Source organism: Streptomyces sp. NPDC048516, from assembly GCF_043199875.1.
Taxonomy (GTDB): domain Bacteria; phylum Actinomycetota; class Actinomycetes; order Streptomycetales; family Streptomycetaceae; genus Streptomyces.
Map to the genome: position 1 here is coordinate 336,710 of NZ_JBICWS010000004.1, position 57,520 is coordinate 394,229.

52 protein-coding genes, 2 tRNA genes and 1 pseudogene (1 of these 55 only partly in view) are annotated in these 57,520 nt (G+C 70.1%); 19 read left to right on the plus strand and 36 right to left on the minus strand.

Going from position 1 to position 57,520, the window contains the following annotated elements:
• Nucleotides 1-163: 163 nt before the first annotated feature.
• The 19 genes from ACGFR7_RS11090 to asnB all read right to left on the minus strand — a co-directional run bounded on the left by ACGFR7_RS11090 (nt 164) and on the right by asnB (nt 18,630).
• Entirely contained in the window at nt 164-1,531 is a 1,368-nt protein-coding gene (locus ACGFR7_RS11090; RefSeq protein WP_393316190.1) for an MFS transporter, read from the minus strand.
• A gap of 183 nt (nt 1,532-1,714) precedes the next feature.
• Nucleotides 1,715-2,725: a 2,3-diaminopropionate biosynthesis protein SbnB gene (sbnB, locus tag ACGFR7_RS11095; protein WP_393316539.1), complete on the minus strand. Its 1,011-nt coding sequence runs from the start codon at nt 2,723-2,725 to the stop codon at nt 1,715-1,717.
• A gap of 5 nt (nt 2,726-2,730) precedes the next feature.
• Nucleotides 2,731-3,711 carry a 2,3-diaminopropionate biosynthesis protein SbnA gene (gene sbnA / locus ACGFR7_RS11100; RefSeq protein WP_393316192.1) on the minus strand — a complete coding sequence of 327 codons (981 nt, stop codon included), beginning with the start codon at nt 3,709-3,711 and terminating at the stop codon, nt 2,731-2,733.
• Nucleotides 3,712-3,906: 195 nt separating this feature from the next.
• A complete protein-coding gene (locus tag ACGFR7_RS11105; RefSeq protein ID WP_393316194.1) occupies nt 3,907-4,824 on the minus strand; it encodes a diiron oxygenase in 918 nt (305 codons plus the stop codon).
• A 106-nt stretch (nt 4,825-4,930) separates the two neighbouring features.
• On the minus strand, nt 4,931-5,536 hold the full coding sequence (locus ACGFR7_RS11110; protein ID WP_393316197.1) for a LysE family translocator: 606 nt from the start codon (nt 5,534-5,536) through the stop codon (nt 4,931-4,933).
• 95 nt (nt 5,537-5,631) lie between these two features.
• Nucleotides 5,632-6,591 carry an ornithine carbamoyltransferase gene (locus ACGFR7_RS11115; protein WP_393316200.1) on the minus strand — a complete coding sequence of 320 codons (960 nt, stop codon included), beginning with the start codon at nt 6,589-6,591 and terminating at the stop codon, nt 5,632-5,634.
• Nucleotides 6,592-6,710: 119 nt separating this feature from the next.
• Nucleotides 6,711-6,893, minus strand: a complete 183-nt coding sequence (locus ACGFR7_RS11120; protein ID WP_311623143.1) for a (2Fe-2S)-binding protein — start codon at nt 6,891-6,893, stop codon at nt 6,711-6,713.
• Nucleotides 6,890-8,254, minus strand: a complete 1,365-nt coding sequence (locus tag ACGFR7_RS11125) for an aminotransferase class III-fold pyridoxal phosphate-dependent enzyme (protein ID WP_393316204.1) — start codon at nt 8,252-8,254, stop codon at nt 6,890-6,892. The genes ACGFR7_RS11120 and ACGFR7_RS11125 overlap by 4 nt, the downstream gene beginning before the upstream one ends.
• Nucleotides 8,242-9,246, minus strand: a complete 1,005-nt coding sequence (locus ACGFR7_RS11130) for a hypothetical protein (protein ID WP_393316207.1) — start codon at nt 9,244-9,246, stop codon at nt 8,242-8,244. The genes ACGFR7_RS11125 and ACGFR7_RS11130 overlap by 13 nt, the downstream gene beginning before the upstream one ends.
• Nucleotides 9,230-10,066 (minus strand): hypothetical protein, encoded by an 837-nt coding sequence (locus ACGFR7_RS11135; RefSeq protein ID WP_393316209.1) that lies wholly within the window; start codon nt 10,064-10,066, stop codon nt 9,230-9,232. The genes ACGFR7_RS11130 and ACGFR7_RS11135 overlap by 17 nt, the downstream gene beginning before the upstream one ends.
• Nucleotides 10,063-10,806 carry an alpha/beta hydrolase fold domain-containing protein gene (locus ACGFR7_RS11140; protein ID WP_393316212.1) on the minus strand — a complete coding sequence of 248 codons (744 nt, stop codon included), beginning with the start codon at nt 10,804-10,806 and terminating at the stop codon, nt 10,063-10,065. The genes ACGFR7_RS11135 and ACGFR7_RS11140 overlap by 4 nt, the downstream gene beginning before the upstream one ends.
• Nucleotides 10,803-11,483, minus strand: a complete 681-nt coding sequence (locus tag ACGFR7_RS11145; protein ID WP_393316214.1) for a hypothetical protein — start codon at nt 11,481-11,483, stop codon at nt 10,803-10,805. The genes ACGFR7_RS11140 and ACGFR7_RS11145 overlap by 4 nt, the downstream gene beginning before the upstream one ends.
• Nucleotides 11,483-12,160, minus strand: a complete 678-nt coding sequence (locus ACGFR7_RS11150) for a hypothetical protein (RefSeq protein ID WP_393316216.1) — start codon at nt 12,158-12,160, stop codon at nt 11,483-11,485. The genes ACGFR7_RS11145 and ACGFR7_RS11150 overlap by 1 nt, the downstream gene beginning before the upstream one ends.
• A 69-nt stretch (nt 12,161-12,229) precedes the next feature.
• Nucleotides 12,230-13,345 (minus strand): hypothetical protein, encoded by a 1,116-nt coding sequence (locus ACGFR7_RS11155; protein ID WP_393316219.1) that lies wholly within the window; start codon nt 13,343-13,345, stop codon nt 12,230-12,232.
• A gap of 19 nt (nt 13,346-13,364) precedes the next feature.
• Nucleotides 13,365-14,402: a diiron oxygenase gene (locus ACGFR7_RS11160; protein WP_393316221.1), complete on the minus strand. Its 1,038-nt coding sequence runs from the start codon at nt 14,400-14,402 to the stop codon at nt 13,365-13,367.
• A 166-nt stretch (nt 14,403-14,568) separates the two neighbouring features.
• Complete coding sequence (locus ACGFR7_RS11165) at nt 14,569-14,859, minus strand: PqqD family protein (protein WP_393316224.1); 291 nt, start codon at nt 14,857-14,859, stop codon at nt 14,569-14,571.
• Complete coding sequence (locus ACGFR7_RS11170; RefSeq protein ID WP_393316227.1) at nt 14,859-15,641, minus strand: nucleotidyltransferase domain-containing protein; 783 nt, start codon at nt 15,639-15,641, stop codon at nt 14,859-14,861. The genes ACGFR7_RS11165 and ACGFR7_RS11170 overlap by 1 nt, the downstream gene beginning before the upstream one ends.
• Entirely contained in the window at nt 15,638-16,435 is a 798-nt protein-coding gene (locus ACGFR7_RS11175; protein ID WP_393316230.1) for a type II CAAX prenyl endopeptidase Rce1 family protein, read from the minus strand. Before ACGFR7_RS11175 ends, ACGFR7_RS11170 begins: the two co-directional genes overlap by 4 nt.
• Nucleotides 16,432-18,630: an asparagine synthase (glutamine-hydrolyzing) gene (gene asnB / locus ACGFR7_RS11180; protein WP_393316233.1), complete on the minus strand. Its 2,199-nt coding sequence runs from the start codon at nt 18,628-18,630 to the stop codon at nt 16,432-16,434. The genes ACGFR7_RS11175 and asnB overlap by 4 nt, the downstream gene beginning before the upstream one ends.
• An 806-nt stretch (nt 18,631-19,436) precedes the next feature.
• Here asnB and ACGFR7_RS11185 point away from each other — a divergent pair.
• From ACGFR7_RS11185 to ACGFR7_RS11220, 8 genes are all read left to right on the plus strand, one after another.
• The gene (locus tag ACGFR7_RS11185; protein WP_393316236.1) at nt 19,437-20,156 is read left to right on the plus strand and encodes an HAD family hydrolase; all 720 of its coding nucleotides are present in this window, start codon (nt 19,437-19,439) and stop codon (nt 20,154-20,156) included.
• A gap of 168 nt (nt 20,157-20,324) precedes the next feature.
• Nucleotides 20,325-21,017 (plus strand): 2OG-Fe dioxygenase family protein, encoded by a 693-nt coding sequence (locus tag ACGFR7_RS11190; protein ID WP_393316239.1) that lies wholly within the window; start codon nt 20,325-20,327, stop codon nt 21,015-21,017.
• 56 nt (nt 21,018-21,073) lie between these two features.
• On the plus strand, nt 21,074-22,144 hold the full coding sequence (locus ACGFR7_RS11195) for an iron-containing redox enzyme family protein (protein WP_393316242.1): 1,071 nt from the start codon (nt 21,074-21,076) through the stop codon (nt 22,142-22,144).
• A gap of 10 nt (nt 22,145-22,154) precedes the next feature.
• On the plus strand, nt 22,155-23,120 hold the full coding sequence (gene dapF, locus ACGFR7_RS11200; RefSeq protein WP_393316244.1) for a diaminopimelate epimerase: 966 nt from the start codon (nt 22,155-22,157) through the stop codon (nt 23,118-23,120).
• Nucleotides 23,117-24,226, plus strand: coding sequence for an aminotransferase class I/II-fold pyridoxal phosphate-dependent enzyme (locus tag ACGFR7_RS11205; RefSeq protein ID WP_393316247.1), 1,110 nt, complete (start codon nt 23,117-23,119; stop codon nt 24,224-24,226). The genes dapF and ACGFR7_RS11205 overlap by 4 nt, the downstream gene beginning before the upstream one ends.
• Nucleotides 24,223-24,984 (plus strand): PIG-L deacetylase family protein, encoded by a 762-nt coding sequence (locus ACGFR7_RS11210; protein ID WP_393316250.1) that lies wholly within the window; start codon nt 24,223-24,225, stop codon nt 24,982-24,984. The genes ACGFR7_RS11205 and ACGFR7_RS11210 overlap by 4 nt, the downstream gene beginning before the upstream one ends.
• Before the next feature lie 41 nt (nt 24,985-25,025).
• Entirely contained in the window at nt 25,026-26,333 is a 1,308-nt protein-coding gene (locus ACGFR7_RS11215) for an acetyl-CoA carboxylase biotin carboxylase subunit family protein (RefSeq protein WP_393316253.1), read from the plus strand.
• Entirely contained in the window at nt 26,330-27,862 is a 1,533-nt protein-coding gene (locus ACGFR7_RS11220) for an MFS transporter (RefSeq protein WP_393316256.1), read from the plus strand. The genes ACGFR7_RS11215 and ACGFR7_RS11220 overlap by 4 nt, the downstream gene beginning before the upstream one ends.
• Nucleotides 27,863-27,928: 66 nt before the next feature.
• Here the strand turns inward: ACGFR7_RS11220 and ACGFR7_RS11225 are convergent.
• Nucleotides 27,929-28,001, minus strand: a tRNA-Ala gene (locus ACGFR7_RS11225).
• Between the two features lie 127 nt (nt 28,002-28,128).
• On the opposite strand from ACGFR7_RS11225, the gene ACGFR7_RS11230 reads away from it, so the two are divergent.
• Together ACGFR7_RS11230 and ACGFR7_RS11235 are read left to right on the plus strand one after the other, a co-directional pair.
• The gene (locus tag ACGFR7_RS11230) at nt 28,129-28,677 is read left to right on the plus strand and encodes a DNA-binding protein (protein ID WP_311622983.1); all 549 of its coding nucleotides are present in this window, start codon (nt 28,129-28,131) and stop codon (nt 28,675-28,677) included.
• 48 nt (nt 28,678-28,725) lie between these two features.
• Entirely contained in the window at nt 28,726-30,276 is a 1,551-nt protein-coding gene (locus tag ACGFR7_RS11235) for a protein kinase (RefSeq protein ID WP_393316260.1), read from the plus strand.
• Nucleotides 30,277-30,330: 54 nt separating this feature from the next.
• On the opposite strand, the gene ACGFR7_RS11240 is transcribed toward ACGFR7_RS11235, so the two are convergent.
• The 11 genes from ACGFR7_RS11240 to dnaA form a co-directional block, all read right to left on the minus strand.
• Complete coding sequence (locus ACGFR7_RS11240) at nt 30,331-31,848, minus strand: hypothetical protein (protein ID WP_393316263.1); 1,518 nt, start codon at nt 31,846-31,848, stop codon at nt 30,331-30,333.
• A 909-nt stretch (nt 31,849-32,757) separates the two neighbouring features.
• A complete protein-coding gene (locus ACGFR7_RS11245) occupies nt 32,758-32,892 on the minus strand; it encodes a DLW-39 family protein (RefSeq protein WP_003958712.1) in 135 nt (44 codons plus the stop codon).
• A 190-nt stretch (nt 32,893-33,082) separates the two neighbouring features.
• Nucleotides 33,083-33,156: transfer RNA gene (locus ACGFR7_RS11250), tRNA-Ile, on the minus strand.
• A gap of 88 nt (nt 33,157-33,244) precedes the next feature.
• On the minus strand, nt 33,245-33,925 hold the full coding sequence (locus ACGFR7_RS11255) for a DUF3566 domain-containing protein (protein ID WP_393316266.1): 681 nt from the start codon (nt 33,923-33,925) through the stop codon (nt 33,245-33,247).
• A 15-nt stretch (nt 33,926-33,940) separates the two neighbouring features.
• Nucleotides 33,941-36,565, minus strand: a complete 2,625-nt coding sequence (gyrA, locus tag ACGFR7_RS11260) for a DNA gyrase subunit A (protein WP_393316268.1) — start codon at nt 36,563-36,565, stop codon at nt 33,941-33,943.
• A gap of 50 nt (nt 36,566-36,615) precedes the next feature.
• Nucleotides 36,616-38,670 (minus strand): DNA topoisomerase (ATP-hydrolyzing) subunit B, encoded by a 2,055-nt coding sequence (gene gyrB, locus ACGFR7_RS11265; RefSeq protein WP_393316270.1) that lies wholly within the window; start codon nt 38,668-38,670, stop codon nt 36,616-36,618.
• Between the two features lie 298 nt (nt 38,671-38,968).
• Nucleotides 38,969-39,505 (minus strand): DUF721 domain-containing protein, encoded by a 537-nt coding sequence (locus ACGFR7_RS11270; protein WP_393316273.1) that lies wholly within the window; start codon nt 39,503-39,505, stop codon nt 38,969-38,971.
• Nucleotides 39,502-40,638 carry a DNA replication/repair protein RecF gene (recF, locus tag ACGFR7_RS11275; protein WP_393316276.1) on the minus strand — a complete coding sequence of 379 codons (1,137 nt, stop codon included), beginning with the start codon at nt 40,636-40,638 and terminating at the stop codon, nt 39,502-39,504. Before recF ends, ACGFR7_RS11270 begins: the two co-directional genes overlap by 4 nt.
• 61 nt (nt 40,639-40,699) lie before the next feature.
• Complete coding sequence (gene gnd, locus ACGFR7_RS11280) at nt 40,700-41,578, minus strand: phosphogluconate dehydrogenase (NAD(+)-dependent, decarboxylating) (protein WP_393316279.1); 879 nt, start codon at nt 41,576-41,578, stop codon at nt 40,700-40,702.
• Between the two features lie 182 nt (nt 41,579-41,760).
• Entirely contained in the window at nt 41,761-42,891 is a 1,131-nt protein-coding gene (gene dnaN, locus ACGFR7_RS11285) for a DNA polymerase III subunit beta (RefSeq protein WP_328385706.1), read from the minus strand.
• 1,132 nt (nt 42,892-44,023) lie between these two features.
• A complete protein-coding gene (dnaA, locus tag ACGFR7_RS11290) occupies nt 44,024-45,967 on the minus strand; it encodes a chromosomal replication initiator protein DnaA (RefSeq protein WP_393316283.1) in 1,944 nt (647 codons plus the stop codon).
• Nucleotides 45,968-46,346: 379 nt separating this feature from the next.
• On the opposite strand from dnaA, the gene rpmH reads away from it, so the two are divergent.
• From rpmH to ACGFR7_RS11335, 9 genes and pseudogenes are all read left to right on the plus strand, one after another.
• Nucleotides 46,347-46,484, plus strand: a complete 138-nt coding sequence (gene rpmH / locus ACGFR7_RS11295) for a 50S ribosomal protein L34 (RefSeq protein ID WP_003949374.1) — start codon at nt 46,347-46,349, stop codon at nt 46,482-46,484.
• Nucleotides 46,485-46,508: 24 nt separating this feature from the next.
• Nucleotides 46,509-46,877: pseudogene (rnpA, locus tag ACGFR7_RS11300) on the plus strand (ribonuclease P protein component); the annotation flags it as partial.
• 83 nt (nt 46,878-46,960) lie between these two features.
• Nucleotides 46,961-47,278 (plus strand): membrane protein insertion efficiency factor YidD, encoded by a 318-nt coding sequence (gene yidD / locus ACGFR7_RS11305; protein ID WP_006604423.1) that lies wholly within the window; start codon nt 46,961-46,963, stop codon nt 47,276-47,278.
• Nucleotides 47,279-47,281: 3 nt separating this feature from the next.
• On the plus strand, nt 47,282-48,424 hold the full coding sequence (gene yidC / locus ACGFR7_RS11310) for a membrane protein insertase YidC (RefSeq protein WP_393316287.1): 1,143 nt from the start codon (nt 47,282-47,284) through the stop codon (nt 48,422-48,424).
• A 14-nt stretch (nt 48,425-48,438) separates the two neighbouring features.
• On the plus strand, nt 48,439-48,945 hold the full coding sequence (locus ACGFR7_RS11315; RefSeq protein ID WP_088798841.1) for a R3H domain-containing nucleic acid-binding protein: 507 nt from the start codon (nt 48,439-48,441) through the stop codon (nt 48,943-48,945).
• A 136-nt stretch (nt 48,946-49,081) separates the two neighbouring features.
• Nucleotides 49,082-49,807, plus strand: coding sequence for a 16S rRNA (guanine(527)-N(7))-methyltransferase RsmG (gene rsmG / locus ACGFR7_RS11320; protein WP_393316290.1), 726 nt, complete (start codon nt 49,082-49,084; stop codon nt 49,805-49,807).
• A 306-nt stretch (nt 49,808-50,113) separates the two neighbouring features.
• Complete coding sequence (locus ACGFR7_RS11325) at nt 50,114-51,184, plus strand: AAA family ATPase (RefSeq protein WP_393316293.1); 1,071 nt, start codon at nt 50,114-50,116, stop codon at nt 51,182-51,184.
• Nucleotides 51,181-52,278 carry a ParB/RepB/Spo0J family partition protein gene (locus ACGFR7_RS11330; RefSeq protein WP_393316296.1) on the plus strand — a complete coding sequence of 366 codons (1,098 nt, stop codon included), beginning with the start codon at nt 51,181-51,183 and terminating at the stop codon, nt 52,276-52,278. The genes ACGFR7_RS11325 and ACGFR7_RS11330 overlap by 4 nt, the downstream gene beginning before the upstream one ends.
• A gap of 308 nt (nt 52,279-52,586) precedes the next feature.
• A complete protein-coding gene (locus ACGFR7_RS11335) occupies nt 52,587-53,204 on the plus strand; it encodes a GNAT family N-acetyltransferase (RefSeq protein WP_393316299.1) in 618 nt (205 codons plus the stop codon).
• An 83-nt stretch (nt 53,205-53,287) separates the two neighbouring features.
• Here the strand turns inward: ACGFR7_RS11335 and trxA are convergent, their stop codons facing one another.
• The 5 genes from trxA to ACGFR7_RS11360 all read right to left on the minus strand — a co-directional run.
• On the minus strand, nt 53,288-53,614 hold the full coding sequence (trxA, locus tag ACGFR7_RS11340) for a thioredoxin (RefSeq protein WP_030075727.1): 327 nt from the start codon (nt 53,612-53,614) through the stop codon (nt 53,288-53,290).
• Nucleotides 53,615-53,660: 46 nt separating this feature from the next.
• Nucleotides 53,661-54,632 carry a thioredoxin-disulfide reductase gene (gene trxB, locus ACGFR7_RS11345; protein WP_311622972.1) on the minus strand — a complete coding sequence of 324 codons (972 nt, stop codon included), beginning with the start codon at nt 54,630-54,632 and terminating at the stop codon, nt 53,661-53,663.
• 114 nt (nt 54,633-54,746) lie between these two features.
• Nucleotides 54,747-55,691: an anti-sigma factor family protein gene (locus ACGFR7_RS11350; RefSeq protein ID WP_393316303.1), complete on the minus strand. Its 945-nt coding sequence runs from the start codon at nt 55,689-55,691 to the stop codon at nt 54,747-54,749.
• A complete protein-coding gene (gene sigM, locus ACGFR7_RS11355; protein WP_393316306.1) occupies nt 55,688-56,383 on the minus strand; it encodes an RNA polymerase sigma factor SigM in 696 nt (231 codons plus the stop codon). The genes ACGFR7_RS11350 and sigM overlap by 4 nt, the downstream gene beginning before the upstream one ends.
• 225 nt (nt 56,384-56,608) lie before the next feature.
• Nucleotides 56,609-57,520, minus strand: the 3' portion of a protein-coding gene (locus tag ACGFR7_RS11360; protein ID WP_393316309.1) for a serine/threonine protein kinase. 810 nt of this gene lie beyond the right edge of the window; the window shows 912 of its 1,722 coding nt (coding positions 811-1,722); its start codon lies beyond the right edge, outside the window — the gene reads right to left on this strand; it ends in the stop codon at nt 56,609-56,611.

Below are 57,520 nucleotides of genomic sequence, written 5' to 3' on the forward strand. Positions count from 1 at the left end.
CCCGCCGTCCGCCGCCCTGCCCGTCCCCTACGCGCCACCGGCCCTGGCCGCCCGCCCGGGCGCCCCCCCCCCCCCCCCCCCGCCCCCCCCCCCCCCCCCCCCCCCCCCCCCCCGGCCCGGTTGGCGTACGCCGTGTACGGGGCGCCCGGCCGCGGCCGTCAGGTCAGGTCAGGTCGCGCATCCGCCGGAGGGGGCTGCTCCACAAGGCCAGCGGCGCCAGGAAGGCCAGCGCACACATCACCCAGACGGCACCTCGGTTGCCCAGTGCGGTGGCCGCCGCGCCGGCCACCAGGGCGCCGACGGGGATGGCTCCCCAGGAGATGAAGCGCACGGTGGCCATGACGCGGGGCAGCAGTTCGATCGGGGTCACCGTCTGCCGGTGTGTACGGGTGAGGATGCTCATGACCACCGCCGCGGCCCCGAAGCCCATGCTGCCCAGGGCGAAGAGGAGCAGCCCCCACCCCGCCTGCGCCAGCGGCATCAGCAGGGCGCACGCCGCCCCGGCGAACGTGCCGTACACCAGGGTGCGGGCGCTGCCCAGCCGGTTCGCGAGACGGGTGGTGAGCGCCGCCCCGATCAGGCTGCCCAGGCCCTCGGCGGCGATCAGGAGGCCGACGAGGCTCGCGGGGGCGTGCAGCGTCCGCACGAGGAAGACCGGCGTCAGCGCCATGAGGCCGCCGAGGATGAAATTGGTCAGGGTCGCGGCCGCCGCACAGGGACGGATCACCGTGTGGTGGGCCACGAAACGCCAGCCCTCCTTGATCAGCGCCACGGTCGACTCGCGCTCCGCGGGCGCCGCCGGAGGGGCGGCCCTGGGCAGGCTCCACAGGAGCAGGGCCGAGACCAGATAGCTGACGGCGTCGACGACGAGGCTCAGGGCCGCGCCGCAGAACTGCACGAGCACGCCGCCGAGCGAGGGACCGCCGAGCTGGGTCGCCGAAGTGGAGGCGGAGGAGAGGCTGTTGCGCGCGGTCAGCTCGTCCTTGCTGACGATGGTGGGGAGGAACGTCGAGTTGCCGACGTCGAAGATCACCGTCGCCAGGCCGATGACCAGCGCGACGACGACGAGCTGCGCCAGGTGCAGGACGCCCAGCGCGTAGGCCACCGGCACCGAGACGATGGCGGCCGCCCGCAGGAGGTCCATCACCACCTGGGTGCCGCGCAGCGGCAGGCGCTGCACGATGACGCCGGCCGGCAGCCCGATCGCGATCCAGGCGGCGTACTGGGCGGCCGGCAGCAGGCTCACCTCGAACGCCGAGGCCTGCAGCGCCCCCACGGCCAGCAGCGGCAGGGCGACGGTGGTGACCGCGTCACCGGCCTGGCTGACCGTGGACGCGGTCCAGTAGCGCCAGAAGACGGAAAGGCCTCCGCGGCGGGAGGCGGGCGCGCCGGCGGACGCGGACCGGGCTGCCTCGTCCGTCGCTGCGTCCGTCCCGGCGTCCGTCCCGGCGTCCGTCCCGGCGTCCGTCCCGGCGCCCGTCCCGGCGCCCGTCCCGGCGCCCGTCCCGGCGTCCTCGTGCTGCGCCGTCATCGGGTGCCCGCTTCCGTGGCGGGGGCCTTGCGGCGCGGTTCGCCTGCCTCGTTCGCTCTCATGCCTTCTGCCTCCTGAGGGGGAACGTCCGTGATCTGCTGAACGGGACGGACTGCTGACGGACCACCGGGCTGCTGACGGACCGCCGGAATGCTGACGGACCGCCGACGGGCTGCCGGCGGACTAGCGGGACCACCGTTCGGTCTCGCCGAAGAAGTCGGGGATCTCCACTGCTGAAGAGGATTCCTTCGCGGACGTGTACACATGCATGCCGACCGCGAGATCGAGAACCCCGAGGCCGAAGGGCGAGAAGATCCTGGGCTTGTCGTGGCCGAGGCGCACCTCACCGGTCAGCACACCGGCGAGCGTGCCGTCGATGAAGTCGTGATGCCCGAACTTCTGCTGTGCCAGGTGCGGAGAGGTGTTCGCGGTGAGGCAGTGGTCGATGTCGTCCAGGATGTTGTGGGAGCCCGCGATGATGTCCGGACCGATATCGCGCAGCGAGATGTTGAGCACGTTCTGGCCCGGCGCGAAGGCCGACTCCTCGACGACATAGGGCTCCCCTGCGGTGGTCGCGAAGACCACGAGGTCCGCGCCGTCGACCGCCGCGGCCAGCTCCTCTTCCACGGTCGCCGTCCGGCCGAGTTCCCCGATGAAGCCGGCGAGCTTGGCAGCGTACTCCGGAACCGCGTCGTGGAGGGCGAACCGGCCGGTCTTCCAGCCGGCGGCGTGGAAGAACTCGACGATATTGCGGGCGATGATGCCGGCGCCCACCACGGCGATCTTCTGGGCCTCGGTGCCGCCCTGCAGCGCCTCGGCGCCGAGGACGGCCGAGGCCGCCGTCCGCGCGGCGCTGATCTGCGACGCCTCGAGGCAGGCGAACGGATAGCCGGTCTCGTAGTCGTTCAACAGCAGCGCGGCGGACGCCCGGGGCACGTTGCGGGAGACGTTCTCCGGGAAGCTGGAGATCCACTTGATGCCGGCCACTGACCGGTCGCCGCCCACGTAAGCGGGCAGGGCGATGATCCGGGAGCCCGGCTTCTCCGGGAACCGCAGGAAGTAGCTGTTCGGGTTGACCGTTTGGCCTTCATGGTGCATCAGGTAGGTCTGGCGCACCTGATCGATGATGTCCGTCCGGGAGCGGGCAATGATGCGGCGGGCCTGGGCACCGGCCACCACGTGGAACGAGAACACTCGGCTCATCTCCCTGCCTGGCCGACGAGTTCGCCGGCCGATAGCGCTTCGGGCCCGAAGGTACGGACCACCCAGTCATCGTTGTAAACGGTCTGTGCATAGCGGTCCCCGAGGTCCGGCGAGATCGCCACCACCCGGGAGTTCTGGGGTATGCCGGCAGCCATGCGCGCCACCGCGGCCAGCACGGAACCGGTGGAGCCGCCGACGAAGATCCCCCGCCGGGCGAAGGAACGGCAGGTGCGTACGGCTTCGGCCTCGGGCACCAGAATGATCTTGTCGGGCGCCTCGGGGTGGCAGATCTCCGGCCTTCTGCTGGTGCCCAGCCCGGGGATGTGACGGGGCCCCGCCGGATGGCCGAAGGTCACGGACCCCTCGGAGTCGACGGCGATGATCTGCGTGGCCGGAGAATGCTTGCGGAAGTGGGCCAGGCATCCCATCAGCGTCCCCGAGGTACCGGCACCGACGAAGAGATAGTCCACGCAGGCGATTTCGCTGAGGATCGCGGTGGCGGTGTGTGTCTCGTGGGCGCGGGGGTTGGCCGGATTGGCGTACTGGTTCAGCCAGACCAGGTCCGGCTCCGCGGCCAGCCGTTCACGGATGTAGGCGATCCTCGTCCCGAGGAATCCGCCGTTGGCGTCGCGGTGGTTCACCTGGACCACGTCCGCGCCCAGGGCCCGCATCACAGCGATGCTCTGGGGCGAGGTGTTCGGGTCGGTGACACAGGTGAAGGAGTACCCCTTGGCGGTGGCCACCAGCGCCAGCGCGATCCCGAGGCTCCCGGACGAGGACTCGATGATCCGGCCGCCCGGCAGCACCTCTCCCGCCCGCTCGGCGTCCTCCAGCATGCTGACGGCCGCTTTCAGTTTGATGGACCCGGCAGGGTTTAACCCTTCCAGTTTCAGGAAGACTTCGCTGCCCGGCACCAGATCACCGAGGCGTAGAAAGACGTCATCGGTGATGACTTCATAAGCGTGATCGAGTATCACGGATTACTCCTGCTCCACGAAGTGGGCTGCTCGCACACCGCGGGCCGGACGCGATCAGGGGCCATCGGTTCGCCGGTGTCTCGGCGGCGGATACCCAGGTGGGGCGGGCGGCGCGGACACGTCAATTCCCTTGGTGCGATATGGATTTGGTGGTACCACACATGGCGAACCTCGTTCCGGGCCCCCTGCCCCCGGTCAGTCCAGGCCCGCCGCCGCGAAGGCCTCCTCGGCTCCGGGCATCCCCAGCACGCCCACCGACTCGAAGAGCCGGACGGTGTGCCGGGCCGAGTTGCGGATCTGCTCGCGGACCTGCCCGGGCGCGTACGCATCGGCGATGACCTGCTCCACACCGTCCTTGTCCAGGCCCGCGAGGCGCAGTGAGTTGCGCACCGGTGCCAGGTCCGGAGCCAGACTGCGCAGCACCAGTTCCGGCAGACAGCGGGCGGAGCGCTCGCGCAGCCCCGGGTCCAGGTCGGTCCACAGCTCCTTGAAGAACCCGGAGAAGTAGGCGTGGTGCCTGCCCTCGTCCTCGGCGTGATCGCGCACCACGTCCCGCACGGTGGTCACGACCCGGGGGTCCTTGGGGACGTCCTTGAGGATGGAGGTGACCAGCGTTTCGAAGACGACGACCTGCAGCAGCTGGGTCAGCAGCGGCTCGCCCGGCATGACCTGCGCACCGATGCCGTCCAGCTGGCCCAGGAAGGGCGTGAAGTCATAGGCGGGCACGTCGATATCGGTGACGTCGCGCACCTGTTCGATGATGTCGAGGCTGTACAGGGCGTGGTACGCCTCGTCGCAGTAGATCTTGTACGCGTCCAGCCGCATCCCGGACCTCACCCCCAGGCCCGAGGTGCCGTTGGCGATGCGCTCGGTGGCGCGGTTCACCACGCTCGTCTCGAAGTGCATGGTGAAGTGCAGGTACTGGTAGAGGTGCCGGGCGACGATGCGGAAACGCTCGTCGGGCCCCAGGGCCCGCACCAGCGGATGGTCCACGTACGGGATCATCGCCTCCGGGAAGAGCGTCTTGCCCGACTCCAGGTCCTGGCCTATGACGCGCCGCGGGTCTCTTCGGACCCCTGCCTTCTCGTACCACTGGTTCATCGGGGACTTCATGCGCATTCCTCTCGTTCCTGTCAGGTCGTTCCTGTCCTGTCAGGTCGTTCCTGTCAGGGGTGGCACCGCGCCGGGCAGAGGCAGCAGGCCCGGGGCTGCTGCGGTACTAGGCCACGGCCGAGACCACCAGCCAGGTGCCGATGGCGCACAGGGCACCGCCGCCCACGGTCTCCAGCGCGCGGCGCCAGCCGTCCCGCTTGAAGATGTTGCCGAGCCGCAGCACCAGCAGGGCATAGCCGCACAGGCACAGGAAGCTGAGGGCGATGTGGATGCCGGCCAGCGTGAGGGAGACGGGCAGGGAACCACTTCCGGCCGGGATGAACTGCGGCAGGAACGAGGTGTAGAAGACGCCGACCTTGGGGTTGCCCAGGCTGGTGACCGCCCCTTGACGCCAGTTCAGCTGGGTGGGCGTGTCCACGTCGCCGAGCGGTCTGCGGGCCGCGACGATGGCACGGATGCCCAGGAAGACCAGGTAGGCGGCTCCGGCGATCTTGATGGCGGTGAAGAGGGCGGGCGAGGCGGCCAGCACGGCCGAGAGCCCCGCCACCGATGCCGCCGCCCAGGCGACCAGTCCGGTGCACACCCCCGCGGCGGTCTGCACGGCGGCCCTGGCGCCGCCGTGCAGTGCGTTTCTGATGACCACCAGAGTGTCCGCGCCGGGGGACACCACGATCAGTCCGGCCACGGCGATGTATCCGATGAAGTTGGTCATCTGGGACGTTCTTCCTGTTCTCTGTGCTCAGGTGCTGTGGTACTCGGAGCGGCCGGCGCCTGGTGGCAGGCGCCGCGCCCGGTGGCAGGCGCCGGTCAGAGCCGGTCCGCCAGCCATTCCAGCGTGGACATGGCGCCGGTGAGCTTCATCCGGGCCTGTCCCCAGGCCACGGACCGGTCGCCGTCGAGCACGCTGCCGGCCACCTCCTCGCCGCGGTGGGCGGGCAGGTCGTGCAGGAACCGGGCCTGCGGCCAGCGGTCCATCAGGGCGTCGTCGACGTAGAACGGCAGGAATTTCTCCCGCCAGTCGGCGTCCGGCTTGGCGGTTCCCGTGGTCTGCCAGCGGGTGGTGTAGACGAAGTCGGCCTCGTCGGGCAGTTCGTCGGTCGAGTGCACCTGGGTGAGCGTGGTGCCGAGCTGGGCCGCCCGCTTGGCGGCGGACTCCAGGGCCGCGGCCGGCAGGCCGTACCCCTCGGGAGTGGCGAAGGTGACCTGGCAGCCGGAGAAATGGGCGATGCCCTGCGCGAGGGCGGTGGCGGTGTTGTTGCCCTCGCCGAGGTAGACGATGCGTGCGCCGTCCACCCCGCCGCGGCACATGCTGATCGTCGCCAGGTCGCAGATCCCCTGTGTCGGGTGCTCCTCCGCCGCCATCGCGTTGACCACCGGAATGCCGCCGTGCCGGGAGATCTCGCGCAGCTCGTCCAGCGGCCCTGCCGTCCTGGCGACCAGCAGGTCCAGCATGCTGCCCAGGATGCGGCCGGTGTCGGTGATCGACTCGCCGGTGTTCGTCTGCAGGTCGTGGGGGCCGAAGGTGACCGGGGAGGCGCCCAGGCGGATGGCGGCGGTGGTGAACGCGGTACGGGTGCGGGTGGAGGTCTTGGTGAAGAGGATGCCGGCCACCCGGCCGCTCAGCGGGCTGCGGTGCGCGCCGATGTCCCGGTAGAAGTCGGCGCTCCGGCGTACCAGTTGGTGCACGTCGTCCCGGGACAGCTCGCCCAGGGAGAACACACCCTGCTCCGGGGTCACGGGCGGCAGTCCCGTCATCAGTTCAGTCATCGGTGCTCTTCCTTCGGGTGGTCGTGTCCGGCGGGACCGGGGGTTCCCCGGTGCAGCGGTGCGGGCGCGGGGTGCGGCTCGGGGCCCGGGGTGCGGGCCCCAGCGCGCGGGGTTGCGGCTCAGGGCGCGGCGTACGCCAGAAGTTCCTCGACGTCCTCGGCGCAGTCCCCGCAGCCGGTGTTGGCCGAGGTCTCCTCGCGCACAGCCGCCAGGTCGCGGCAACCGCGGCCGGCCGCGGCGAGGATTTCGCTCTCCCTGACATGGGCGCACATACAGATCAGGGGGTCGGAGTCGTCGGTCATGGCGTGCCGCTCCCCGGGCCGTCCGCGGTCTCCCGGCCGAGCGCGCCGAAGGCCAGATCGAGGATTTCGGCGAGCAGGTCGAGCTCGGCCTCGCCGGTCACCAGCGGCGGGTGGATGTTGAGGACGTCCGGTGCCATCCCGGTCGAGGCCACGAGCAGGCCGTAGTCGGGGTGGACATGGGCGCCCAACTCCCTGATACGGGCGGCGTGGTGGCCGCTCATCACGATCCGTGCGGTGGCTCCCATGGCATCGGTCCGGCTGATGAGCCGGGGGTGCCGGTCCGCGAGCTGCCGCAGCCGGGTGCGCAGGCCGTCCTCCAGGGCGAGGACGTCCTTGTCCACGTCCTTCCACGCCTCCCAGCGGTCCAGCACGGTCTCCGTCACGGCGAGCGCGTGCGGGATCCCGATGAAGGTGGAGGAGTGGCTTCCCGGCCGGTAGTGCTCGGGGTCGGCCAGCGGTTCGCGCGCCCACACGGCGCTGAGCGCGGCCGCGCCGTTGGTGAGCGCCTTGCTCGTCACGATGACGTCCGGCCGGACGCCCGCGCGCTGGAATCCCCAGCGGGGGCCGACCCGGTGCATGCCCGTGAAGATCTCGTCGGCGATGACCACGGCGCCCTGGGCACGGGCGTGGTCGACGGCCGCGCGCAGCAGCGCGGAGTCGGGCGTGACCATGCCGCCCACGTTCTGCACGGATTCGAAGATGAAGGCGGAGACCTTGCGGCCGTGGTGGCGGCCGCCGACCCCGCTGAGCTCCGAGCCCCAGCGGGCGACGGCCTGTGTGCAGCCGCTGGAGCAGCCGCCGGCGGGCCGGGCGTGCGGGCAGCGCAGACAGTCGGGGCTGGGCAGCCGTACGACCTCCAGGCCCCAGGCGGCGAGCAGTTCGCGGTAGCGCGGGCTGCTGCTGAGCATGCTCGTCACCCCGGAGCGGCCGTGGAAGGCGCCCTCGAAGACGACGACCGTGCCGGGCCCGTTGTTGCTGAAGGCGATGCGCAGCGCGGTCTCCATGCCCTGGGCGCCGCCCAGGTCCAGTTCGACCCGGCCGGGCGCCCCCACGGCCTCGGAGCACAGCCGCTCGATGCGCTCCAGAACGGCCAGCCGCAGCTCCGACTCGCAGAACGACGGGAGGGCCGGCAGCTCCATGCAGCGGTTCAGCGCCTCGCGCAGGATCTCGCTGTCGTATCCCCAGGAGAGGGTTCCGTTGGCGGCCTCGGCGTCCAGATACCGGCGCCCGTCGTCCGCTTGGAGGAAGCAGCCCTGGCCGCCGACGAAGCGGGGGACCTGCGCCGACCGGTAGATCAGGTTGCCCGCGCCCGCGAAGGGCGGTATCTGCGTGCGCTGCGCGCCGGTGTTCAGGACAGGCACCGTTCGGTCTCCTTCGCGGTCGGGTTCCCGCCGGGCGCCGCGGGCTCCCAGGCGGCGGCCGACGACGTGGGCAGCAGGGGTGCCACGCCCGGTTCGTTGCAGTCGATCCAGCCGGTGACCACCGACAGCACGTCCCAGCGGGCGCTGCCGTACGGGAGCGGGGTACGGACCAGTTCCGCCAGCCAGGCGCCGATGTGCTCGGGTGCGGCGGCGGTCGTGGCCAGTTCGGCCCAGGCGTCGGTGCCGCGCTCCAGGCGGCGCAGGGACAGGGCCAGGTCCAGGTCGTGCTGGGGGATGGCGGCCTCCAGCTGGGGCAGCAGGTCGTGCGCGGGACCGGTGCCGGGCGCGGGCGGCTCCCCGGGGCCCTCGGAGGTGAGCGCCTGGCGGCACCACTGCCAGCCGGCCTGGTAGGAGAACAGCTGCAGCTCGCGGACGACGTCGGCCGGGTCGTCCGCGGTGTGCATGAAGTTGAACAGGCCGTTCACCCGGCCGATCCGGGTCCGCAGATCCCGGCCGCGCGCGGCCTCGGGGTCCGCGCTGCCCTTGGCGGCCGTCAGCCGGACGCTGGCGGGCATCCACGCGGGGCGCCGGGCATCGCCCAGCAGCACCAGGAGGGCGGGGCCCGAGCCGAGCAGGTGGTCGACGACCGCGATGCGCTGCTGCGAGGCGGCGTTGAACTGGTAGCGCCACAGCTCCCGGGTCAGCAGCGGATCGAAGCGCACCGTGGTGGCCGCCAGCGGGAACCAGCCCTCCTCGTACAGCACGCTCAGGAGCTGCCGGCAGCGCCGCCCGGCGACCGCGTCGGGCTTGAGCACGACGAACGTCACGCCCTGGGAGCGTTCCAGCGCCCCCATGGCGGCGAAGGAGTCCAGTCCCTCGCGGGCGTAGGTGTCGTAGCGGTACAGCGCGCGCTTGTCGGGATCGGCCGTCAGCGCGTCGAGCGCGTCGGCCGCGACCGCCGAGCGGCATACCGCGTCAGTCGTCAGTGTCATCGAGTCTCTTTCCTCCGAGCGGGGTGACCTCCCCGTCGACCAGCACCACCCGGCTGCCGTCGGCGTGGCATGCGCCGTCCACGGCCAGGCGCCCGGCGGCGAAGGCGCGCACCGTCCACTCCAGGCAGGGGCGGTCGCTCCGTTCCTTCTGGAGCACTTCCTGCTGCCAGGCGTCCTCGGTGGTGGGGCGGCGGTCGCCGACCGGCACCGGGGGCCCCATGCACAGCACGGCGCCGCCGTCGTGGGTCCCGTCGACGAGGAAGCAGGACGTCCGGGTCGCGCGGTGTCCCCGGCTCATGGCCAGCCGGACCGGGTCCTTGCCGGTCAGCGCCCGGCTGCCGTCGTCCGCCAGCACGCTCAGGTCGCCCGGATGCTGGTTGATCATCCGGTGGGCGTAGCGGTCCAGCAGCGCCCCCTCGATCCAGCGGTGGTAGGCCAGGACCACCAGGTCCAGGGGGCCGTTGTCCGCTTCCCAGGACGCCATACGGGAGTTGAGCCCGTCGTGCCAGGAGCGGGCCCGCTCGCGGTAGCGGCGCAAGGCGTCCGGGCCGTCGGCGGCCGCCTGCGACGCCGAGCCGCAGTGCGCGTCGAAGTCGCCGGTCCACGCCTCCACGCCGGCCTCGCGCGCCACGTCCAGCGCGGCGATCCGCTGTCCGTGGGAGGCGACCAGGCAGACCTGGAAGCGGTCCGGCGCGGTGTGCTGCAGCGACAGCAGCGTGCGCAGGTTCCCGCCGGTCGCCGAGGCCAGCACGCCGATCCGCAGCGGGCGCCCGGGCCCGGCCGGGCCGAGCACCCGCGCCCGGTGCGCCGCCTGGGTCATGACGCGCTCCCCTCGGCGGCCGCCGGGTCACCGGCCAGCAGCGCCAGTACCGCGGCGCAGCCGTCCCGCTCCGGATTGACCAGGTGCATATGGCGGGCGTCGGGAACGGTGTGGTGGTCCACGGCGAGCCCGCCATCCCGCCACTGCTCGATCTGGTACTTCGTCAGCTCGGTGGGCACCGCCTGGTCGCAGGCCGCCTCGACGACGGTCAGCGACGCCAGATCGGCCCGCGAGGGCCGGGGGGTCGCCTCGTCGGCGCTGCCGCCGGCCGCCAGGTGTCCGGCGAGGAAGTGACCGACGGCCGGCCCGCCGGTGCCGGTCGCGAGGGTGTGCGCCAGGTCCACGACGGGTGCCAGCAGGACCGTGCGCCGGCCGGCGCCCCGCCCGGCGGCGGCGGCCAGGGCCAGGTGCGCCCCCGCGGAGTGCCCGACCAGCGTGGCGTCCTGCCAGGGCGCGCCGGCGGCATCCAGCCGCTGCAGTGCCTCGGCGGCGTCCTCGGCGGCCGCCGGCCACTGCCCGCCGTCCCAGGCCGGTCGGTACTCCACCGCGGCGGTGGCGCACCCGCGCTGCACCAGGGCGACGGCCAGCGGCTCCAGGTCGCGGGCGATGCGGTCGTGCCGCCAGAACCCGCCGTGGAAGATCACGGCCGCGGAGCGGACCGGACCCCGCACGGGGGTGTACAGATCGATCCGCTGCCACGGCGAGTCGCCGTAGCGCAGAACGCCTTCCTGGACCGTCACAGGACGCCCATCGCCCTCAGGCGCCCGGCCCAGTGCTCGAACCGCTCGTCGGACATGCGGACCTCGCGGCGCCGCTCCGCGCTCTCCTCGGCGGCGCCCAGCCGGTACCACACCTGGCCGTCGGACCGGCGGATCATGAAGGCCCGGTCCTTGCGCGCGGGGCTCTGGATCATCAGCGAGATCGTCTCGGGCTCGGTGATGGTGGTGTGCAGCTGCTCGTGGTCGAGCGTGATGCAGCGGCCCGCGGGCTCCTCGCGCACGAAGTGCGGCCAGAAGCGGTTGACGTCGGCCGTCTCGTCCAGCGGCTGGTCGGTGGCGTAGAGGGTGTGCCGGTAGGCGCCGCGCAGGATGTAGGCGGTGAAGCTGTAGCGGTGGTTGTGCACCCGCTCGTACTGGTCGGTGTTGGCGAGCCGGAGCCTGATGCGCAGGCCCTTCTCCTGGTCGTCCCAGAGGACGATCTTGTCGTCCAGGGCGTGGCACTCACACTTCTCGCGCAGCTCCGGTGTGCGCCGGACCCGCTCGACGAGGGTGCCCAGCAGCTCGGGGTCGTCACCGAGGCGGCGGGCGATCCGCTCGGTGACCTCGGCGGCGGATTCGATGTCGTCCCAGCGCACCGTCGGCAGGGATTCCATCAGGGAGACCGCGGCCTGGGTGCGGTCGGCTGTCGCGCTGGTCATCACAGGACCTCCATTCCCCGCAACCGCGCGGTGAGTTCGTCGTAGTACGCCTTGCTGATGCGCTTGCTGCCCTTGCGGGCGGCCTTCTCCTTGTCCTCGCCGAAGCGCCACCACACCCGCCCGGTCTCCCGCTCGGTGATCAGCGAGCGCTCCTTCTCCGCGGGGCCGCGCAGGAAGAGGGAGACGGTGTTGGGGGTGGTGTAGGTGGTGTGGATCTCGGAGTGGTGCAGCGTGTAGCAGTTGCCGGCGACCTCGTTGGTCACGAACCGTGGGATCACCCGCAGGTCGGAGTCCTGGGCGTCGAAGTCGTCCTGGGCGTCCTCCGGGACCCCGTCGGGGCGGCCCACCAGCTGGTGGCGGACGTGGCGGTAGTGACCGCGCAGGATGAGGGAGGTGAAGGTGAAACGGTGGTCGTGCGGACGGTCCCGGTGATCCTCGGTCGAGACATGCACCCGGATACGGAACCCGCGGTCCAGTGCGTCGTAGACCACCAGCTTGTCCAGCAGCCGGTGGTGCTCGCACTTGTCGAAAAGGTCCTCCTCCTCACGAGCCCGCTCCAGCAGATGCGTCATCGCCTGCTTGTCCTCGGCCAGCGCGGTAAGGATCTCGTTCGTCTGAGCCCGCGCCTTGGGCAGGTCCGACCAGTCGACGGTCAACCGGTCCAGTTCATCAAGCATCGCTTTCTCCTGTGTTCGCCTTGAGGGTGCTGTGCCAAGGAAGCGCCGGCGCCCGGGCGGGTAGGGCGCTCACTGCTGCGCGGACAGCGCAGCGGGCCGCAGCCCCGGGCCGTCCGCCTGGGTTCCGAAGGCGCGGTGCGCCGTGCCGCCGACCAGCTGCCACAGCGGATCGGCGGCCACTCCCTGCCCCTGGGCGTTGCGGGTCTGCCGGGCCAGGGGCTGCGAGCCGGCCGCGACGATGCCGCCGTCCTGGTACCACAGCCCGTTGTCGTCGGTCTGGTGCAGGGCCTGCCCGCCGATCCGCGCGGAGTCGCAGCGGTCGGTCATCAGCATGGTGTTGGCGTGGCCCATCAGCTCGGCGGCGCGGGCGGCGATGGCCAGGTCGACGTGCTCGCCGTCGAAGTTGATGCAGGCCGCGATCCGTCCGGCGGCCGCCTCGTTCATGATCGCGGCGGGCACCGGGCCGGCGATCTGGTCCATGTCGGCCAGCGTCCAGTTCGGCAGGTCGTACGCGGTCAGGGTGCTCTCCCGCCTGGCCCGCGCGGCGGAGGTGCGGAAGGCGTGCTTGATGTTCAGCGGCATGTCGTTGAACAGGTGGTCGGTGATCACCCGGGCACCGCTGCCCGTCCACTCGCTCTGCCAGGCGATGTCGACGATGTCCCGGACGAGCTCGGCGCTGGCGGCGGGGTCCTGCCGGGTGAAGTGCCCCAGCGCCGGCCGCACCCCGTGGGCCAGCAGCTGCGGGACGATCCAGTCGAGCCGCGGGTGGCGGTCGTCGAGGTTGTCGTGGAGGCCCGAGGCGGTGGTGAACGCGTCGGGTGACATCACGGTGTAGACCAGCCCGAGGTCGCCGAGCCTGGCCAGGCGCTCCCACTCATGGCGGGTGGGGGCCCAGACGGTCGCCTCGGGGGTGCCGCCGTGGCTGGCGAGCAGCGGCCCCTCCAGCGCGATGCCGGGAATGTGCGGCAGCTTGCCGTTGCGGCGCAGGTCGGCGTACCGCTGCATGAACCACTCGAACTTCTCGAGCGCGGACCGGTGGAGATAGAGCGTGGGGATGCACACCACGCCTTCCTCGGCTGATCTGCGGTCGAGCAGTACGAGATCCAAATTGGCGAACTCCGAGAAGTCCACCTCGCCGAAACCGTGGCAATGCACCTCGACCGGGAGGGCTGGCGTCTCATTCATGGGCTGTGAAATCTCTCTTTCATTTCCTGATCCCGTGGACGTGCAGTTCCTCGAGGGCTCGCGCGTCGTCGAATGCGCCGAGGGACTCGAAGTAGCGCACGGTCTGCCGGGACATGGCGGCAAGGTGCTGGCTGAGGATCTCCGGCGTGTAGGTCTCCGCCACGACGCAGTGCGCGTCGTCCTCGCCCAGCCCGTAGCGGATCAGTTCCTCCCGGATCGCGGGCAGGTCCGGGTGGAGGAACGTCGTGATGAGCCGGGGCACCAGCCGTGCCGCGGCACGCCGCTCCGCCGGCGAGAGCTGCCCCCACATCTGCCGCAGGAACATGGCGAAGTACGCGTGGTGGCGCCCCTCGTCACCGGCGTGGTCGCGTACGGTCCCGGAGACCGCGGCCACCACCTCGGAGCTGTCGGGGACCTCGGCGAGGCTCGCGGAGATCAGGGTCTCCGACACCACCACGAAAAGGATCTCGGCCAGCGCGCCGTCTGCGGGCGGGAGTTCATCGAGGAGCCGGTGGAGCCGGTCCAGGAAGAACGGCTGCCGCGGCAGCCGCGGCGCGATCCCGGTCCGCTGCTCCACCTGTCGCGCCAGGTCGATGGAGAACAGCGTGTGGTACGCCTCGTCGCAGTAGATCTTGTACGCGTCGAACCGCATCTCTTCCGGGAGCTGCACGCCGACGGTGCCCTGCGCGATGGACAGCACCGTCCGGTTGACCACCAGGGACTCCAGCCGTGCCGTGAAGTCCAGGTAGCGGTAGAGGTGTTGGACCAGTAACTCCTCGTGCACCGCCGGGGGCAGCTCCTTCACCAGCGGGTGCTGGGTGATGGGGACGAGATCCGGCGGGAAGTAGTAGCGGCCGGACTCGTCCTCGCGCAGGGTCCGGCGCGCTGACTGCCGCACCGCGGCGCGCTCGTACCAATTGCGGAACGGGCTGCGGTAGTCACCGGGAGTCGAGGGCGGCTCAGGGGCGTCGTCGGCGGCCACCCGGTGCAGCAGCAGCTGCTTGGGGCACTGGGTCAGCGCCGCACAGCCCACGAACATGCCCGCGGTTCCGCACATCTGAGATCTCCCTTCGCCACTACGGTCCGGACCTACGCACACCCGGCACGGCACCGGGCCCGCCGCTGCGCCACGGGCAGCGGCAGGTGGCCCGCGGCCGTGTCCGCCGCACTGCCCGGCGGGGCGGTGCGGGGCCCGGCGGCAGCGGCCGCCGGACCGCTGGCGGTCACGGCGCGGTCGCTTCCACCACGCCGCTGCCGGCGAGGTCGGCGAGCAGTTCGCCGATGTCCTCGGCGGCCACCTGCACGGAGACGTCGTACTCGGCGGCCAGCTGCTCGGCGATGCCCCGGACGCTGGTCGAGCCGTCGACCCGCTTGAACACGAACGTCCCGATCTCGTCGAGCTCGACGGCATGCGGGCCGTTGGCGACGATGAGCTTGCCGCGGAACTTGCGCATCCGGGCGGCCATGCTGCGCCGCGGCACCGCTTCGGGGCCGAAGGGATGAGGTGCTGCCATCAGATCTCCACCTCCAGGGACAGGTCCTTGCAGAACTCGACGGTCCGGCGCACCCAGTCCTCGGGGCGCTGCGGGTCGAAGCCGGCCATGGTCTCCAGGGCCCAGTACCGCTCGAAGGGCAGCACGTCGAGACCGGCGTCCCGCACCCGGCGGGCGCGCCACTTGGGCGTGTGGGTGCCGTAGACGCCGTGGCTGTCCAAAAGGGCGTCGGTGGCCTGCTGGAAGGCGACCTTGGCGGCGAGAACGGCGCTGTGGGTGTCGCCGCTCTCCAGCATGCCCAGCGCCTGCTCGACCTTGCCGTCCGCCTCGGACAGGGAGCGGGTCGCCACGAACGCGCGGTAGGCACTGTCGTGCAGCTGCTCCGCGCGACGCTTGAGCCAGTCCGCGCCGGTCAGTGCCACACCGCCGGACAGACGCTCCAGGAACAGTTCCTCGTTCGAGGTGAGGATGCGCAGCGAGGACTCATCGGAGTCGAAGGCGTCCCAGCTGACCTTGTCCAGCATCTGGCCGACCTGGGCGTCGGTCCAGTACGTGACCTCGTACCGCCGGCCGCCGTCGGTGAAGTCGACCGAGGTGACGGTGTCCGGGGTGAGCGGCACCGCCACCGTCCGGGCGCCCGGCATCCGGCAGGGGGCGTCGGTGAGGACGTAGAGGTCGAAGTCGCTCGCGGCGTGTGCCCAGCCCCGGGTGACCGAGCCGACCACCACGACGGCGACCGGGTCGTCGGGGGCCAGGTCCTTGCGCCTGAGGGCGTCCAGGCACCCGTCCAAGTCCGGTTTCACGACCAGCTCCTGTCCTCGTTCTCGCGCTGTAGTTCGATGACGATCTGAGGGATGTTGTTGACGAGGTGAGCGAGCAGGGCCGGATAGACCGACTGCGAGGCGAGGGTCAGTGCGAGCAGCGCCACGGCCCCGGCGATCTCCACCGCCGTGGAGCGGACCGTGCCGCGCCGGTTGGCGCCCGGCTGGATGTGGTGCTGGGCCACGAAGGCCGTCGCCGCCAGCAGCCCCAGCAGCGCCGGGTCCGCCACCATCAGCACGGGGGCGCGGAAAAGGATCTCCTCCCCGACGGCGCCCACCGCGCCCGCGAAGGCGCGGGCGCTGCCGTGGGAGCGCGGAGTGGGCCCCAGGACGAAGGCGAGTTCACCGGTGAACAGCCCGGCCGGACGCAGCCCGCTCAGCACGACCAGCCCGGCGCCGACGGCGAGCGCCACGGCGAACCACCACCACGGCCCGGTCCGGGTGAGCCACTGGGGAGCCGTGTACGCGGTGAGCGCCAGCGCGCCCAGCGGGGCCACCAGGCCGGCCAGCGTCTCCGCCCAGATGCTCGCGCCGCTGCGCCCGCCCCGGGGCACCCGCCACGGCAGGCCCATCAGCACGGCTTCGGCCACCAGCAGGACGGCCACCACCCGCAGGGCGCCCGAGCCCACGGTCCACAGCCCAACGGCAAAGGCCGCCACCGTGGCGGCGGCCATCAGTTGCCGGGGCTCGGGCCGCCAGCCGACCGGTGCGAAGGTGGAGACGGAGCGGCGTGACCGGCTCCCGTCGTGCACCGCCCGGCCGGCAGCCGTGGTCATGGCGCCGCCTCCACGGTCACCACGATCCCCAGGTCGATGGCGTCGGCGAGCTCTTCGTGCACGGTCTCCAGGCTGTGCCCGAGTCCGTCGAGGACCTCGCCGATCGTGCGCTCACCGTCCAGCGCCCGCAGCACGGCGGGCCACTCGGGCAGTTCGTCCTCGTCCAGGACGTACTCGATCTCGCCGTCGATGGTCACGTACCACACCGACGGTTCGGCGGGGTCCTTGAGGAGCAGGACATTGTCCGCGACCGCCGCGCGGGTCCGCGGGTCGACGGGAGGCAGCCGTACGACCTCCGCCTCGATCTTCTCCGCGTCGGTGTCCCAGTCGTTGACCGGCACCGACTGCGGCACGGGTGCCTTGGCCACCTCGACGTGCGGGGCGGGCAGCGAGGCGGCCATCTGCTCCAGCAGGCCGAGGTTGACCGCCGAGAGCAGGAACTCGACATGTCCGGACGAGGGGTTGGCCTGCAGCCGGCGCAGCGTGGCCCGCAGGTTGTCGGCGTCCAGGAACTCCCGGGCGCCGGGTCCGCTCAGCGCCTCCTCCAGCAGCCGGCCGCCGTCCTGGGCGAGCATGGCGCCGAAGGCGCGGTAGGTGTGCCGGACGCCTTCCCCGTAGAAGAAGGGACCCTTGGGGCGGTGCACCAGCTCGTCGGGCAGGTGGCCGACCAGGGAACGCCGCAGAATCTGCTTGTCCCAGATCAGTTGGGGGCGCAGCGCCTGGGGAACCGCGGCCACCAGCTCGATGAGGCGGTGGTCCAGGAACGGCACCCGGGCCTCGATGCCGTTGCCGGCCGCCGACCGGTCCTCGTGCCAGCAGTTGTACTGCTGCACATCGCGGTACTTCCAGCGGAACAGCGCCTCGTAGGGCTCGTGGGCCGGGCGCCCGGCGGCTTCGCGCAGCACCGAGGACTTGACCAGCGGCAGGCCGGGGACGTCCCACCAGGCACCCAGTTCGGGGCTGCGGTACTGGTCCCGGCGGACCGCCATACGGTCCAGGTTGTCCAGGAAATCGGGCCATTCACCGCCGCCCGCGATGCCCTTGGAGTAACCGCCGTTGAATTCATCGGCCCCGCCGCCCAGAAGCATGGCCTTGATATGCGGAGTCCGGTCACGGACGTAGCGATACATCTCGTGCTTGTAGAACGCCTCGGGTCCTGCCAGCGGCGTCTGCATCAGCCACAGGAACCGCTTCCACTCCTCCACCCCGGGAACGGAATCGGTACGGAAAAGGATCTGATGGTTCGTCAGTCCGAGATTCCGGGCCGTACGGTGCCCCCACTCGGAGTCGCCGTTGGCGAGGGTGCTGCCGTTCAGCGCGGTGAAGGTCTGGGGCTTGCCGGAGGCCAGTGCGGCCACCGCGGCGGAGTCGATGCCGCCGCTGAGGAAGAGGCCGATCTCGACATCGGCCATCTCGCAGTCGGACACCGCGGAGGACAGCAGCTCGCCGTAGCGGCGCACCAGCTCTTCCTCGGACGCGCCACCGGTGGCGTCGAATTCGGGGAACGACCAGTAGCGGTGGGTCGAGCGCTCGCCGGAGCGCAGGTCGAAGGAGACCACACAGCCGGCCGGGGCGAGCTCGATGTCCTTGAACCACGCGTGGGCCGGGCTCTCGTCGAACGCCGGGGCACGCGTCATGGCCTGGTCGCGCAGCGCGCGCTCCCAGTCCAGCTCACGAGGGCAGTCGGGGTCCTCGAAGAGCACCTTGACCTCGGAGCCGAAGACGACCCGCTCGGCGTTCTGGTGGTAGAAGACCGGCTTGATACCGAAGCGGTCGCGGGCCAGCAGCAGCCGGCCCCGGGTACGGTCGTAGAGCGCGAGGGAGAACATCCCGCGCACCTTGTCCAGGAAGCGCAGCCCGTCACGGCGGTAGAGGTGGAGCAGCACCTCGCAGTCCGAACGGGTCCGCAGCCGCGTGCCGCTCGGGAGCGTGGCGGCCAGCTCCTCGTGGTTGTAGATCTCGCCGTTGGCGATCAGAACCAGGTCGTCGTCCTCGGTCCGCAGCGGCTGGTCACCGCCGGCCACGTCCACCAACGACAGTCGTACGAAGCCGAATCCGACCGGGCCCGAACGGTAGTAGGCCTCACCGTCGGGGCCACGGTGCGCTATGGCCTGAACCATTCGCTGGAGCTGGGAGTCCGCGGCGCCGGCCAGCGCTCTTCCGTCCACGCGAGCGATTCCGCTCAGCCCACACATCGTTACCTCGCTCGTTTCATGTGCTGGTTCCTCCGCCACGAGGCGGAAACGCCGTGCAAAGCGGCGCGACTCCCACGGAAGTGAAGGAGATTGCCGGTCGGTACCGGGGAAGGGGCCACACCTCAAGGCACAACCTTGAGGTGTGGCGCCTTTGCGGTTCAGACCGCCGTGGTTCAGACCACGGAGCCCAGAACGGTGCCCTGGTTGACCTTCTTGGCCTCCGGCTTGGTGTACTTACGCATGGTGATTCACCCCCCCTACGGGATCTTGCGGATATCCCCCGGGATCCAGTGATCCCGAATTGCCCTTGCGGACCAACGAGGTGCCCGAAAGCACCACGCCTTTTGCCCTTACGGGCTGAAGTCCCCCCGGACAACATCAGTTTTGAAAACCGGATGGATTCCCGACTTCCGGTGTTGGCCTAAATAGAACAGCGGATCTTGCTTGGATATGTCAATCACCAGTGATTGTGACGCACGCCACACGGCATTTCTTTCCCGAAACCGGATACTCTGTCTTGAGTTAGCGACATCAACTGCCCGGAGTTCACTGCGGCTTCATGCCCGCAAACAGGGGCGGTGAGTGTCCCCAACGGCCGCGCGAACGGCCTCCGTTCGCGCGTCCCGACGCCGGGGGCCGCTGCACGGGGGGATCAATTGGGAGGCTGTAATTCCGCTTTCCCACGGGAATCAGTGATTCCACTTTCCCCACGCTGCGCGTGGTGGCTTGATTTCGGCCACCACCGGCTGTCCCATGCTCGAAAACCGGTACAGCGCCACCCCAGACCGGCACCACATGGAGGAATCTTGGCCAGCACCCCGGCTCTTTCGGCCGTTTTTCCGCTGCCCACCGAGCTCGAAGCGATCGTATTCGACTGCGACGGACTCCTTTTGGACACCGAAACCTGCTGGTCACGGGCGGAGAGCGCGCTCTTTCGCGCGCACGGACGCGAATTCGGCCTGGCCGAAAAGCAACTTGTCATCGGCAAGACCGTGGAGGGCGTCGGCGAGGTGATGGCCGATTACTTCGGGCGTCCCGGTGAAGGTGAGCTGCTCTCCGCCGAGCTGCTGGAGGGCGTGCGCCGGGAGCTGGCCGACGGGGTGGCCGCGCTGCCCGGGGCCGCTGACCTGGTACGGGCCTGTGCCGAGCGGCTGCCCGTCGCCGTCGCCAGCAACAGCCCCCGGTCGCTGCTGGAAACCGCGCTGGGGAGCTCCGGCCTGGCCGATCTGCTGCCGCTGTCGTTCGCGGCCGACGAGGTGGCGGCTCCCAAACCCGCGCCCGACCTGTATCTCACCGCCTGCCGCGCGCTCGCCGCCGACCCCGCCTCCTGCGTCGCCTTCGAGGACTCCCGCACGGGCATCAGCGCGGCCCGCGCCGCGGGGCTCCACCTGGTCACCGTGCCCTCACTGGCCGGCCAGGAGCTGGACCACGACTGGCTGCTGGACTCCCTGGCCGACCCCGAACTCCAGACGTGGGCCCGTGCCCTGCGACCGGCGGGCGCCCACGCCGCCGACCGACCGTCCTGACCACCTGCCCGCTACCTGCCTGCCCGTCACCACCCGTCCGCCCCCGCCGAGAAGCGCTGCCCGGACGAAGCACCGGGCCGCGCTCGCCCACCCACACCGAGCAAAGCCCACGATCACCGAGCACGGCCCACCCACAAGGACTCCCTCCTCCTCACAAAGGAGCACGTCATGCCGATCGGCACCCAGGGATTCACCGTCTTCGATCTGCCCGCCGTACCCACGGAACTGCTGGACAGCTACGACGACCTCCCGGTCGACGACTACATGGGCAACGGCACACGCTTCAAACGGTTCTCGCAGTACCGGCTGTCCCCCGCCGAGGGCGACGCCTGGAACTTCGCGCTGCTGCCGCACCGGGACTACACGGCGTACAAGAAGTTCAACAAGGCCGCCGGCGGCATCCGCCGGACCTATGAGCCCATCAAGGCCGACTTCACCGGCCTGATCTCCCGGGGAATCGCCGGTATCGGCCTCGACCGCGGCGAGGACTGGCAGATCAATGTGCACCAGAACCGCACCCGGGCCGAGGCCGACCGCCCCGGGCCGCTGACGCCCGAGGGCGTCCACCACGACGGCCACGAGTTCGTGATGATCGCCGTGCTGCGCAGGCAGAACGTCGGCGGCGGCGAGACCCGGCTGTGGAAGCCCGGCGCCGACGAGCCCTTCTGGAACGGGACGCTCCAGGCGGGCCAGGCCGTACTCCTCGACGACAAGGCCATCGCCCACGACGTGACCGACGTCGTGGCGGCGAACGACCGGCCCGGACACCGGGACATCGTGATCGTCGCGTTCTCGCGCTGGCAGCACAAGTGGTACGGCGACGAGCACGACTCCGTCGCCCTGTCCGCGGACGCCGGCTGAGCCCGGCCGCCGCCTCCCCCACACCACCCACACCGAGAAGATTGTGCTGATTCCGCATGCCTGAAAACTGGAAAGCCCGGCTCGCCGAGGGTCCGCTGTCCGCGGTGCGCGCCCTGGAGTCCTGTACCGCCGGCGAACTGACCCTGCTGACCGAGAACTACGCCTTCCGCGGCGCACTGGCGGCCGCCTGCAAGGAGCTCACCGAGCGCGCCTACGCCGGGAAGGACCGCACCGCGCTCGCCGAAATGCACGAACTCCTCGCCCTCATCTACGACCGGGACTTCTCCGGCGTGGTCATCGCCGAGGTCGACCACGAACGCGCGCCCCTTCTGCGCGACGTCGCCGCGATCCTCGAAGCGGCCATGCTGGGCGAGGAAGCCGCCCGCATCGACGAGGAGACCGTCACCGGCTACCCCCGGTCCGGCACGGAGTACGTCCGCTGGCTGAAGAACCTCGTCAACGGCCACCCGGCCGGCCGGCACCCGCTCTACCACGAGCACATCGAGCAGCGGGGCACCCGGGAGGACCTGCGGCTGCTGCTCGCCCAGGAGACCAGCCTCGACCCGCGCTTCGACGACATCCTCGCCTCGATGCAGATGGGCCGGACCGGCGGCGAGAAGATGGAGATAGCCGCCAACTACTGGGACGAGATGGGCAACGGCGACGCCGAGCTGGTCCACACCAGCCTCTTCTCCCAGGCCCTGGATTCCATCGGCGCCGACCCGGCCTTCATCCGGGACAGCTTCATGCTGGAGGCCGGGATCTGCGGAAACCTCTCCGCCTGCCTCGGTCTCGCCCGCCGGCACTACTACAAGGCCGTGGGCTACTTCGGCGTGACGGAGTACCTGGCGCCCCGCCGCTTCCGCTGCGTGGTCGACACCTGGCGCAGACTGGGCCTGCACGAAGTCGGCATCACCTATCACGACCTGCACATCGGTATCGACGCCGGGCACGCCTCCGGCTGGTTCAAGAACGTCGTGGCGCCGCTGGTGGACGACGACGCCCTGATCGGCCGGGACATCGCCCTGGGGGCCATGATCAGGCTCAACACCTCACAGGACTACCTCGACGAACTGCTGCGGCGCATGCGGGACCGGTCCCCCGTCGCGGTCGGCGCGGAAGCCTGAGGGGAAGGACGTGGCACACCCCTTGCCGCCCCCTCGTCACGACATGGCGGACGGCCATGACTTCGTGAAGTACGAGGCCCTGGGCAACGACTACTTGGTGATCGCTCCGGCCGCCGGCCAGGTGGCGCCGACACCGGAGAACATCCGGCTGATCTGCGACCGCCACTACGGTCCCGGCGCCGACGGAGTTCTCTACGGCCCGCTCCCCGAGGAGCACGGATTCGGGCTGCGCACCTTCAACTCCGACGGCACCGAGTGCGAGCAGAGCGGCAACGGGCTGCGGATCTTCGGCCGTTACCTCCACGACCACGGCTGGACCGGGGAGCCGGAGTTCACCGTCCGCACCCCGGCCGGGCCGGTCACCGTGCAGCTGGTGGACCAGGCCCGAGGGCCGGACGCACCGGCCGCCGCCTGCCCCGGCTCCGGCCGCACCGGCGCCGGGGCAGGCGACGGGGCACCCGTACGCGTCTCCATGGGGCGGGCGTCCCTGGACAGCGAGCTGATCGGTGCCACCGGTCCGCGCCGGGAGATGCTGCGCGAAACCCTCCAGGAGCCGGGCCGCGAATGGACGGCCACCTGCGTCTTCCTGGGCAATCCGCACTGCGTCCTCCCGCTGGAGGGCACCGAGGTGACCGAGGAGCTGGCCCGGCGCCTGGGCCCCGTCCTCGCCGGCCACGCACGCTTCCCCGGGCGCATCAACGTCCAGCTCATGGAGGTACGCGCCGCCGACCGCATCCGCATCGAGACCTACGAGCGGGGCGCCGGCTACACGCTCGCCTCGGGCAGCAGCGCCTGTGCGGCGGCCGTCGCGGCCCACGCCCTCGGGCTGACCGGCCCCGAGGTCACCGTCGAGATGCCCGGCGGCGACCTCGCCGTCGGCATCTCCGACGCCGGCGAGGTCACCCTGACCGGACCGGTCCGGCCCGTCGTGGCCGGCCGGTGGACCCCGGCGTTCCGCAGGCGGCTGGCCTCATGACCACGATCACCATGCGCCAGTGGTACTTCGACGAGGCCCACGGCCACTACGACATCGACCTCGGCGACAGCTATGTGGGCGGCAGCCGCCTGTCCGACCACGCCCTGCCCGCCGACTGCCTCCTCGACTACGGCAACAACCGGGGGACCGCCCCGTTGCGCCACCTCGTGGCCGGCCTCTACGGCCGCGATCCGTCGCACATAGGCATCACCCACGGCGGGCAGGAAGCCCTCTACCTCCTCTACCGCACCCTGCTGTCCGCAGGCGACCACGCCGTGATCTTCACCCCCGGCTGGCAGCAGGCACAGCCGGTGCTGACCCGGGCCGGATGCCGGGTGGACGCCGTCGGCACCACCGCCGACGGCCGCCCGGACATCGCCGCGGCGCTGCGCACGATCGGCCCCCGCACGAGGGCCGTGGTGCTCAACTCGCCCTGCAATCCGACCGGCCGGAAGGTCACCGCCGACGGCATCAAGGAACTGGCCGAGGCGCTGCGGGGACACGGCGGCCATCTGATCCTCGACGAGGAGTACGTCGCCGACCTCGGCGCCGACTCCTGGGTCGGGGCGTACGAACACGCCGTCTCCGTCTCCAGCGTCTCCAAGGTCTACGGGGTCCCGGGCCTGCGCGTCGGCTGGATGTGCGGCCCGCCCGAGGTCGTGGACGCGGCCATGCAGTACAAGCACTTCACCACCGTCACCAACTCGGTGGTCCTGGAACAACTGGCCACCGGGATCCTGGAGCGCCGCGAGGAGCACGTGCGGCGCTACCGGCAGCTGATCACCGATGGCCTGCGGATACTGGAGCGCTGGGCCGCCGGGCACCGCGGCACGCTGCGGATGTGGCAGCCGGAGGGCACCCCGTACGCCTGGCTGCACACCCCCGGCCTGCCGTCCTCGCTGGAGTTCTGCCGCGAGGTGCTGCGCCGGGAGCGCGTGCTGCTGATGCCGGCCGAGGTGTTCGGCACCGAGCACGGCCTCCGCCTCACCTTCGCCCGGGAACCGGACGTCCTGGCCGAGGGCCTGCGGCGCATCGACGCCGTACTGGCCGGCCACCCCACCGCCGCCGGGAGCGGCGCCCACCCCGAGAGCAGGGAGCAACGATGACGGCACGGCTCGAGGAGATGCCCACCGACTGGTCGCGCGGACTGGCGCTGGTGGCACACCCCGACGACATCGAGTACGCCATGGGTCCGGCGGTGATCACCTGGACCGACAGCGGCAAGGAGATCGCCTACGTCCTGGCCAGCCGCGGCGAGGCCGGCATCGACGGCTGCGACCCGGAGACGGCCAGGCCGCTGCGGGAACGGGAGCAGCGCGCGAGCTCGGCGGTCGCCGGGGTGACCTCGGTGGATTTCCTGGACCACCCGGACGGGCTGATCACGGACTCCGTGGCGCTGCGCCGGGAGTTCGCCACCGCCATCCGCCGCCACCGGCCGGAAGTGGTGCTCACGGTCAACCACCACGAGCACTGGCGCGGCGTCTCCTGGAACACCTCGGACCACCGGATCGTCGGCCGGGCCGCGCTGGACGCCGTCGTCGACGCCGGCAACCGCTATGTCTTCGCCGAGGACGGCCTCGAACCCTGGGAAGGCGTGCGGTGGATGGCCGTCGCCGGCTCCCCGTACCCCACGCACGCCGTGGAGGTCGCGGGCGCCGAGGACCGCGCCGTCGAGGCGGTGCTCCAGCACCGTGCCTATCTGGAAGCGCTCACCGACGAGGACCCGGCGAGCTACGCCCGGGGATTCCTGCGGCGCAACATGGCCAGGGCGGGCGCGCTCTTCCACGACCGTGACGCGGTCGCGTTCCAGCTCTTCGAGCGCGACGCCTACCGCGTCAAGGACGGTGTCACCCACTACCGCTGACCGCTCGCGTCCTTTGCCCCTACAGTCCCACCGGGAATGGCATGCACCTGGCCTTCGTCGACTCCAACCCCCCTGCCCTGCAGGCCATCAGGCTGGCCAAGAGCGCGGGACACCGGGTCACCTATCTGCAGTCCGCACACACCCAGTACCCGCTCACCGAAGCCAACCTGGCCCTGGTCTCGTCCGTGGACCGGCTCGTCGACGGGCTGGTCACCACCGACCACGACGTGGTGACCGCGGCGCTGGCCGAGTGCCACGCCGAACACCCCATCGACTTCGTCACCACCCAGCACGAGATGTCCGCCGAGGCGGTGGCGGCGGCCTGCCGCGCACTGGGGCTGCGGGGGACCTCACCACAGGCGGTGCTCATCGCCCGGCGCAAGGACCGCTGCCGGGCGGCGCTGCAGGCCGCGGGCCTGGCCTCGGCACACTTCGCGACCGCCACCGACGAGGCGGCGGCGCTGGCGGCGGCGGAGCGGATCGGCTACCCCGTGGTGTTCAAGCCACCGTCCGGGGCGGCCGGGCTGCTCGCCTGCGTGGTCCACGACGCGGCCCAGGCCAGGTCGGCCTGGCAGCGGCTGCAGCGCGGCCTCGATGCGGTTCCCGAGGACTGGCGCGGCCAGTTCCGGCGCGGCGTCCTGATCGAGGAGTTCCTGGTGGGGGAGCTGGTGTCGGTGGAGATCGGCGCCCGCGACGGCCGGTTCTTCCCGCTGTGCATCAGCGGCCGCTACCGCTGGGCGGGCGACGGGGTCACCGCCCTGGGGTCCTTCATCCCGGCCGGCCTGGAAGCGCAGCAGGCCACCGCGTGCTGGGAGTACGCCCGCCGGGTCTGCCGGGCGATCGGCGCCGACATCGGCGTCTTCCACCTGGAGATCATGGTCACCCAACGGGGGCCCGTCCTGGTCGAGTTCAACCCCCGGGTGATGGGCGGCGGCCTGCCTGCCGCCTACCGCCACGCCACCGGGCAGGACGTCTACGCCGCGCTGCTGGACGTCCTCGCCGGGGCCGATGACGTCGCCGCGCCGCCCTTCCGGGCCGGCTGCACCGCGGTCCGCGTCGTCCTCCCCCGTGAGGACGGCCGGCTCGGCCCCGGCGCGACCCTGGCGCCCCTGGCCGAGCACCCCTGTGTGAAGGAGGTCATCGGCTTCGGCGAGTACCGCACCGGCCCCGGCAGCGAGGTGGCCCGGGGCCAGGCGCTGGCCCGGTTCATCGTCCAGGACACCGACCCGGCGGCCGTCGAGCACACCTCCGAGCACCTGCTCAGCCGCCTGGAACCGCTGCTCGGCGTCCCCCTGATGACCGGCAGCTACCGCCCCGGCGGCCCGGAGCACCCGGGGGGCGCACGGTGAGCAGGCCCGGAGGACCGCACACCGCCGAGCCGCAGCGGGCGGCGGACCGGCCGGCCGCACCGCCCGGCCGCCGTGCCCTCGTCCTCGCCCTGATGATGGCGATGGCGCTGGCAGCCCTGGACAGCACGATCGTGGCCACGGCCGTTCCGCGGATCGTCGCCGACCTCGGCGGGTTCTCGTACTTCTCCTGGCTCTTCTCCGGCTATCTGCTCGCCGGCACGGTGTCCCTGCCGGTCTACGGCAAGCTCAGCGACATCCTGGGGCGCAAGCCGGTCCTGCTGTTCGGCATCACCCTCTTCCTGGCGGGCTCCGCGCTCTGCGCGGCCTCCTGGAACATGGCCGCGCTGATCGTCTTCCGCATCGTCCAGGGCTTCGGCGGAGGCGCGATCCAGAGCACCGTCCAGACCCTCGCCGCCGACCTGTACCCCCTGGAGGAGCGCCCGCGGATCCAGGCCGCCATCTCCTCCGTGTGGGCCGGCTCCGCCGTTCTCGGCCCCGCCGTCGGCGGCCTGATCACCACCTGGGCCGACTGGCGCCTCATCTTCCTGCTCAACGTCCCGCTCGGTCTGGTCTCGCTCGTCCTGCTGGCCCGCCGCCTGAGCGAGCCGCCCCGGAAGCGCGCCGCCGGGCGCCTGCGCGCCGACTGGGCCGGCGCACTGGCCCTCTTCCTCACCGGCTGCGCCCTGCTGACCGCCATCGTCCAGGGCGGACACGCCTGGCCCTGGCTCTCCGCGCCGTCCCTCGCCCTCTTCGGCACCGGCGCCGTCCTGCTGGCCCTCACGGTCGTGGTGGAGCGGCGCGCGGCCGATCCCATCCTCCCGGGCTGGGTATGGCGCCGCCGCACCATCGCCGCCGCCAATCTGGCCATGGGGGCGCTCGGTGTGATGACCATCGCCCCGACCGTCTTCCTCCCCACCTACGCCCAGGCCGTGCTCGGCCTCGATCCCCTGCGGGCGGGCTTCGTGCTGGCCGTCATGTCGGTGGCCTGGCCGATCTCGGCGGCCTTTTGCCAGCACGTCTACCGGCGCATCGGATTCCGCCAGTCGGCGATCACCGGCATGGCCGTCGCCTGCCCCGTCCTGCTGGCCTTCCCCGCCCTCTCCGGCACCCACAGCCCCTGGTACCCCGCCCTCATCTCGCTGGCCCTCGGCGCCTGCCTCGGCATCACCCAGCTCCCCCTGCTCGTCGGCGTCCAGTCGACGGTGACCGTCTCGGAACGCGGTACGGCAACGGCCTCTCTCCTCTTCTGCCGCCAGCTCGGCTCCAGCATCGGCGCCGCCGTCTTCGGCGCCCTGGCCAATGCGATCCTCAACTCCCGCCTGCGGGACACCTCTTCCGCCCTCCCGTCCACCGGGGGCAGCACCCTCGACTCGCTCTCCTCCTCCACCACCACCGGCCCCGCCGCGGCCCCCCTGCGTGACGCCCTCACCACGGCGGTCGACTGGGTCTACGTCGGCGCCGCAACGGCCGCCGCCCTCGCCGTCCTCGCCCTCTTCCTGGCCCCGCGCCGCTTCCCGGTGCTCGATTGAGGGACGAGGGCACGAAAAAACACCCCCTCCGACTGCGTTTCCGCAGTTCGGAGGGGGTGCAAAGGGTGGAGCCTAGGGGAGTCGAACCCCTGACATCTGCCATGCAAAGACAGCGCTCTACCAACTGAGCTAAGGCCCCTTCGCGCACCAGGGTACCTGGTGTCCGGCCGCTTTCCCGACCGGGTATCGCCGCGCACCGTCGCTCTCCGTAGGATGCTTCGCGAGATTCGCGGCAGCGAAGCGACCGGGGAGACAGGGGAGACGGCATGGACACAGCACAGCAGGAAGCCACCGCGCGGGCCCGGGAACTTCAGCGCAGTTGGTACGGGGAGCCGCTGGGGGCGCTGTTCCGCCGTCTCATCGACGATCTCGGCCTCAACCAGGCCCGGCTCGCCGCGGTGCTCGGGCTGTCGGCACCGATGCTGTCGCAGCTGATGAGCGGGCAGCGCGCGAAGATAGGCAACCCGGCCGTGGTGCAGCGGGTGCAGGCGCTGCAGGACCTGGCCGGCCAGGTCGCCGACGGCAGCGTCAGTGCGGCCGAGGCCACCGACCGCATGGAAGAGATCAAGAAGACGGCGGGGGGTTCGGTGCTCAACAACACCGCACAGCAGACGTCGTCGACGGGGGCGACCACGGTCCGGCGCGTGGTGCGGGAGATCCAGTCGCTGCTGCGGTCGGTCTCCGACGCCGGGGACATCATCGATGCGGCGAACACCCTCGCCCCCGCTCACCCCGAACTGGCAGAGTTCCTGCGGGTCTACGGTGCCGGTCGTACCGCGGACGCGGTCGCCCACTACGAGGCGCACCAGGGTTAGCCACCAGCCACTGGGGACGTTGCGAGTTCAGAAGCGGACGGGGCGGCAATGGGTGAGGTCTTCGCCGGTCGGTATGAGCTGATCGACCCGATCGGGCGGGGTGGGGTGGGGGCGGTCTGGCGCGCCTGGGACGCCCGGCGCCGCCGCTACGTTGCCGCCAAGGTGCTGCAGCAAAGCGACGCGCACACCCTGCTGCGCTTCGTCCGCGAACAGGCACTGCGGATCGACCATCCGCATGTGCTGGCCCCGGCGAGCTGGGCAGCGGACGACGACAAGGTCCTGTTCACCATGGATCTGGTGAACGGCGGCTCACTGGCACATCTGATCGGGGATTACGGCCCGCTGCCGCCGCGGTTCGTCTGCCTGCTCCTGGACCAGCTGCTGGCCGGACTGACCGCGGTGCACGCGGAGGGCGTGGTGCACCGTGACATCAAGCCGGCGAACATCCTGCTGGAGGCCACCGGCACCGGCCGCCCGCATCTGCGGCTGTCGGACTTCGGCATCGCGATGCGCAAGGGTGAGCCGCGGCTGACCGAGGCCAACCTCGTGGTGGGGACGCCCGGATACTTCGCGCCGGAGCAACTGCAGGGCGCCGAACCGGACTTCCCCGCCGACCTGTTCGCGGTCGGCCTGGTCGCGCTCTATCTGATCACCGGCACCAAGCCGGACGCCGACGCCCTGGGCCGGCACTTCGGCCCGCACGGCATCCCGAACGCGCCCGAGGGGGTGCCGGAGCCGCTGTGGCAGGTGCTGGCGTCCCTGGTGCACCCCGACCCGGAATCGCGGTTCAGGACGGCCACGGGGGCGCGTAAGGCGATCATCTCGACGGTGGAGCTGCTGCCCGACGCGACGCTCGAGGACGAGGTCGTCGAAGTCTTCGACCACATCGGCCCGCTCCCGGCCGGCTTCGGGACGGACGGGCCGCTGCGGACCGGGGAGGCCGCCGGGCCCGCGACGGCCGGTGCCACCGCGGGCACCACGGCCGCCGGGCAGGTGTCCATGTCGGACACCGGAAGCTTCCATATCGCCCCGCCGGAGCCGAACACCCCGCCGACGCCGACCTCGACGCCGGCTCCGATGCCGGTGGCGGGCGGCGCACCCACGGGGCAGGGTGCGAGGCCCACCGGTCACGGCGAGACGTCCACGGGTCGCGGCGAGACGTCCACGGGTCGCGGTGAGGCGTCCACCGGACATGGCATCACGTCCACCGGCCAGGGCGCTGCGCCCACGGGGCACGGCGGGCCTGCCACCGGCCACACCTCTGCCTCCGCCGGCCACGGTGTCCCGGCCGGCCAGGGCGCCCCGAGCGGACCCGGCGCGGTCTCCGGCGGGCCGCTCCTGACGCCGTCCCCGCCTCCGGCACCCGCGTACCGGCCCACGGCCGCCGTCCACCAGGAGTACTCCGCGACCCGCCCCTATACGGCGGGCCCGCACCCGGTCCCCGGGCGGCACCCGGCCGGTCCCCCCGTCGCCGGCCCGGTCACGGCGCCTGCCGTCCCGCACCGGAAACCGGGACCGCCCCCGAAGGTCGCGATCCCGGTGCTGGTCGTGGCGCTGCTGTGCATCGCGGTCGGCGTGTGGGCTCTGATGGCTGCCTGAGGCCACGCCGCGCGCGGTGCCGGCCCGGGGCCCACCGGCCCCCTGAAACCCCCGCTACCAGCCCTGCGGAGGCCCGAACTGCGTATTCCGCTGCGCCTGTTGGGTCGACTGTGTCGGCTGCCCGGGCTGCCCTGGTGGTGACGGCTGCGACGGCTGACCCGGCTGACCCGGCAGTGAGGGCTGCTCGCCAGGGCCACCCGGACCACCCGGACCACCAGGTCCGCCCGAGCCCCCCGGGCCACCCGAGTCGCCGGGCCCACCCGAGCCCACCGCCGCGACCGGCGCACCGGCCGTCGACCGCCGCGCCACCAGCGTCCACGCGCCCAGCCCCACCAGCAGCACCACCCCCGTGCCGATCCCCGCGTAGGCCACCGTCATCAGAGTGCCGCTCTTCGCCGCCTGCTGTGCGGTCTGTCCCTTCCGCGCCGACTCCCGGTCCTCGGACGTGACGGAGAAGGTGTCGGTCGGCGCGGCGTAGCCGGGCCCGGCCTTGGCGGCGCCGCGGACGTCCACCCGGAGGGTGAGTTCCGCGCCCTTGGGGAAGAACCGCGCGGCATCGGGGTGCAGGCTGACCTCGAGGTAGTACCAGCCGGCGAACCGCATCGCGCTGACCGGGCCGGCCGGCTCGAAGCGGTTGCCGTACGCCACCGGCGCGGTGAACTCCTTCGCAGCGGCAGGCTTCCCGGTGTACGGGACGAAGGAGAGGTCGTCGACCGCGCCACGCGCCGGGTTGTAGACGCCCAGCCCGAGCATCCGGGCGAGGAAACCAGAGGTGCCGGAGGGCGCGTTCGGCAGCTCCGCGCTCAGGTTGAGCCGCTGTCCCCAGTCCACCGGTACGCGGTAGAAGCGGGTCTCGCCCGGCGTGATGCGGTCCTTCCACACACCGGAGTCCACCGAGCCCGCGTCGTTGAAGCCGGTACCTCCCTTGGCGCTGCGCTTGACGGTGTCCGTGCGCGGTGCGGGCGTGACGGTGCTCCAGCTGCCCTGGCCCGGCCGGGCGGGGGTGGTGCCCTTGAGCGGGGGCTCGTCGAGGTAGTCCAGTTCGAGCGGCCAGGTGTCGGAGCCGGAGGCCGCCGCACCCTCTCGGGTGATCACCAGGTAGTACGGGCCGGCCTTCTGGCACCCCATGCGGTCGGCGCCGATCCGGCGGGTGGCGTAGTCGGCGACCGGATAGGCCATACCGCCGCCGTGGAAGGAGGGATGGGCGCCCGTGTCGCAGGTCGTGCCGTCGCTGTCCTGGACATTGACGGTCAGCTTGTCGCCGTAGTCCGCGACCTTGGTCCCGGGCCGGGGCGCGGCGACGGCCGAGAAGTACGCGCTGGTCCTGTCGTCCAGGGTGACGGCGTAGTACTTCTGCTCACCGCGCTTGATGGAGTCGGTGTGCAGTCCGGGCCCGAGCTGCGGGGCATCCGCGGTACTGGTGCTGCCCTTGACCGCCGTGGCGCCGTCCCCCGGCCGGTACCCCGGGACGGTCTCGGCCGAGGCCGCACCCACCGCCCCCGGCAGGATCACCACCACGGCGAGCGCCGCCAGTACGGCTATACCCCTGTTCGTCGTGCGCCCCGTCACCACGAGCCACCCCTCATCGGATCGGAATTCCCGGCGCCGGCCCGCGGCTTCCCGCGGGCCCCTCCACAGGCCGCCGCGAGACCGGCCGGCAGCAGCTACGCCCACGTGCCAACGGCGACGGCCACCACACGTCCTGTGGGCCATCTTCCACCGCCGCCCCGCGTGCCGTCCGCCGAGGCCGGGGAATCGCCCCTGGAGCATCGGTCCGGCTCCGGCCGCGTCGGCGTGACGCCCTCCTTCAGCGGATGTTCCACGTGAAACATCCGCTTCCTCGACCACCGTGCGGCATCCGTTCCCTGGGCTGCCTTGCGCTCGACGACCGGCCAGTACCGCCCGGCTCGGCCGCAGCTCTGCCTCCCCTTCAAGCGACAGCCACCCATGGAGAGTTGGCCGACCCGCCGGAGCCGGCAGGCAAGCACCCTCACCATCCCGGCGCCCTCGGCAGCCGGCGCCCGCCCGCTGGAGCCCCCCTGCCGGCGCCCGCCCGCTGGGGCCCCCGCGCCGGTGCCGCGATCGCCGCAGTGGCCTGAATCGACCCGGCGGTCCGGGCCGGCAACGGACCCCGGGCAACGCCACCACCCCTCCACACAGCCGTCGCGCCCCACCCTGCCCCTCATCCTCTTGCGCCCTTGCGCCCTTGCGCCCTTGCACCCTGCGACCACACCCACACGCTTTGCTTCTGCAAGCTAATGGTGTGCTATAGCAAACTCAAGAGGAGTGCCGTCGCGGCCCGGCAACGACATCCAGCCACCGCTCGGCAACCACAGCTCGGCAGCCACCACCCCCACCGCAGGCCGCCCCACCTGTTGTACGCGCCGCACGCGCCTCACCCGCCCCAGGACGCACGAAACCCCGACCGCCCAGGGGCAATCGGGGTCCGTACGAACGTGTGGTGCTGTGCTGTGGGGGGTCTCAGACACCCGAACCTGCGGGCACGGAGTCGGTCGCCTCCGTCCACAGATCCTGCTCGGCGCGATCCGCCTGGATCTGGCGGTACACGAGGAGCCCGCCGATGGCGGCCAGTGCGACCAGGAGAAGCTTCTTCACCGCGCGACCTCGTCTTTCGTTGACGTAGGGGACCTATGTCGGCCGATGATACACACCGGCCGATACCGATCGGTTACCTAGCCCGCGGTCGGCAACACCTCGTCCGAGGCCACTGCCGCGAGCCAACTTCCGCCTCCGTACAACGAATCGGCCCGGCCGGGGAGTTCCCCGGCCGGGCCGATCGGTGCGGTGCGGCTACCAGGACTTGAACCTGGGGCCTCTTCCTTATCAGGGAAGCGCTCTAACCGTCTGAGCTATAGCCGCGCGTTCGCTGCACCGAAAGATTAGCGCACTTCAGAGGCGTTCCCAAAATCGGTTCCGGGAGCCTCCCGAACGCCCTCCCGTGAGGGGATCACTCATCCTCGGCGAGGGTGAGCTCCACCCCGCCGACGAAGCCCGCCGACAGGTTGTAGATGAACGCGCCGAGCGTGGCCAGCGCGGTCGCCAGCACCACGTCGATCACCGCGATGACCGACGTGAACAGCAGCACCCGCGGCAGCGACAGGAACGACTGCAGATCGAAGCCGCCGCCGTCGCTGGAGCCGGTGGCCTCGCTGATCGTCCCGCCGACCGTGGAGAAGACGCCCATCGCGTTCATGACCATCCACAGCACGGCGGCGGCCACGACCGTGCAGATGCCCAGCGCGATGGAGAGCAGAAAGCTGACCTTCATGACCGACCACGGATCGGCGCGCGCCACCCGCAGCCGGGCCTTGCGGGTGCGCGGGACCGTGCCGGCGCCGGTACGCGGCCGGCGCACCGCCTGCCCGCCGTCCTGCCCCTCGCCGGTGGGGTAGGCCTGAGGCGGCTGGTACGGCCGCTGGGAGCCGCCCTCAGGGGCACGCCCCTGAGGCTTCGGCTGCGGCTGACGGGTATCGGTCACGGGTCCCCCCTGGTGTGAGCCCTCGTCTCGGGGGCCGGTGTCAGAAACGGCAGAGCCACGGGCGCTGTCCTCCGTCACGGTCGCGGGTCCGGACGGGGAGTCCTTCTTCGCTCCCGATCCACCCGCCGCAGCGCCCGTGGCTCCACTCACGACCTACTCCTCGTGCTACTCCGCCGCGGGCCGCTCGCCCTCGGCCGCCGTGGGCACGGTCTCCTCGGCCGCGTCGGCCTCGTCGGGCGCCTCGCCCCCGTCGACCTCTTCGGCTTCACGACCGGCCTCGGCGTTCCATGCGATGCCGACGACGGCATCACGCTTGCCCAGGTTGATCAGTTGGACGCCCATGGTGTCACGGCCGGTCTCCCGGACTCCGCTGACCCGCGTACGGATCACGCCACCGCCGAGCGTCACCGCCAAGATCTCGTCGCTCTCCTCGACGACCAGGGCTCCGACCAGCGAACCCCGGTCCTCCACGATCTTGGCGGCCTTGATCCCCAGGCCGCCGCGGCCCTGGACGCGGTACTCGTCGACCGCGGTGCGCTTGGCGTAGCCGCCGTCCGTGGCGGTGAAGACGAACGTACCCGCGCGGACCACGTTCATCGAGAGCAGTTCGTCGTCCTCACGGAAGCTCATGCCCTTCACGCCGGAGGTGGCCCGGCCCATCGGGCGCAGCGCCTCGTCCGTCGCGGTGAACCGGATCGACTGGGCCTTCTTGCTGATCAGCAGCAGGTCGTCGTGCTCCGAGACCAGCTCGGCGCCGATCAGCTCGTCGTCCGTGCCGTCCTCCTGCTCGCGCAGGTTGATCGCGATGACACCGCCGGAGCGCGGCGAGTCGTAGTCCTTGAGCGGCGTCTTCTTCACCAGGCCGGCCTTGGTGGCGAGCACCAGATACGGCATGGCCTCGTAGTCGCGGATCGCCAGGATCTGCGCGATCTGCTCGTCCGGCTGGAAGGCGAGGAGATTGGCCACATGCTGCCCGCGCGCGTCCCGCCCGGCGTCGGGGAGCTCGTAGGCCTTGGCGCGGTAGACCCGGCCCTTGTTCGTGAAGAACAGCAGCCAGTGGTGGGTGGTGGAGACGAAGAAGTGGTCGACGATGTCGTCTTCCTTGAGCTTCGTGCCCCGCACGCCCTTGCCGCCGCGCTTCTGCGAGCGGTAGTCGTCGGTCTTCGTCCGCTTCACATAGCCGCCACGGGTGATCGTGACGACGATGTCCTCCTCGGCGATCAGGTCCTCGATGGACATGTCGCCCTCGAAGGGCACCAGCTTGGAGCGCCGGTCGTCGCCGAACTTGTCGACGATCGCGGTCAGTTCCTCGCTGATGATCTGGCGCTGCCGCTCCGGGGAGGCCAGGATCGCGTTGTACTCGTTGATCTTGCGCTGCAGCTCGTCGTGCTCGGCGGTGATCTTCTGGCGCTCCAGGGCGGCCAGCCGGCGCAGCTGCATCTCCAGGATCGCGTTCGCCTGGATCTCGTCGATGGTCAGCAGGCCCATCAGGCCCTCGCGCGCCACCTCGACCGTCTCACTGCGCCGGATCAGCGCGATGACCTCGTCGATCGCGTCCAGCGCCTTGAGCAGACCGCGCAGGATGTGCGCCCGCTCCTCGGCCTTGCGCAGCCGGAACTTCGTCCGCCGGACGATGACCTCGATCTGGTGCGTCACCCAGTTGCGGATGAACGCGTCCAGCGAGAGCGTGCGCGGCACCCCGTCGACCAGCGCCAGCATGTTCGCGCCGAAGTTGGTCTGCAGATCGGTGTGCTTGTAGAGGTTGTTGAGGACGACCTTGGCGACCGCGTCCCGCTTGAGGACGATGACCAGGCGCTGGCCCGTACGCGAGGAGGTCTCGTCGCGGACGTCCGCGATGCCGCCGATCTTGCCGTCCTTCACGAGGTCGGCGATCTTCTGCGCGAGGTTGTCCGGGTTGACCTGGTAGGGCAGCTCGGTGACCACCAGGCACTGGCGGTTCTGGATCTCCTCGACCGCCACCACGGCGCGCATGGTGATCGAACCGCGGCCCGTGCGGTAGGCCTCCTCGATGCCCTTGCGGCCCACGACCAGTGCGCCGGTGGGGAAGTCGGGGCCCTTGATGCGCTCGATCAGCGCGTCCAGCAGCTCCTCGCTGGAGGCCTCGGGGTGCTCCAGCGCCCACTGGGCGCCGGCCGCGACCTCGCGCAGGTTGTGCGGCGGGATGTTCGTCGCCATGCCGACCGCGATACCGGCCGAGCCGTTGATCAGCAGGTTCGGGAAGCGCGCCGGCAGGACCGTCGGCTCCTGGTTACGGCCGTCGTAGTTGTCCTGGAAATCGACGGTCTCCTCGTCGATGTCCCGCAGCATCTCCATGGAGAGCTGCTTCATCTTGCACTCGGTGTACCGCATGGCCGCGGCCGGGTCGTTGCCCGGGGAGCCGAAGTTGCCGTTGGAATCCACCAGCGGCATCCGCATCGACCACGGCTGCGCCAGGCGCACCAGGGCGTCATAGATCGAGGAGTCGCCGTGCGGGTGGTACGTACCCATGACGTCGCCCACGACGCGGGCGCACTTGTAGAAGCCCTTCTCGGGGCGGTAGCCGCCGTCGTACATCGCGTACAGCACGCGGCGGTGCACCGGCTTGAGGCCGTCCCGCACATCGGGCAGCGCACGCGAGACGATGACGGACATCGCGTAGTCGAGGTAGGAGCGCTGCATCTCCGTCTCGAGCCCGACGGGCTCGACACGCATCCCGACGCCTTCGATGGCGGCGGGCGCGCCCTCGGCGGTCACGCCGTCCGGGGTCACAGGGGGGTTCTCGTCGGCCATGGTGGTTCAAAATCCTTTCGAGCTGCGGCTGTTGTTCGGGCCGACAGGGCTCAGATGTCGAGGAAGCGGACGTCCTTGGCGTTGCGCTGGATGAACGAGCGGCGCGCCTCGACGTCCTCGCCCATCAGCACGGAGAACAGGTCGTCCGCACGGGCCGCGTCGTCCAGCGAGACCTGACCGAGGACCCGGTGGTCGGTGTCCATGGTCGTGATGCGCAGTTCCTCGGCGTTCATCTCACCGAGACCCTTGAACCGCTGGATCGAGTCCTCACGGATCCGCTTGCCGTTCTGCTTGCCGAGCTCGATCAGCGCGTCCCGCTCCGCGTCGGAGTAGGCGTACTCGAAGTCGTCCCGGCCCCACTTGATCTTGTACAGCGGCGGGCGGGAGAGGTAGACGTGCCCGGCCTCGACCAGCGGCCGCATGAAGCGGAAGAGGAAGGTGAGCAGCAGGGTGTTGATGTGCTGACCGTCGACGTCGGCGTCCGCCATCAGGATGATCTTGTGATAGCGGAGCTTGTCGATGTCGAAGTCCTCGTGCACCCCCGTGCCGAACGCCGAGATCAGCGCCTGGACCTCGTTGTTCTGCAGGATCTTGTCGACCCTGGCCTTCTCGACGTTGAGGATCTTGCCTCGGATCGGCAGGATCGCCTGGTACTCCGGGTTACGGCCGGACTTGGCCGAGCCGCCGGCGGAGTCACCCTCGACGATGAAGATCTCGCACTTCTCGGGGTCGCTGGACTGGCAGTCGCTCAGCTTGCCCGGCAGCGACGCCGTCTCCAGCAGGCCCTTGCGGCGGGTCAGATCGCGCGCCTTACGGGCGGCCACGCGCGCGGTCGCGGCCTGGATGCCCTTGCGGATGATGTCCGCGGCCTCGTTGGGGTTGCGGTCCAACCAGTCGTTGAGGTGCTCGTGGACCACCTTCTGGACGAAGGTCTTCACCTCGGTGTTGCCCAGCTTGGTCTTGGTCTGCCCCTCGAACTGCGGCTCGGCGAGCTTGACCGAGATGATCGCCGTCAGACCCTCACGGATGTCCTCACCGGTGAGGTTGTCGTCCTTCTCGCGCAGCAGCTTCTTGTCGCGCGCGTAACGGTTGATCAGACCCGTCAGCGCGGCGCGGAAGCCCTCTTCGTGGGTGCCGCCCTCATGGGTGTGGATGATGTTCGCGAAGCTGTAGACACCCTCGCTGTACTGGGTGTTCCACTGCATTGCCAGCTCGACCGAGAGCTGACGCTCCTTGTCCTCGGCGTCCACCGAGATCACCGTCGGGTGCACCAGCTCGCCCTTGCGCGAGTTGAGGTACGTCACGAAGTCGACGATGCCGCCCTCGTAGTGGTACCGCACCGAGAGCGGCTTGCCCTCCTCGTCCACGTGGTCCGGGCGCTCGTCGGTCAGCGCGATCGTCAGACCCTTGTTGAGGAACGCCATCTCCTGGAAGCGCCGCGACAGCGTTTCGAAGCTGTACGTGGTGGTCTCGAAGATGTCGCCGTCGGCCCAGAACGTCACCGTCGTACCGGAGTCGTCGGTCGGCTCGTGCTTGGCCAGCGGCGCGGTCGGCACGCCGAGCTTGTACTCCTGCGTCCAGCGGTGGCCGTCCGTACGGACCTCGACCGCCACCCGCTGCGACAGCGCGTTCACGACGGACACACCCACGCCGTGCAGACCACCGGACACCGCGTAGCCGCCGCCGCCGAACTTGCCGCCCGCGTGCAGCACCGTCATGACGACCTCAACGGCCGGCTTGTTCTCCGACGGCACGATGCCGACGGGGATACCGCGGCCGTTGTCCTCGACCCGCACGCCACCGTCGGCCAGGATCGTGACCTGGATGGTGTCGGCGTGCCCCGCCAGCGCCTCGTCGACGGAGTTGTCGACGACCTCTTGCACGAGGTGGTGCAGACCGCGCTCACCCGTCGAGCCGATGTACATGCCGGGACGCTTACGGACCGCGTCCAGGCCTTCGAGGACGGTGATCGCGCTGGCGTCGTACGACTTCTCCACCGGGGAGTCGCCCATGGCGCCGGCCGGAACCCCCTCTTCAGTAGAAGCCGTGTTGTTCTCGTTGAGGTCGCCGGAGTCGGCCACGAAGCGCCCTTTCTGGCACAGCACGAGCCCTTCCGCGCCTGTGGGAATCACCCCTGGGAAGACAGGCGGGAGCGGCTGCGTCGTTCGACATGTTCCGCAAGTGGGCGGGATTGCCATCAGTCTACCGGTAGCGCTGACACTCATGGGGGTTTGCAGGTACCTGAGTCGTCATGTGCCGCCCTGAACTGGCGTCCGCCGACTCCCCATATTCGAGAAGGGGCCCCAGGACGCTCACACGGGCACTCAGCGCTTCGGACTGTCAACCGGCCGCTACCGTGAGCGGAGTCTCATCCGCCTCACCCGTAGAGGGGGGTCTCACGGCTCAGCCGTAGGTGTCGCCGGGGCCCTTGCTTCCCGGTGCCCGCAGCGATCCGTACCGGCGTGCGGGGCCCCCGGGACCCAGCACCTTGATGACCTTTACGGTGCCGTGGCCCAGGTCCTCGTTGAGGCGGGCCACCAGCGTCGGGGCCAGCAGCCGCAGCTGCGTCGCCCAGGCCGTCGAATCGCACTGGACGGTCAGGACCCGGGCCTCCTCGTCGTACTTCTGCGGCTCGCAGTGCTGCGCCACCTCGGGCCCGACCAGCTGCGGCCAGCGCCCCATCACCCCGCCGACCGCGGCAGGGGTCTCCCAGCCGCGTTCGGTGATCAGCCGGTTGATCGCCGCACCGAGCGGCAGCGGGTCGCGCCCGTCCGCCCGCGCGCCGGAGCGCAGCCCCCCGCGCCTGGCCTGCTTCTTCTGCTGCGCGGCCGCGCCCCGCGCACGCGCCTGCTCCTTGGCCGCGACCAGCGCCTGCCGGGCCAGATCCACCCCGGAGAGCTCAGGGGAAGGCTTGGGCGGGCCGGGCTGCTCCTCGCTCACGGGGTCACCTTCTCCGCGGCGCCGCCGGACACCGCATAGCGCGCCCCGGCCAGGGCGCCCGGAACGTCGTCGTCCACCGCGGCCGTCACCAGCACCTGTTCGCCCGGGGCCACCAGCTCCGCCAGCCGCTCACGGCGCCGCGCGTCCAGCTCGGCGAAGACGTCGTCGAGCACGAGCACCGGCTCATTGCCCTCGGCCCGCAGCAGGTCGTACGAGGCCAGCCGCAGCGCCAGCGCATACGACCAGGACTCGCCATGACTGGCGTACCCCTTCGCCGGGAGCTGCCCCAGCTTGAGCACGAGATCGTCGCGGTGCGGGCCGACCAGCGTCACCCCGCGCTCGATCTCACCCTTACGGGCCTCGCCGAGCGCCGCCAGCAGCACGCCGTACAGCTCCTCGCGGGTCGCGGCGTCGGCCATCGCCTCGCCCGCCGAACCGCGGTACTCCAGGGCCAGCGGCCCGCCGCCCGGCGCCAGCTGCTCATAGGCCTTGTCCGCGAGCGGCTGCAGCGCGGCGATCAGGTCGAGCCGCTGCGCCAGCAGCTCGGCGCCCGCGCGGGCCAGATGCTGGTCCCACACGTCCAGCGTCGACAGATCCATCTGCCGCCCGCCGTGCCTGCGCGCCAGCGCCGCGGTTTTCAACAGGGTGTTGCGCTGCTTGAGGACACGGTCGTAGTCCGAGCGCACCCCGGCCATCCGCGGCGATCGCGCGGTGATCAGCTCGTCCAGGAACCGCCGCCGCTCGCCCGGATCGCCCTTGACCAGCGCCAGGTCCTCCGGCGCGAACAGCACCGTCCGGACGATCCCCAGCACGTCCCGCGGCTTGACCTGCGACGACCTGTTGATCCTGGCGCGGTTGGCCTTGCCCGGGTTGAGCTCCAGCTCGACCAGCTGCTGCCGCTCTCCCTGGACGACCGCGGCCCGGATGACCGCCCGCTCGGCGCCCATCCGCACCAGCGGGGCGTCCGAGGAGACCCGGTGGCTGCCGAGCGTGGCCAGATAGCCGACCGCCTCGACCAGATTGGTCTTGCCCTGGCCGTTGGGGCCCACGAAAGCCGTGACGCCCGGGTCGAGCGGAACCTCGACCCGGGCGTACGAGCGGAAGTCGGCGAGGGACAGATGCGTGATGTGCATGGCTGGGCGCCGACCTCCCCCGGCGGTTGCTACCGGTTACTGCGGTGGTTACTGCTTCTTGCTACTTCTTGTTCTCGACCGCGTGGCCACCGAACTGGTTGCGCAGCGCGGCGATCATCTTCATCTGCGGGGAGTCGTCCTGACGGGAGGCGAAGCGCGCGAAGAGCGAGGCCGTGATCGCGGGCAGCGGCACGGAATTGTCGATCGCGGCCTCGACCGTCCAGCGGCCCTCACCGGAGTCGGCGGCGAAGCCGCGCAGCTTCTCCAGGTGCTCGTCGTCGTCGAGGGCGTTGACGGCCAGGTCGAGCAGCCAGGAGCGGATGACCGTCCCCTCCTGCCACGAGCGGAAGATCTCGCGCACGTCCGTGACGGAGTCGACCTTCTCCAGGAGCTCCCAGCCCTCGGCGAAGGCCTGCATCATGGCGTACTCGATGCCGTTGTGGACCATCTTCGCGAAGTGGCCGGCGCCGACCTTGCCGGCGTGCACCGCGCCGAACTCACCCTCGGGCTTGAGGGCGTCGAAGACCGGCTGCACCTTGGCGACATCGTCCTTGTCGCCGCCGTACATCAGCGCATAGCCGTTCTCCAGGCCCCAGACGCCGCCGGAGACACCGCAGTCGACGAAGCCGATGCCCTTGGCCTTCAGCTCCTCGGCGTGCTTCTCGTCGTCGGTCCAGCGGGAGTTGCCGCCGTCCACGACGATGTCGCCCGGCGACAGCAGCTCGGCCAGCTCGTCGATCGTGGACTGGGTGGCGGCACCGGCCGGCACCATGACCCAGACCACCCGCGGACCCTTGAGCTTGTCCACAAGCCCCTGAAGGCTGTTGACATCCGCCACGTCGGGGTTGCGGTCGTATCCGATGACGGTGTGGCCGGCGCGGCGAATGCGCTCGCGCATATTGCCGCCCATCTTGCCGAGACCGACGAGACCGAGCTCCATCAGAGACCCTCTTTGCACGTAGTCGTTGCTGTTCGTACCCGGGTCCGAGCCTACGCCCGCAGGTCCGCGCACACCTGTGGGCTCAGCCGCTCATCAGGGGCCCTTCAGCCGGTCGCCGCAAGGTGTGCGGCCAGGGCGCCGTCCGGGGTCCGCCGGTCGGCGCCGCCCCGGCAGCGGGACCGTCAGCCCGAGAGCCGCACCGGCATGATCAGGTACTTGTACGCGTCGTCCGCCTCGGCGTCCTTGGCCGGCCGGCCGCTCAGCAGCGCGGGCTTGGTCGAGGTCGTGAAGGACAGCTGCGCCACCGGGGAGTCGATGGCCGACAGGCCCTCCAGGAGGAAGCCCGGGTTGAAGGCGATCGAGATGTCGTCACCGTCCAGGTCGGCGTCCACCCGCTCCACAGCCTGTGCATCGTCGCTGGAGCCGGCCTCCAGGATCAGCACGCCCTGCTCGAAGCTCAGCCGGACCGGGGTGTTCCGCTCGGCCACCAGCGCCACACGCTTGACGGCCTCGACGAACGGGGCGGTCTCGATCACGGCGACCGAATTGAACTCGGTCGGGAAGAGGGTGCGGTACTTCGGCAGGTCGCCTTCCAGCAGACGCGTCGTCGTCCGCCGCCCGGCGCCCTCGAAACCGATCAGACCCTCGCCCTGGCCGGAGCCGGACAGCGCGAGGGTGACGGTGTCGCCGCTGCTCAGGGACTTGGCGGTGTCCAGCAGCGTCTTGGCGGGTACCAGCGCGACCGCGGAGGCGTCCGGGCTCTCCGGCTTCCACAGGAACTCACGCACCGCGAAGCGGTAGCGGTCGGTGGAGGCCAGGGTGACGGTGTCGCCCTCGATCTCGATCCGTACGCCGGTGAGCACCGGAAGGGTGTCGTCACGGCCGGCGGCGATGGCGACCTGGGCGGCGGCCGCGGCGAAGACCTCACCGGGGACGGTGCCGGTGGCGGTGGGCATCGTCGGCAGGGACGGGTACTCCTCCACGGGAAGGGTGTGGAGGGTGAAGCGCGAGGAGCCACAGACGACGGTCACCCGTACACCGTCGGTGGAAATCTCCACCGGGCGGTTGGGGAGCGCACGGCAGATGTCGGCGAGCAGCCGGCCGGAGACGAGGACCGTGCCCTCCTCTTCCACCTCTGCTTCCACCGAGACCCGGGCGGAGACCTCGTAGTCGAAGCCGGAGAGGCTCAGTGCGCCCTCCTCCGCCTTCAGCAGCAGGCCCGCGAGGACGGGCACCGGCGGACGGGCCGGGAGGCTCTTGGCCGCCCAGGCCACTGCCTCCGCGAGTACATCGCGCTCCACCCGGATCTTCACCGGAAACCGCCTCCTGCTGTTGCTGGCTCTCGCCCTGCTGGCCTTCGTCGTCGGCTGGGTTGCCGGAGACCAGTCTGACGCACGCCACCGACAGTCGGTGCGGCTCGGGGTCAAGTCGGCTCGACCGGTGGCGGACGCCCGGCGGCCAACTTGTGCACAGGCCCCGTTTCCGAACGAGTTCCCCGGTAGATATCCGTGGTCGTAGTAGTAGGGGCTGTGGAAACCGTGGACAACTGCTTTTGCGCAGGTCAACGCGGATTTTTTGTCCACTGCCCCTGTGGGTGGCGGTCGTGGAAAAGCCGGTGGTTCTGTGGACCGCCGGAAGTTCTGCACACCCGGTGCACAGGGGACGGGTACTTCTCCCCAGCGTCATCCCCAGCTTTACCCCCGTTCCCCACAGCCCAATCCATCACCTTGGTGTGACCGCTTTCACTCGGCCCGGTGAGGGCGGGTGTTGTGTTGCCGAACAGTGGACAGCGGTGTGGAGAAGCTGGTGATCGTTGGGGACAACAGCGGCTTGCCTGTGGGCGGGCGGTGGACAAGACGCGGTGTCTCCTGTGGACGAATCCGCTGTCCACAACCTGTGGAGGAAGGTTGGCCACAAATCCACACGCGGCTGACCTCCTCCGATGCCCCGTCAGAACACCGGCCTGTGGATCCCACAGGGATAACTTTCCCCTCCCCAGAATGTGGACGGAAGATTCTTGCCCAATCTGTGGAGGGAAGCCGTGACCGGCCGCGGAATCGAACACCGCAGGCGCGCTCCACAGGTTCGGGACGGCGCCGGGGCGGATCGGAAGTGGGGGCCACAGGGGTCCGGGAGCGTCTTCGGACGGCCTCGGGAGCGGCGCGTGACGCGTTCAGGAGCACTCGGAAGCCTCGCTCGAAGGCGCGCACAGGGCACGCGGGAAACGGTCGGGTGGAGGGAGACGCGGGCGCTTCGCCTGCGGGGGGCACGGGCTCGGCCCGCGGGGAGACGCGGGCGCTCGGCCTCTGGGAGGCACGGGAGCCCGGCCTCCGGGCGCGGGCTTCACCGAACGGCCGGCCCCCGTACGGCGAAGGGCGCTGCCGGAACGGATCCGGAGCGCCCTTGGACGTCCTGCGGTGGCCGATAAAGCAGCGGTGGCCGACCTCAGCCGTTCTTGATGCGGTTGGTCAGCTCGGTGACCTGGTTGTAGATCGAGCGCCGCTCGGCCATCAGCGCGCGGATCTTGCGGTCGGCGTGCATCACGGTCGTGTGGTCCCGGCCGCCGAACTGCGCGCCGATCTTCGGCAGCGAGAGATCGGTCAGCTCGCGGCACAGGTACATGGCGATCTGGCGGGCGGTCACCAGCACCCGGCTGCGCGACGAGCCGCACAGGTCGTCGATGGTCAGCCCGAAGTAGTCGGCGGTCGAGGCCATGATCGCGGTCGCGGTGATCTCCGGCGCGGCATCCTCGCCACCGGGGATCAGGTCCTTCAGCACGATCTCGGTCAGCCCCAGGTCCACCGGCTGCCGGTTGAGCGAGGCGAACGCCGTGACCCGGATCAGCGCGCCCTCCAGCTCACGGATGTTGCGTGAGATCCGGGACGCGATGAACTCCAGCACCTCCGGCGGCGCATTCAGCTGCTCCTGGACCGCCTTCTTGCGCAGGATCGCGATCCGGGTCTCCAGCTCGGGCGGCTGGACGTCGGTGATCAGGCCCCACTCGAAGCGGTTGCGCAGCCGGTCCTCCAGGGTGACCAGCTGCTTGGGCGGCCGGTCACTGGAGAGCACGATCTGCTTGTTCGCATTGTGCAGCGTGTTGAAGGTGTGGAAGAACTCCTCCTGCGTCGACTCCTTGCTCGCCAGGAACTGGATGTCGTCGACCAGCAGGATGTCCATGTCCCGGTAGCGCTTGCGGAACGCGTCCGCCTTGCCGTCGCGGATGGAGTTGATGAACTCGTTGGTGAACTCCTCCGAGCTCACGTACCGCACCCGGGTGCCGGGGTACAGGCTGCGCGCGTAGTGCCCGATCGCATGCAGCAGGTGGGTCTTGCCGAGACCGGACTCCCCGTAGATGAACAGCGGGTTGTAGGCCTTGGCCGGCGCCTCGGCGACGGCGACCGCGGCGGCGTGCGCGAAGCGGTTGGAGGCACCGATGACGAAGGTGTCGAAGAGGTACTTCGGGTTCAGCCGCGCGGTCGGCTCACCGGGGCCGGTCGCCGGTGCGGGCTGCGCGGCGAGCGGGCTGGGCGCACCGCTGGGCGCGGGGAGCACGGCGCCGGGGCCGGAGCCGGGAACGCCCGAGCGGCCGTTGTGCCCGCCGGGCTGGTGCTCGGAGAGGTCGCGGCGCGGCTGGTCGTAAGGGGAGCGGCCGTCGGAGTGCTGTGGCGGCCCGCTGCGGTCGGGCGCCTGCCCGCGGTAGTCGCTCTGCCGCTGCTGATGCTGCGACAGATGGGACGAGGGGGAGGCATAGGGGTCGCGCTCGGGGTAGCCGCTGAGGTGTTGCTGCTGCCAGCCGTAGTCGTCGCGCGGGCCGGGGCTGCCGGCCATACCGGAGGAGTGCTGCGGCCAGCCGCCGGGCTCGTGCCGGGGCTGCTGGTAGTCCGGATAGGCGGGGCGCACGCCGGGCAGGTCCTCGCCCTGGTGCCCGTAGCCCTGCCGGCTGTCATGCCGGTTGTCGTGACGGCTCTCGTGACGGTTGTCGTGCCGCGCTTCGTATCCGTCGTAGGCATCGTGTTGCTGCTGTGCCTGGTGCGACTGCTGAGGGTGCGGGGTGTGCTGCTGAGGCGACTGGTGCTGGGAGGACTGGTGGGGCGCGGGCGGCGACGGGGGCTCCTCGGAGGAGTCGTCAACGGTGATCGCGATCCGGATCGGGCGGCCGCACTCATGGCTCAGAGCCTCCCCGATCAGCGGCGCAAGACGGCCTTCCAGCACACCCTTGGCGAACTCATTGGGGACGGCGAGCAGCGCGGTATCGGCGACCAGCGCCAGCGGCTGGGTGCGCTTGAGCCAGTCCTGGTCCTTGGGCTTGAGCCCGTCAGCCTCCGCGCGAAGGAGATGGTCGAGCACGCGCGGCCACACTGCGGCGAGATCGGCAGGTACATCAGCCACGGGGCACGCTCTCTCAGCAGTCCCACGAATGTGTGATTCTCAGGACGGGCGGGAAGGAATCGGAGTTCAGCCACGGTAGTCAGGGCGGGCCTGGGGATTCAAGTTGTTGTCCACAGGCTGTGCATAGTGTGTCCTGACAAGAGGCCTGTCGGTGCCGCCGAGGAGCCGGTTTGACCGGATGGCGTAGCCGCGCGTACCGTGACCAGGTCGAGTTGTCGATGGCTGCTGCCGCCTGCCTCCGATGGGCAAAGATCACGCTCGAGTGATCGTGTAGCGGTGCACTTAGGCGTTGCGAGCTACTCGTGGGCGCACGGTGACAGCCAGTCGACGCCCCACATCTGTCTCTCCTTGAGACAACAAGCATTCCTGGAGCCCCCGAGTGAGCAAGCGCACCTTCCAGCCGAACAACCGCCGCCGCGCGAAGACCCACGGCTTCCGTCTGCGCATGCGGACCCGCGCCGGCCGCGCGATTCTCGCGTCCCGCCGTGGCAAGGGTCGCGCCCGCCTGTCGGCCTGAGCAGCCTGAAGCCAGGTCCATGACGTGCTGCCTACCGAGAATCGGCTGAGGCGGCGCGAGGACTTTGCGACCGCGGTACGCCGGGGACGCAGGGCCGGGCGCCCGCTCCTTGTCGTTCATTTCCGCAGCGGTGCAACGGACCCGCACGGGTCGGGGGAAAGTGTTCCCCCGGCACGTGCGGGTTTCGTCGTGAGCAAAGCAGTGGGCAATGCTGTCGTGCGCAACAAGGTCCAGCGCAGGCTTCGGCATCTGATGCGCGACCGGCTGGACCGGCTGCCCGCCGGTAGCCTGGTTGTCGTACGGGCCCTGCCCTGCGCGGGTGACGCGGAACACGACCAGCTGGCCCGCGACCTGGATGCCGCTCTTGAGCGGCTGCTGGGAGGGGTGCCGAGAGGCTGCCATCCCCCGGGGGCTGTGGGCGGCGGCTCCGCCGCGGGCCCCCGGAACCCCGGACGGGACCCGGGAGGGAGCGCACAGTGAAGTACCCGCTGCTGCTTTTGATCAAGATCTATCAGTGGACCATCAGCCCCTTGCTGGGACCGGTCTGCAAGTACTACCCGTCGTGCTCGCACTATGGCTACACGGCCATCGACAGGCACGGTGCGGTGAAAGGGACTGCGCTGACAGCCTGGCGCATCCTGCGATGCAATCCGTGGTCGCTCGGTGGCGTCGACCACGTCCCTCCCCGGAAGCGTCCGGTTTGGCATCAGCGGCTGAGGAGCCGCCTGGGCGGGCCCACCGTCCCTGAGCCTGTCGCCCAGCCCGAGACTCAGCCCAACGCCCAAGGAGCCTGATTCGTGGACACGATCCTCGGTCCCCTCTATATCGCTGTTTCCTGGATCATCGTCCAGTTCCACTCGTTCTACAGCCTCATCTTTGACAAGGACAGTGGCGCGGCGTGGGGTCTGTCCATCGTCTCGCTGGTGGTGCTGATCCGTATCTGCCTGATCCCGCTCTTCGTGAAGCAGATCAAGTCGACGCGGAACATGCAGGCGCTCCAGCCGAAGATGAAGGCGATCCAGGAGCGCTACAAGAACGACAAGCAGCGCCAGTCCGAAGAGATGATGAAGCTCTACAAGGAGACGGGCACCAACCCGCTCTCGAGCTGTCTCCCGATTCTGGCCCAATCGCCGTTCTTCATCTCGCTGTACCAGGTCCTGAGCCACATCGCGCAGAACAAGACGGTCGGCGTCATCGACCAGCCGCTGCTGGAGAGCGCGCAGAAGGCGCACATCTTTGGTGCGCCGCTGGCGGCGAAGTTCATGGACACCGCGGAGAAGATCCAGAGCCTCGGCGCTTCCGTGCTCGACGTCCGCGTGGTCACGATCATCATGATCGTCCTGATGTCGGCGTCGCAGTTCTACACGCAGCGCCAGCTGATGACCAAGAACGTCGACCTCACGGTGAAGACGCCCTTCATGCAGCAGCAGAAGATGCTGATGTACGTCTTCCCCATCATGTTCGCCGTCTTCGGTATCAACTTCCCCGTCGGTGTTCTCGTCTACTGGCTGACCACCAACGTGTGGACCATGGGCCAGCAGATGTTCGTCATCCGTCGTAACCCGACCCCGGGCAGCAAGGCCTTCGCGGAGCGCCAGGAGCGGCTGCGTGCCGCCGGCAAGGTCGTCGAGGACCCGGCCGTTGTCGAGGCGAAGCAGGCCGCCGAGGAGGCGCGCCAGAACCGCCAGCAGCCCAAGCGCCAGACGAAGTCCCAGCGGCAGACCGGCGGCGCGGCCCCGGCCGGCGGTGCGCAGAACCGTACGCGTGCCGGATCCGCTGCGGGTGACACGGGCGCCGGACAGGGTGCTGCGAAGAAGCAGTCGCTGGAGAAGAAGGACGCGCAGGAGGGCAAGGAAAAGGGCGGTGCCTCCGGGTCCCGCACCACCAAGTCCGGTCAGCGCAAGGGCCAGCAGCGCCCCAAGCACCCGTCCAAGAAGTAAGAAGGAGTCCTTTCGTGACGGACACGACCCCTGCCACCAAGGGCACCGACACCCTGACCCGCCTGGAGCAGGAAGGCGAGATCGCGGCCGACTACCTCGAGGGTCTGCTGGACATCGCCGACCTCGACGGTGACATCGACATGGATGTCGAGGCCGACCGTGCCGCTGTGTCGATCATCAGTGACTCGACCAGCCGCGACCTGCAGAAGCTGGTGGGCCGCGACGGTGAGGTGCTGGAGGCCCTGCAGGAGCTGACCCGGCTGGCCGTGCACCGTGAAACCGGTGACCGCAGCCGTCTGATGCTGGACATCGCCGGCTTCCGTGCGCGTAAGCGCGAGGAGCTCGCGGAGATCGGTGCGAAGGCCGCGGAAGAGGTCAAGGGCACCGGCGAGCCGGTGAAGCTCGACCCCATGACGCCGTTCGAGCGCAAGGTCGTCCACGACGCGGTGGCGGCGGCCGGGCTCCGGAGCGAGTCCGAGGGCGAGGAGCCGCAGCGCCGAGTGGTTGTTCTCCCGGCCTGACCGCTCAGCGCTCCCGTTTTTCTTTGGCCCCGTCTGCTCGCAGGCGGGGCCAAAAGTTGTCAGCGTTCTGTGTTATCCCGGGGGGCGTACCCCGGGTTCCCGGCAGGAAAAGCAGTCCAAAGGAAGGGCGGTTCCCGTGACGGAGGCAGCAGCGGAGCTCCCTCCTGCGCCGAAGGCGGCGGAGGAGGTTTTCGGCGAGCGCTTTGCGGAGGCCGTGCGGTACGGCGAACTGCTCGCCGACGCCGGGGTGAAGCGTGGGCTCATCGGCCCGCGTGAGGTGCCGCGGCTGTGGGAGCGGCATCTGTTGAACTGCGCGGTGCTCTCCGAGGTCGTGCCCGAGGGCGTCTCGGTGTGCGATGTGGGCTCGGGCGCCGGGCTGCCCGGAATCCCGCTGGCTCTGGTGCGCCCGGACCTGAAGATCACGCTGCTGGAGCCACTGCTGCGGCGTACGAACTTCCTTCAGGAAGTCGTCGAGCTGCTGGGGCTGGACCACGTCACGGTCGTGCGCGGGCGGGCCGAAGAGGTGATGGGGAAGCTGCCCCAGGTGCATGTGGTGACGGCGCGTGCCGTCGCCCCGCTCGACCGGCTGGCCGGCTGGGGTGTTCCGCTGCTGCGTCCCTACGGCGCAATGCTGGCGCTCAAGGGCGATGCCGCGGAGGAGGAGCTCAAGGGGGCCCGGGCGGCGCTGAGCAAGCTGGGCGTCGTGGAGACCTCGGTGGTGCACGTGGGCGAGGGCATCGTGGATCCGCCGTCGACCGTCGTGCGGGTCGAGGTGGGCGAGAGCCCCGGCGGTGTGCGCTTTGCGGCCAAGCGGGCCAAGGCGGCTCGGGTGGGCCGTGCCTCGAGGGGCCGCCGGCGCTGACGCCCTGGCGCTGGAGCGCTACAGCTCGGCAGGGGTGCCAAGGGGGTGCCGTTCCGCGAGAAGAGAAAACGGCAAAAGTGCCCAATGCCATCAAAACGACACAAGACGGAGTGTCGCGGCCGATTCAGGCGTGACGCTGGCATCGTGTTTCACGTGAAACGTCGTTCTCTACTACAAGGGATCATCGACCGTGGTCGTGCGGCCGCCGTGCCGCGCGACCGTAGACCCACAAGGGTCAGCGAAGTATCCACAGAAGTGGATTCGTCCACAGGAGAACGGACCTCACTGGTTCGCGACACCGAAAGCATGGCAGGCTCTGAACATTGCGAGCCTGATGTCGAGGAGAGTGAATCCTTGCGGTCCGACGCCAACATCGCGGGACCGATGACCGATCCGGTCCCCGGTCCCCGTAGCGAGTCGTTCGGGGACGACGTTTCACGTGAAACGCCGCCCCCGATGGACGACACCCCGATCGGTCGTGCAGCTCAGCTGGCGGTGGAGGCACTTGGCCGCGCGGGTGAGGGGCTGCCCCGGCCTGAACAGACTCGGGTCATGGTGGTTGCCAACCAGAAAGGCGGGGTCGGCAAGACCACGACCACGGTGAACCTGGCGGCCTCCTTGGCCCTGCACGGTGCCCGGGTTCTGGTGATCGACCTCGACCCCCAGGGCAATGCGTCAACGGCTCTGGGCATCGACCACCACTCCGAGGTGCCCTCTATCTACGACGTACTGGTGGAGAGCAAGCCACTCTCCGATGTCGTACAGCCGGTCCTGGATGTCGAGGGCTTGTTCTGTGCGCCCGCCACGATCGACCTGGCCGGTGCGGAGATCGAGCTGGTCTCGCTGGTGGCTCGTGAGAGTCGGCTGGACCGAGCCATCAAGGCGTATGAACAGCCGCTGGACTACATCTTCATCGACTGCCCGCCCTCGCTCGGCCTGCTGACGGTGAACGCTCTGGTGGCCGGCGCCGAGGTACTGATCCCGATTCAGTGCGAGTATTACGCGCTGGAGGGGCTGGGCCAGTTGCTCCGGAACGTTGATCTGGTGCGGGGGCATCTCAACCCCAAGCTCCATGTCTCGACGATCCTGCTCACCATGTACGACGGCCGCACCCGGCTGGCCTCCCAGGTCGCCGACGAGGTGCGCAGTCACTTCGGCCACGAGGTGCTCCGTACCAGCATTCCCCGCTCGGTGCGCATCTCCGAGGCACCCAGCTATGGGCAGACGGTGCTCACCTATGACCCGGGATCCAGTGGCTCGCTTTCGTATCTCGAAGCAGCCCGAGAGATCGCGTTGCGTGGGGCCCCGCAGACCGGGGTCCAGGGCCTCAGCGTCAACTATGAAGCACAGCACAGCATCTCGGAGGGGACTCAGTGAGCGAACGACGTAGAGGCCTGGGCCGTGGGCTCGGTGCGCTGATCCCCGCGGCACCGCAGAGCACGGACCATGTCGGGCCTACGGGGCAGGGAGCGGCGTCATCGTCGTCCGCACCGGTCTTGGCCCCGGAACGAGGAGTGGCGGCCGCCAAGGTGACGTCGCTTCCGACGCACGGTGTTTCACGTGAAACGGAAACATCGGCAGGATCGGAGGCATCGTCGGCGGGCGTCTCGGAAGTGGCAGGCGCACACTTCGCCGAGGTGCCCCTGGATGCGATCAAGCCGAACCCGCGCCAGCCGCGTGAGGTCTTCGACGAGGACGCCCTTGCCGAGCTGGTCACCTCCATCAAGGAGGTGGGCCTGCTCCAGCCGGTGGTGGTCCGGCAGACGGGACCGGGGCGGTATGAGCTCATCATGGGCGAGCGCCGCTGGCGGGCGTGCCGTGAGGCCGGCCTGGACAAGATTCCAGCGATCGTGCGGGCCACGGATGATGAGAAGCTGCTGCTCGATGCGCTTCTGGAAAATCTCCACCGGGCACAGCTCAACCCCCTGGAAGAGGCAGCCGCTTATGACCAGCTGCTGAAGGACTTCAAGTGCACGCATGACGAGCTGGCCGACCGGATCGGGCGTTCGCGGCCGCAGGTTTCCAACACGCTGCGGCTGCTGAAGCTCTCGCCGTCCGTGCAGAAGCGGCTCGCCGCAGGTGTGCTCTCCGCAGGACATGCCCGCGCTCTGCTGTCCGTGGAGGACTCGGAAGAGCAGGACCACCTCGCGCGCCGCATCGTGGCGGAGGGACTGTCGGTCCGTTCCGTCGAGGAGATCGTGACGCTGATGGGGTCGACCCCCAAGAGCGCGAGCAAGGCCAAGGGGCCGCGTGCGGGCGCCCGGGTGTCTCCTGCGCTGACGGGCCTGGCCTCCCGGCTGTCCGATCGCTTCGAGACCCGGGTGAAGGTCGACCTGGGGCAGAAGAAGGGAAAGATCGTCGTCGAGTTCGCCTCGATGGACGATCTGGAGCGCATCCTCGGCACGCTCGCCCCTGGTGAGGGGCGCGTCCTGGGCCAGTCGCTGGCCGAGGAGAACGACGACGAAGAGTGAGCTGAAGCTCTCGGCTCCTGGGCGGGCCGTGTTCCGGAGTTCATACCGGAACACGGCCCGCCCTTTGCTCTCTTGCGGTACCCGTGCCCGTAAAGGGTGGATACGATGCGTTCGGGTATGGCACGCATCCATGTGGAGAGACCTCACACCGAGGAGAGGGCCATGCAATCGGTGAGTCGCACCGGACTGTTGGCAGCGGGGTTCGGCCTCGCAGCTGTCGGAGGATTCGTTGGTGGTCTGCTCAGAGAGCAGGCGGCGCTGACGGCGCTTCGTGGTGCGGCAGGTGAGGGAAGCGAGGACCTTGTTCCATGGGCCGTCGGCTCGTACCGCTCACGCTGGACAACCTTCCGGACCTTCCCAAGCGCTGCCGCTCCTGTGTCTTCTGGGAGCTCGACCCCGTCAGCGGCGAGGCCGCGGTAAAGGCGGGACGCCCGGAGCTTGAGAAGGAAGCCTGGATCTCGGCAGTACTGCTGGAGTGGGGGTCCTGCGGGCGGGTGGTCTATGTCGACGAGGTGCCCGTCGGGTTCGTGATGTACGCCCCGCCGGCGTATGTGCCGCGCTCCACGGCCTTCCCCACCAGTCCGGTCTCACCGGATGCGGTGCAGTTGCTGACGGCGTGGCTGAACCCTGGCTACCAAGGTCAGGGGCTGGGGCGGGTGATGGTCCAGACGGTCGCCAAGGACCTCATCCAGCGAGGCTTCAAAGCCATCGAGGCCTTTGGTGATGCCCGCTGGAGCGAGCCGGCGTGTGTGCTGCCCGCCCATCACCTCCTTGCGGTCGGCTTCAAAACCGTACGGCCCCATCCCCGCTTTCCTCGGCTGCGCCTTGAGCTGCGGACCACGATTTCGTGGAAGGAAGATGTCGAGCTGGCTCTCGACCGTCTGCTGGGAGCCGTGCAGAAGGAACCGGCCCTGCGACCTTTGTAGGCCGTGCGGTTTCACGTGAAACAGAGAACGGGCCCGCCCTTTGGTGGGGCAGGCCCGTTTTCCGTGAAACGGAGTGGCGCGCGTCAGGCGAGGTAGTCCGACAGGTCGCGCTCGATCGCCGCCTTCGGCTTGGCACCGACGATGGTCTTCACGACCTCGCCGCCCTGGTAGACGTTCATGGTCGGGATCGACATGACGCCGTACTTGGCGGTGGTGGCCGGGTTCTCGTCGGTGTTCAGCTTGGCGATGACGATCTCGTCGTGCTCGGCGGCAATTGCCTCCAGGGACGGGGCGACCTGGCGGCACGGGCCGCACCAGGTGGCCCAGAAGTCCACAAGGACAGGCTTGTCGCTCTTGAGAACGACCTCTTCGAAGTTGTCGTCCGTGACGGTCACCGTGGCGCCGGCCATGGCAATCTCCTTACTGGGTGGGTGGTGGGAAAGCTGGGTGCGCGGATCAGACGGAGGCGGTCTTGTCCGGCTCGGCCGCCTCGCTGTCCGACAGTGCAGCGAGGAATCGCTCGGCGTCGAGGGCGGCGGAGCAGCCCGTACCGGCGGCAGTGATCGCCTGACGGTAGGTGTGGTCGACGACATCGCCGGCACCGAAGACGCCCGTCAGGTTGGTCCGGGTGCTGGGCGCATCGACCTTGAGGTAGCCCTCGTCGTCGAGCTTCAGCTGCCCCTTGAACAGCTCGGTCCGCGGGTCATGGCCGATCGCGATGAAGAGGCCGGTGACGGGGAGCTCGGAGGTCTCGCCGGTCTTGCGGTTGCGCAGTGTCAGACCCGAGAGCTTGCTCTCACCGTGGATCTCGGCGACGTCGCTGTCCCAGACAAACTTGATCTTCGGGTCCGCGAAGGCACGCTCCTGCATCGCCTTGCTGGCCCGCAGGGTGTCGCGGCGGTGGACGACCGTGACCGACTTGGCGAAGCGGGAGAGGAAGGTGGCCTCCTCCATCGCGGTGTCGCCTCCACCGATGACGGCGATGTCCTGGTCCTTGAAGAAGAACCCGTCGCAGGTGGCGCACCAGGAGACGCCACGGCCGGACAGCTCGTCCTCACGGGGAAGGCCGAGCTTGCGGTGCTGGGAACCGGTGCTGACGATCACGGTCTTCGCGCGGTGCACGTTGCCGGCGGTGTCCGTGACGGTCTTGATCTCCTCGGAGAGGTCGACCGAGACGATGTCGTCCGGCACCAGCTCGGCGCCGAAGCGCTCCGCCTGGGCGCGCATGTTGTCCATCAGGTCCGGCCCCATGATGCCGTCGCGGAAACCGGGGAAGTTCTCCACGTCAGTGGTGTTCATCAGCGCGCCTCCGGCGGTGACGGCACCTTCGAAGACCAGCGGCTTCAGGGACGCGCGGGCGGTGTAGAGCGCTGCGGTGTAGCCCGCGGGCCCGGAGCCAATGATGATCACGTTGCGGACGTCGCTCACGGGTGTCTTCCTTGTCTCTGCCGACTGCTTGCTGGGGCTCTCGGAACTCTCACCCCACCCAACGGATCCTACGGGGCGAGCATTCCCGGAGTGTCACAGCGCACTGCTCGCCGCTCAGTCTCGCTGGTACGAGTGAGACAGCAGAATCTTTCCGGGAGCCGGTGGTGTGGCAGAGACGCAGGAGGAGCTGACGACAAAGGCCGAGACGCGCTGTGCATCGGACGGATCCGGCAGCACCACGAGGTAGGCGTCCTTGCCCTGGTACCGGGTGTGGGTGGACGCAAGCGGTGCCTCCGTCCGCCCGGTGCCCAGGCGGACACACGAGGGCACGGTGTCGGCGCCGCCGCGCAGCGTCGACTCGGGAGAGGTGCGCGTGCCGATGTCCGGGGACTTGTGCGAGCCCTTTGAGGCCAGCAGGTCGTGTACATGCGAACCAAGAGTGGCGGCGGTCAGGCCCGCTGCCTCTGTGGTCTTCTCGGGGGTGGCGGTGGCCCGGCCATGGGGGCCTGCCTGGGAGCCGTCGACAGCGGCGTTCTGGATCAGCAGACCGCCGAAGCTGAAGACGGCCGCGGCGGCTGCGGTGCCGAGCAGAATGCGGGGCCAGCGCCGTGAACGGGGCGAACGGCCTCCGGGCGACTGCCGACCCGGCCCGGAGGACCCCCGGGGCCGTCCGGCAGGCCGGGCGGCCGGCCCGGCACGGTGGGCAGGCTCATTGTCGGTTTCACGTGAAACCGACAAGGGGGCGGTGGCTGTTTCACGTGAAACATGAACGGTGGCGGCGGGAGTGGTGGCGTCCAGCAGTGCCTCGGCGGCGAGGGCGGCATCGATGCGGCCGGCCACATCGGCCGGCATGCGGATCGGGCCGGGAAGGGTGCCGAGCAGCGCTCGGATCTCTTCCAGAGACGTATAGACGTCCTCACACAACGGGCAGTCGGCAAGATGATGGCGCAGATCTGCGCTGCGAGCGGGGGGCAGCAGCCCGTCCGTGAGGTCAGAGAGCTCGGAGACTTCCGGGTGCTCACCTGTGGGGTGCTCATCCGTGCCGGTCATCGACGTCACGCTCGCCCACCTCCGCCCTTCACGGCACCTGTGTCGTTCGGTCCTGCCGTCGGTGGGACGGATGTCCCCTGCGCCCGGTTCCTTCCCCCGCTCGTGGGTTTGCTATCCCCGTTGTCGGCGCGCAGATGGGTGACCAAGGGGAGGAGTCGGGCGCGGCCTCGTGCACAGCGGCTTTTCACCGTGCCGGTGGGGATGCCGAGGATCGCTGCGGCTTCTGCGACGGGGTAGCCCTGCATATCGACGAGGACGAGCGCTGCACGCTGTTCCTCGGGGAGAGTACGCAGGGCACTGAGCAGCTCACGGTGCAGGTCCTGGCGCTCGGCGGGTGCTGCGGCGGATTCCTGGGGTTCGAGGAGCTGCTCCAGCCGCTCGGTCTCGGCAACGGGCGAGGTGCGCCGCGAGGCGGCCTTACGCGCCCGGTCCAGACAGGCATTGACGGTGATGCGGTGCAGCCAGGTCGTCACAGCAGACTGCCCGCGGAAGGTGTGGGCTGCGCGATAGGCGGAGACCAGGGCATCCTGCACGGCATCGGCAGCCTCTTCGCGGTCACCGAGGGTGCGCAGTGCCACCGCCCAGAGCCGGTCGCGATGGCGGCGGACTATCTCCCCGAAGGCGTCGGGGTCGCCCTTCACGTGCAGGGCAAGGAGATCGGCGTCGCTTTGTATCGAAGCCTTGTCGCTCTCGGTGGACACGGGCCCCCCGGCCGTAGCTGCCTGATCTCGGTCCAATTGAAGCCCGCCAGGTCATGAATGTAAATGCTGTCGAAAGGCGGCGGTGTGCAGGCGGGTGGCCGATTTGCGCCGTTCTCACGTGGACGGTCCGCACGGAGTGGCGCCCAAGGGGGTGGGGCTCCGGCCGGAATACCGGACCGGAGCCCCACGCGGCGTCCTGGACAGTCGTGCCGTCCTTCACTCCGCTCAGCCGGTGAAGGACACCTCGGTCACACCTTGCCGGTACCCGGCGCTGCTGTACCCGTCACCCGGCGCATACGGCATCGCGGTGATCCACACCACGACGTAGCGTGCCTTTGCCGGCTGCTTCAGCTTGACCTTGGCAGACGAGCCCGACGTCCTGCCCGTTCCGAGCCGGTGCATGGAGCTGAGCGGCTGCGAAGAGGAGAGTGAATCGGCGGCATAGAGCGTCACGGTCGTGTGATCGCCGGTGTAGTGAAGGCCGATCGATGCGCCGCTTATCTGCTGTTCCGAGCCGAGGTCGTAGACGAGACCGACGCCCTTCTTGAAGGCTGGATTCAGGTCAGGGCCTTCGTGATAGCCCTTGCTGCCCCAGTAGGTGCTGGGATTCCCGTCGATCGTGTCCCGCGCCTGGTTTGCGTGCTGCGGCTGGCCGTCGGGGTAGTACTCCCCCGCCTCCACGATTTTGATCGGCTTGCTCTGGGGCTTCTTGGCCCCGCCACTGCTCGGCTGCGAGTTGGCCGGATCGTCGCGGTCCTTCTCGCGCTTCAACAGGGTGTCCGCCAGCTGCCAGCTGCCCAGCCCCAGCGCCGCGATCAGCAGCGCGGAGACGGACCACTTCAGCGCCCGGCCGGTGCGGCTCTGCAGCGGAGGCGGCGGAGTGGCGACCGGCTGGGTCGCATGGCTCGCCTGAGCGGGGCGAGCCGACGGCTGCCGGTAGTTGCCCTGCTGGTATCCCGTGCGCTGATACGGCGGAGGCGTGGCGAAAGAGGTCTCCGGAGGCCGGATGCGCGGCATGGCCGCGACGGCCTTGGCCAGCTCCTCCGGGGTGGTGCACGGCTGCTCCTGGCGGGAAGCCGTGGCGCCATCGTTGATCAAAGCGCGCATGGCGAGCTCGGACAGCCCGCGGTGCACACC

Coding starts and splice junctions, on each gene's coding strand:
- ACGFR7_RS11135 (WP_393316209.1), bottom strand. CDS start 10,066: ATGACCCAGGCGGCGCACCGGGCGCGGGTGCTCGGCCCGGCCGGGCCC.
- gyrA (WP_393316268.1), bottom strand. CDS start 36,565: ATGGCCGACGAGAACCCCCCTGTGACCCCGGACGGCGTGACCGCCGAG.
- ACGFR7_RS11325 (WP_393316293.1), top strand. CDS start 50,114: ATGGCAGGCTCTGAACATTGCGAGCCTGATGTCGAGGAGAGTGAATCC.
- ACGFR7_RS11230 (WP_311622983.1), top strand. CDS start 28,129: ATGGACACAGCACAGCAGGAAGCCACCGCGCGGGCCCGGGAACTTCAG.
- asnB (WP_393316233.1), bottom strand. CDS start 18,630: ATGTGTGGGCTGAGCGGAATCGCTCGCGTGGACGGAAGAGCGCTGGCC.
- ACGFR7_RS11190 (WP_393316239.1), top strand. CDS start 20,325: ATGCCGATCGGCACCCAGGGATTCACCGTCTTCGATCTGCCCGCCGTA.
- ACGFR7_RS11150 (WP_393316216.1), bottom strand. CDS start 12,160: ATGCTTGATGAACTGGACCGGTTGACCGTCGACTGGTCGGACCTGCCC.
- trxA (WP_030075727.1), bottom strand. CDS start 53,614: ATGGCCGGCGCCACGGTGACCGTCACGGACGACAACTTCGAAGAGGTC.
- ACGFR7_RS11210 (WP_393316250.1), top strand. CDS start 24,223: ATGACGGCACGGCTCGAGGAGATGCCCACCGACTGGTCGCGCGGACTG.
- ACGFR7_RS11215 (WP_393316253.1), top strand. CDS start 25,026: ATGCACCTGGCCTTCGTCGACTCCAACCCCCCTGCCCTGCAGGCCATC.
- ACGFR7_RS11175 (WP_393316230.1), bottom strand. CDS start 16,435: ATGACCACGGCTGCCGGCCGGGCGGTGCACGACGGGAGCCGGTCACGC.
- gnd (WP_393316279.1), bottom strand. CDS start 41,578: ATGGAGCTCGGTCTCGTCGGTCTCGGCAAGATGGGCGGCAATATGCGC.
- ACGFR7_RS11105 (WP_393316194.1), bottom strand. CDS start 4,824: ATGAAGTCCCCGATGAACCAGTGGTACGAGAAGGCAGGGGTCCGAAGA.
- ACGFR7_RS11235 (WP_393316260.1), top strand. CDS start 28,726: ATGGGTGAGGTCTTCGCCGGTCGGTATGAGCTGATCGACCCGATCGGG.
- ACGFR7_RS11120 (WP_311623143.1), bottom strand. CDS start 6,893: ATGACCGACGACTCCGACCCCCTGATCTGTATGTGCGCCCATGTCAGG.
- ACGFR7_RS11145 (WP_393316214.1), bottom strand. CDS start 11,483: ATGACCAGCGCGACAGCCGACCGCACCCAGGCCGCGGTCTCCCTGATG.
- ACGFR7_RS11205 (WP_393316247.1), top strand. CDS start 23,117: ATGACCACGATCACCATGCGCCAGTGGTACTTCGACGAGGCCCACGGC.
- ACGFR7_RS11130 (WP_393316207.1), bottom strand. CDS start 9,246: ATGACACTGACGACTGACGCGGTATGCCGCTCGGCGGTCGCGGCCGAC.
- ACGFR7_RS11335 (WP_393316299.1), top strand. CDS start 52,587: ATGGGCCGTCGGCTCGTACCGCTCACGCTGGACAACCTTCCGGACCTT.
- ACGFR7_RS11110 (WP_393316197.1), bottom strand. CDS start 5,536: ATGACCAACTTCATCGGATACATCGCCGTGGCCGGACTGATCGTGGTG.
- ACGFR7_RS11115 (WP_393316200.1), bottom strand. CDS start 6,591: ATGACTGAACTGATGACGGGACTGCCGCCCGTGACCCCGGAGCAGGGT.
- ACGFR7_RS11195 (WP_393316242.1), top strand. CDS start 21,074: ATGCCTGAAAACTGGAAAGCCCGGCTCGCCGAGGGTCCGCTGTCCGCG.
- ACGFR7_RS11090 (WP_393316190.1), bottom strand. CDS start 1,531: ATGACGGCGCAGCACGAGGACGCCGGGACGGGCGCCGGGACGGGCGCC.
- recF (WP_393316276.1), bottom strand. CDS start 40,638: ATGCACATCACGCATCTGTCCCTCGCCGACTTCCGCTCGTACGCCCGG.
- ACGFR7_RS11165 (WP_393316224.1), bottom strand. CDS start 14,859: ATGGCAGCACCTCATCCCTTCGGCCCCGAAGCGGTGCCGCGGCGCAGC.
- ACGFR7_RS11155 (WP_393316219.1), bottom strand. CDS start 13,345: ATGAATGAGACGCCAGCCCTCCCGGTCGAGGTGCATTGCCACGGTTTC.
- ACGFR7_RS11160 (WP_393316221.1), bottom strand. CDS start 14,402: ATGTGCGGAACCGCGGGCATGTTCGTGGGCTGTGCGGCGCTGACCCAG.